The sequence below is a fragment of the Cognatilysobacter segetis genome (genome assembly GCF_004359965.1).
In the GTDB taxonomy this organism is placed as follows: Bacteria; Pseudomonadota; Gammaproteobacteria; order Xanthomonadales; family Xanthomonadaceae; genus Cognatilysobacter; species Cognatilysobacter segetis.
This window is the reverse complement of the sequence record NZ_SMRQ01000021.1, coordinates 1-49,510: the sequence shown is the minus strand read 5'-3', so window position 1 is coordinate 49,510 and position 49,510 is coordinate 1. Positions and strand designations below refer to the sequence as shown.

At 71.4% G+C, this 49,510-nt stretch carries 46 protein-coding genes, 1 other RNA gene, 2 pseudogenes and 1 riboswitch; of the genes and pseudogenes, 9 read left to right on the top strand and 40 right to left on the bottom strand.

Annotation, left to right across the window (positions count from 1 at the left end; genetic code table 11):
• Both secA and E4F61_RS06460 read right to left on the bottom strand, forming a co-directional pair.
• Positions 1 to 2,370: preprotein translocase subunit SecA (gene secA, locus E4F61_RS06465; RefSeq protein WP_133478852.1), on the bottom strand; the 2,370-nt coding region annotated here is incomplete at its 3' end.
• A 136-nt stretch (positions 2,371 to 2,506) separates the two neighbouring features.
• Complete coding sequence (locus E4F61_RS06460) at positions 2,507 to 3,304, bottom strand: M23 family metallopeptidase (RefSeq protein ID WP_238382827.1); 798 nt, start codon at positions 3,302 to 3,304, stop codon at positions 2,507 to 2,509.
• Positions 3,305 to 3,509: 205 nt separating this feature from the next.
• Between E4F61_RS06460 and E4F61_RS06455 the strand changes: the two genes are divergently transcribed.
• The gene (locus E4F61_RS06455) at positions 3,510 to 3,842 is read left to right on the top strand and encodes a DciA family protein (RefSeq protein WP_238382823.1); all 333 of its coding nucleotides are present in this window, start codon (positions 3,510 to 3,512) and stop codon (positions 3,840 to 3,842) included.
• A gap of 239 nt (positions 3,843 to 4,081) precedes the next feature.
• Here the strand turns inward: E4F61_RS06455 and lpxC are convergent, their stop codons facing one another.
• The 17 genes and pseudogenes from lpxC to rsmI form a co-directional block, all read right to left on the bottom strand.
• Entirely contained in the window at positions 4,082 to 5,005 is a 924-nt protein-coding gene (lpxC, locus tag E4F61_RS06450) for a UDP-3-O-acyl-N-acetylglucosamine deacetylase (protein ID WP_133478849.1), read from the bottom strand.
• A gap of 517 nt (positions 5,006 to 5,522) precedes the next feature.
• Positions 5,523 to 6,578 (bottom strand): annotated as a pseudogene (ftsZ, locus tag E4F61_RS06445) (cell division protein FtsZ); the annotation flags it as partial.
• A gap of 187 nt (positions 6,579 to 6,765) precedes the next feature.
• Positions 6,766 to 8,001, bottom strand: coding sequence for a cell division protein FtsA (gene ftsA / locus E4F61_RS06440; RefSeq protein ID WP_133478847.1), 1,236 nt, complete (start codon positions 7,999 to 8,001; stop codon positions 6,766 to 6,768).
• Positions 7,998 to 8,789 (bottom strand): cell division protein FtsQ/DivIB, encoded by a 792-nt coding sequence (locus E4F61_RS06435; RefSeq protein ID WP_238382826.1) that lies wholly within the window; start codon positions 8,787 to 8,789, stop codon positions 7,998 to 8,000. Before E4F61_RS06435 ends, ftsA begins: the two co-directional genes overlap by 4 nt.
• Positions 8,790 to 8,794: 5 nt before the next feature.
• On the bottom strand, positions 8,795 to 9,778 hold the full coding sequence (locus E4F61_RS06430) for a D-alanine--D-alanine ligase (protein WP_133478845.1): 984 nt from the start codon (positions 9,776 to 9,778) through the stop codon (positions 8,795 to 8,797).
• Positions 9,775 to 11,211 carry a UDP-N-acetylmuramate--L-alanine ligase gene (gene murC / locus E4F61_RS06425; protein WP_133478844.1) on the bottom strand — a complete coding sequence of 479 codons (1,437 nt, stop codon included), beginning with the start codon at positions 11,209 to 11,211 and terminating at the stop codon, positions 9,775 to 9,777. The genes E4F61_RS06430 and murC overlap by 4 nt, the downstream gene beginning before the upstream one ends.
• Positions 11,208 to 12,302, bottom strand: coding sequence for an undecaprenyldiphospho-muramoylpentapeptide beta-N-acetylglucosaminyltransferase (gene murG, locus E4F61_RS06420; protein WP_238382822.1), 1,095 nt, complete (start codon positions 12,300 to 12,302; stop codon positions 11,208 to 11,210). Before murG ends, murC begins: the two co-directional genes overlap by 4 nt.
• Positions 12,299 to 13,618, bottom strand: coding sequence for a putative lipid II flippase FtsW (gene ftsW, locus E4F61_RS06415; RefSeq protein ID WP_133478855.1), 1,320 nt, complete (start codon positions 13,616 to 13,618; stop codon positions 12,299 to 12,301). The genes murG and ftsW overlap by 4 nt, the downstream gene beginning before the upstream one ends.
• The gene (gene mraY, locus E4F61_RS06410) at positions 13,615 to 14,703 is read right to left on the bottom strand and encodes a phospho-N-acetylmuramoyl-pentapeptide-transferase (protein WP_133478843.1); all 1,089 of its coding nucleotides are present in this window, start codon (positions 14,701 to 14,703) and stop codon (positions 13,615 to 13,617) included. Before mraY ends, ftsW begins: the two co-directional genes overlap by 4 nt.
• Entirely contained in the window at positions 14,693 to 16,069 is a 1,377-nt protein-coding gene (locus E4F61_RS06405) for a UDP-N-acetylmuramoyl-tripeptide--D-alanyl-D-alanine ligase (RefSeq protein ID WP_133478842.1), read from the bottom strand. Before E4F61_RS06405 ends, mraY begins: the two co-directional genes overlap by 11 nt.
• Positions 16,066 to 17,535: a UDP-N-acetylmuramoyl-L-alanyl-D-glutamate--2,6-diaminopimelate ligase gene (locus tag E4F61_RS06400; RefSeq protein WP_133478841.1), complete on the bottom strand. Its 1,470-nt coding sequence runs from the start codon at positions 17,533 to 17,535 to the stop codon at positions 16,066 to 16,068. Before E4F61_RS06400 ends, E4F61_RS06405 begins: the two co-directional genes overlap by 4 nt.
• Positions 17,532 to 19,292, bottom strand: a complete 1,761-nt coding sequence (locus E4F61_RS06395) for a peptidoglycan D,D-transpeptidase FtsI family protein (protein WP_238382824.1) — start codon at positions 19,290 to 19,292, stop codon at positions 17,532 to 17,534. Before E4F61_RS06395 ends, E4F61_RS06400 begins: the two co-directional genes overlap by 4 nt.
• Before the next feature lie 125 nt (positions 19,293 to 19,417).
• Positions 19,418 to 19,681 (bottom strand): cell division protein FtsL, encoded by a 264-nt coding sequence (ftsL, locus tag E4F61_RS06390; protein ID WP_133478854.1) that lies wholly within the window; start codon positions 19,679 to 19,681, stop codon positions 19,418 to 19,420.
• Positions 19,681 to 20,619 (bottom strand): 16S rRNA (cytosine(1402)-N(4))-methyltransferase RsmH, encoded by a 939-nt coding sequence (gene rsmH, locus E4F61_RS06385; RefSeq protein ID WP_133478839.1) that lies wholly within the window; start codon positions 20,617 to 20,619, stop codon positions 19,681 to 19,683. Before rsmH ends, ftsL begins: the two co-directional genes overlap by 1 nt.
• An 11-nt stretch (positions 20,620 to 20,630) precedes the next feature.
• Positions 20,631 to 21,077: a division/cell wall cluster transcriptional repressor MraZ gene (gene mraZ / locus E4F61_RS06380; RefSeq protein WP_133478838.1), complete on the bottom strand. Its 447-nt coding sequence runs from the start codon at positions 21,075 to 21,077 to the stop codon at positions 20,631 to 20,633.
• A 351-nt stretch (positions 21,078 to 21,428) separates the two neighbouring features.
• Positions 21,429 to 21,779, bottom strand: an RNA gene (gene rnpB, locus E4F61_RS06375) — RNase P RNA component class A.
• Between the two features lie 77 nt (positions 21,780 to 21,856).
• Positions 21,857 to 22,684: a 16S rRNA (cytidine(1402)-2'-O)-methyltransferase gene (gene rsmI, locus E4F61_RS06370; RefSeq protein WP_133478837.1), complete on the bottom strand. Its 828-nt coding sequence runs from the start codon at positions 22,682 to 22,684 to the stop codon at positions 21,857 to 21,859.
• A gap of 117 nt (positions 22,685 to 22,801) precedes the next feature.
• On the opposite strand from rsmI, the gene E4F61_RS06365 reads away from it, so the two are divergent.
• From E4F61_RS06365 to E4F61_RS06345, 5 genes are read left to right on the top strand one after another with little or no spacing between them, the layout of a single operon-like run.
• The gene (locus tag E4F61_RS06365) at positions 22,802 to 24,139 is read left to right on the top strand and encodes a penicillin-binding protein activator (RefSeq protein WP_238382821.1); all 1,338 of its coding nucleotides are present in this window, start codon (positions 22,802 to 22,804) and stop codon (positions 24,137 to 24,139) included.
• The gene (locus E4F61_RS06360; protein WP_133478835.1) at positions 24,102 to 24,512 is read left to right on the top strand and encodes a YraN family protein; all 411 of its coding nucleotides are present in this window, start codon (positions 24,102 to 24,104) and stop codon (positions 24,510 to 24,512) included. Before E4F61_RS06365 ends, E4F61_RS06360 begins: the two co-directional genes overlap by 38 nt.
• 21 nt (positions 24,513 to 24,533) lie before the next feature.
• Entirely contained in the window at positions 24,534 to 25,913 is a 1,380-nt protein-coding gene (locus E4F61_RS06355) for an FAD-binding oxidoreductase (protein ID WP_133478834.1), read from the top strand.
• Positions 25,914 to 25,958: 45 nt separating this feature from the next.
• Positions 25,959 to 26,558, top strand: coding sequence for a uracil-DNA glycosylase family protein (locus E4F61_RS06350; RefSeq protein WP_133478833.1), 600 nt, complete (start codon positions 25,959 to 25,961; stop codon positions 26,556 to 26,558).
• Between the two features lie 9 nt (positions 26,559 to 26,567).
• A complete protein-coding gene (locus E4F61_RS06345) occupies positions 26,568 to 27,356 on the top strand; it encodes an SGNH/GDSL hydrolase family protein (RefSeq protein ID WP_133478832.1) in 789 nt (262 codons plus the stop codon).
• On the opposite strand, the gene thiL is transcribed toward E4F61_RS06345, so the two are convergent.
• The 10 genes from thiL to glyA all read right to left on the bottom strand — a co-directional run bounded on the left by thiL (position 27,347) and on the right by glyA (position 35,719).
• Positions 27,347 to 28,339 carry a thiamine-phosphate kinase gene (gene thiL, locus E4F61_RS06340; RefSeq protein ID WP_133478831.1) on the bottom strand — a complete coding sequence of 331 codons (993 nt, stop codon included), beginning with the start codon at positions 28,337 to 28,339 and terminating at the stop codon, positions 27,347 to 27,349. The genes E4F61_RS06345 and thiL overlap by 10 nt on opposite strands.
• Before the next feature lie 9 nt (positions 28,340 to 28,348).
• On the bottom strand, positions 28,349 to 28,816 hold the full coding sequence (nusB, locus tag E4F61_RS06335) for a transcription antitermination factor NusB (RefSeq protein ID WP_133478830.1): 468 nt from the start codon (positions 28,814 to 28,816) through the stop codon (positions 28,349 to 28,351).
• Positions 28,813 to 29,292 carry a 6,7-dimethyl-8-ribityllumazine synthase gene (gene ribH / locus E4F61_RS06330; protein ID WP_133478829.1) on the bottom strand — a complete coding sequence of 160 codons (480 nt, stop codon included), beginning with the start codon at positions 29,290 to 29,292 and terminating at the stop codon, positions 28,813 to 28,815. The genes nusB and ribH overlap by 4 nt, the downstream gene beginning before the upstream one ends.
• A gap of 66 nt (positions 29,293 to 29,358) precedes the next feature.
• Positions 29,359 to 30,465 carry a 3,4-dihydroxy-2-butanone-4-phosphate synthase gene (gene ribB / locus E4F61_RS06325; RefSeq protein WP_133478828.1) on the bottom strand — a complete coding sequence of 369 codons (1,107 nt, stop codon included), beginning with the start codon at positions 30,463 to 30,465 and terminating at the stop codon, positions 29,359 to 29,361.
• Positions 30,462 to 31,061 (bottom strand): riboflavin synthase, encoded by a 600-nt coding sequence (locus tag E4F61_RS06320; protein ID WP_133478827.1) that lies wholly within the window; start codon positions 31,059 to 31,061, stop codon positions 30,462 to 30,464. Before E4F61_RS06320 ends, ribB begins: the two co-directional genes overlap by 4 nt.
• A 132-nt stretch (positions 31,062 to 31,193) precedes the next feature.
• A riboswitch (FMN riboswitch) is annotated at positions 31,194 to 31,340 on the bottom strand.
• A gap of 130 nt (positions 31,341 to 31,470) precedes the next feature.
• A complete protein-coding gene (locus E4F61_RS06315) occupies positions 31,471 to 32,226 on the bottom strand; it encodes a class I SAM-dependent methyltransferase (RefSeq protein WP_133478826.1) in 756 nt (251 codons plus the stop codon).
• Positions 32,223 to 33,317 (bottom strand): bifunctional diaminohydroxyphosphoribosylaminopyrimidine deaminase/5-amino-6-(5-phosphoribosylamino)uracil reductase RibD, encoded by a 1,095-nt coding sequence (gene ribD / locus E4F61_RS06310; protein ID WP_133478825.1) that lies wholly within the window; start codon positions 33,315 to 33,317, stop codon positions 32,223 to 32,225. The genes E4F61_RS06315 and ribD overlap by 4 nt, the downstream gene beginning before the upstream one ends.
• Positions 33,318 to 33,408: 91 nt before the next feature.
• The gene (gene nrdR / locus E4F61_RS06305; RefSeq protein WP_133478824.1) at positions 33,409 to 33,933 is read right to left on the bottom strand and encodes a transcriptional regulator NrdR; all 525 of its coding nucleotides are present in this window, start codon (positions 33,931 to 33,933) and stop codon (positions 33,409 to 33,411) included.
• On the bottom strand, positions 33,933 to 34,460 hold the full coding sequence (locus tag E4F61_RS06300; RefSeq protein WP_133478823.1) for an energy transducer TonB: 528 nt from the start codon (positions 34,458 to 34,460) through the stop codon (positions 33,933 to 33,935). The genes nrdR and E4F61_RS06300 overlap by 1 nt, the downstream gene beginning before the upstream one ends.
• Entirely contained in the window at positions 34,457 to 35,719 is a 1,263-nt protein-coding gene (gene glyA / locus E4F61_RS06295) for a serine hydroxymethyltransferase (RefSeq protein WP_133478822.1), read from the bottom strand. Before glyA ends, E4F61_RS06300 begins: the two co-directional genes overlap by 4 nt.
• A 186-nt stretch (positions 35,720 to 35,905) precedes the next feature.
• On the opposite strand from glyA, the gene ettA reads away from it, so the two are divergent.
• The 3 genes from ettA (at position 35,906) to E4F61_RS06280 (ending at position 39,106) form a co-directional block, all read left to right on the top strand.
• Positions 35,906 to 37,567, top strand: a complete 1,662-nt coding sequence (ettA, locus tag E4F61_RS06290) for an energy-dependent translational throttle protein EttA (RefSeq protein WP_133478821.1) — start codon at positions 35,906 to 35,908, stop codon at positions 37,565 to 37,567.
• Between the two features lie 64 nt (positions 37,568 to 37,631).
• The gene (gene pyrF, locus E4F61_RS06285; protein WP_133478820.1) at positions 37,632 to 38,444 is read left to right on the top strand and encodes an orotidine-5'-phosphate decarboxylase; all 813 of its coding nucleotides are present in this window, start codon (positions 37,632 to 37,634) and stop codon (positions 38,442 to 38,444) included.
• 116 nt (positions 38,445 to 38,560) lie between these two features.
• On the top strand, positions 38,561 to 39,106 hold the full coding sequence (locus E4F61_RS06280) for a hypothetical protein (protein ID WP_133478819.1): 546 nt from the start codon (positions 38,561 to 38,563) through the stop codon (positions 39,104 to 39,106).
• Here E4F61_RS06280 and pncB read toward each other — a convergent pair.
• From pncB to gspG, 11 genes and pseudogenes are all read right to left on the bottom strand, one after another.
• Positions 39,103 to 40,275: a nicotinate phosphoribosyltransferase gene (pncB, locus tag E4F61_RS06275; RefSeq protein WP_133478818.1), complete on the bottom strand. Its 1,173-nt coding sequence runs from the start codon at positions 40,273 to 40,275 to the stop codon at positions 39,103 to 39,105. The genes E4F61_RS06280 and pncB overlap by 4 nt on opposite strands.
• A gap of 21 nt (positions 40,276 to 40,296) precedes the next feature.
• Positions 40,297 to 41,148, bottom strand: coding sequence for a glycosyltransferase family 2 protein (locus E4F61_RS06270; protein ID WP_133478817.1), 852 nt, complete (start codon positions 41,146 to 41,148; stop codon positions 40,297 to 40,299).
• Between the two features lie 55 nt (positions 41,149 to 41,203).
• Positions 41,204 to 43,483 (bottom strand): type II secretion system secretin GspD, encoded by a 2,280-nt coding sequence (gene gspD / locus E4F61_RS06265; RefSeq protein ID WP_133478816.1) that lies wholly within the window; start codon positions 43,481 to 43,483, stop codon positions 41,204 to 41,206.
• Between the two features lie 7 nt (positions 43,484 to 43,490).
• Entirely contained in the window at positions 43,491 to 44,261 is a 771-nt protein-coding gene (locus tag E4F61_RS06260) for a hypothetical protein (RefSeq protein ID WP_133478815.1), read from the bottom strand.
• A gap of 178 nt (positions 44,262 to 44,439) precedes the next feature.
• Positions 44,440 to 45,090, bottom strand: a pseudogene (gene gspM, locus E4F61_RS06255) (type II secretion system protein GspM); the annotation flags it as partial.
• On the bottom strand, positions 45,087 to 46,211 hold the full coding sequence (locus E4F61_RS06250; protein WP_133478853.1) for a PilN domain-containing protein: 1,125 nt from the start codon (positions 46,209 to 46,211) through the stop codon (positions 45,087 to 45,089). The pseudogene gspM and the gene E4F61_RS06250, both read right to left, overlap by 4 nt.
• A gap of 20 nt (positions 46,212 to 46,231) precedes the next feature.
• The gene (locus tag E4F61_RS06245) at positions 46,232 to 47,110 is read right to left on the bottom strand and encodes a type II secretion system minor pseudopilin (protein ID WP_133478813.1); all 879 of its coding nucleotides are present in this window, start codon (positions 47,108 to 47,110) and stop codon (positions 46,232 to 46,234) included.
• On the bottom strand, positions 47,107 to 47,745 hold the full coding sequence (locus E4F61_RS06240; protein WP_133478812.1) for a prepilin-type N-terminal cleavage/methylation domain-containing protein: 639 nt from the start codon (positions 47,743 to 47,745) through the stop codon (positions 47,107 to 47,109). The genes E4F61_RS06245 and E4F61_RS06240 overlap by 4 nt, the downstream gene beginning before the upstream one ends.
• Positions 47,742 to 48,152, bottom strand: coding sequence for a type II secretion system protein XpsI (gene xpsI, locus E4F61_RS06235; RefSeq protein ID WP_133478811.1), 411 nt, complete (start codon positions 48,150 to 48,152; stop codon positions 47,742 to 47,744). The genes E4F61_RS06240 and xpsI overlap by 4 nt, the downstream gene beginning before the upstream one ends.
• Positions 48,152 to 48,637, bottom strand: coding sequence for a type II secretion system protein XpsH (xpsH, locus tag E4F61_RS06230; protein WP_133478810.1), 486 nt, complete (start codon positions 48,635 to 48,637; stop codon positions 48,152 to 48,154). Before xpsH ends, xpsI begins: the two co-directional genes overlap by 1 nt.
• Entirely contained in the window at positions 48,634 to 49,071 is a 438-nt protein-coding gene (gene gspG / locus E4F61_RS06225; protein WP_133478809.1) for a type II secretion system major pseudopilin GspG, read from the bottom strand. The genes xpsH and gspG overlap by 4 nt, the downstream gene beginning before the upstream one ends.
• Between the last annotated feature and the right edge of the window lie 439 nt (positions 49,072 to 49,510).

The following is a 49,510-nucleotide window of genomic DNA, read 5'->3' as shown; positions in this document are numbered from 1 at the left end:
GATGCCCTGGCGCAGGTAATCCATGCGCGCCAGATGCTCCTTCCAGTTCTGGTCGAGCACGTTGAGCATGATGTGCTTCTCCAGCATGCGCATCGTCTCGGCGCCGAGCTGCTCCTCGCGGTCGGCGAAGTGCTTGGCCACCGTGGCGTCCACGTGCTTGAGGATGCCCTCGGCGTCGAGCTCCGGCTCGGACTTCACCAGCGCGTCGAGGTCGAGCTGCACGCCGAAGTCCTCGGCGATCGTCGCCTCCAGGCCGCGCAGGTCCCACTGCTCGTCGATCGAGTTGGGCGGCACGAACTTCTCGACGGTCTCGGCCACCACGTCGCCGCGGATCGCCGCGATGTTCTCGGCCACGTCCTCGGCCTCGAGCAGCTCGTCGCGCTGGCCGTAGATGACCTTGCGCTGGTCGTTGTTGACGTCGTCGAACTCGAGCAGGTTCTTGCGGATGTCGAAGTTGTGCGCCTCGACCTTCCGCTGCGCATTGGCGATCTGCTTGGTGACCAGTGGCGACTCGATGATGTCGTCTTCCTTGAGGCCCATGCGCGCCATCACCTTCTGCACCCAGTCGGCGGCGAAGATGCGCATCAGGTTGTCTTCGAGCGACAGGTAGAAGCGCGAGGAGCCCGGGTCGCCCTGGCGGCCCGAACGGCCACGCAGCTGGTTGTCGATGCGGCGCGACTCGTGGCGCTCGGTACCGACGATGTGCAGGCCGCCCGCGGCCTTGACCGCCTCATGCCGCGCCTGCCATTCGGCCTTCATGCGCTGCTGCGTCACCTCGTCGACCGGCTCGCCGGTCTGCGCCTCGAGCTGCTGCAGTTCGGTTTCCAGCGAGCCGCCGAGCACGATGTCGGTGCCGCGGCCGGCCATGTTCGTCGCGATGGTGATCGCGCCCGGACGACCGGCCTGCGCCACGATCTGCGCCTCGCGCTCGTGCTGCTTGGCATTGAGCACTTCGTGCGCGATGCCGGCCTCGCGCAGCTGCTCGCTGAGCATCTCCGACACTTCGATCGACGTGGTGCCGACCAGCACCGGCTGCTGCTTCGCGTGCGCTGCCTTGATCTCGTTGACCACGGCGCGGTACTTGCCGTTGCGGTTGAGGAAGACGGCATCCGGATGGTCCTTGCGGATCATCGCGCGGTTGGTCGGGATCACGACGACTTCCAGGCCGTAGATGCTCTGGAACTCGTAGGCCTCGGTATCGGCCGTGCCGGTCATGCCGGCGAGCTTGCCGTACATGCGGAACAGGTTCTGGAAGGTGATCGAGGCGAGCGTCTGGTTCTCGCGCTGCACCGGTACGCCTTCCTTCGCTTCCACCGCCTGGTGCAGGCCGTCGGACCAGCGACGGCCCGGCAGCGTGCGGCCGGTGAACTCGTCGACGATCACCACTTCGCCGTCGCGCACGATGTAGTCGACGTCGCGCTGGTAGATCGCATGCGCGCGCAGCGCGGCGTTGAGGTGATGCACGACGCTGAGGTTGTGCGGGTCGTAGAGGTCCTGGTTGTCCTCGCCGAGGATGCCGGCCTGGCGCAGCAGCTGCTCGGCGTGCTCCTGGCCGGACTCGGACAGGAACACCTGCTTGCCCTTCTCGTCGACCCAGTAGTCGCCCTCGCCTTCTTCGGTCGCCTGGCGGACCAGCTGCGGCACGAGGCGGTTGACCTTGATGTACAGCTCCGGCGATTCGTCGGCCGGGCCGGAGATGATCAGCGGCGTGCGCGCCTCGTCGATCAGGATCGAGTCGACCTCGTCGACGATCGCGAAGTTCAGGCCGCGCTGGACGCGATCGTCCTTCGACAGCGCCATGTTGTCGCGCAGGTAATCGAAGCCGATCTCGTTGTTGGTGGCGTAGGTGATGTCGGCGGCATAGGCGGCGTGCTTGTCGGCATGCGGCATGCCCGGGTACACCACGCTCGTGGTCAGGCCGAGCCAGCCGTAGAGCTTGCCCATCGTGGCGGCGTCGCGGCGCGCGAGGTAGTCGTTCACGGTGACGACGTGGACGCCCTTGCCTTCCAGCGCGTTGAGGTAGACCGGCAGCGTCGCGGTGAGCGTCTTGCCCTCGCCGGTGCGCATCTCGGCGATCTTGCCCAGGTGCAGCACCATGCCGCCGATCAGCTGGACGTCGAAGTGGCGCATGCCCATGACGCGGACCGAGGCCTCGCGGCAGACCGCGAAGGCCTCGGGAAGCAGCTTGTCCACCGACTCGCCGTTGCGGACGCGCTCCTGGAACTCCGGCGTCTTCGCCTTCAGCTCCTCGTCGCTGAGCTTCTGCATCTGCGGCTCGAGGGCGTTGATCTTGTCGACGGAGCGCTGCAACTGGCGCAGGAGGCGTTCGTTGCGGCTGCCGAAGACGCGGGTGAGCAGGCTGTTGAGCATGGCGGACCGGTTGGAAAAGGGGCTGCGGCGACGGTCGGGCGTCGCGGCAATAAAAAAGGGCGCTGGGCGCCCTTTACGGCATCGCGGATTGTAGCTGGTGGCACCCGCCGGCGTTTACAAGCCGGCGGGCGACCGGTCAGCCGCGCAGCGCGCCCTGCAGGAACGGGCGCGGATTCACCACGCGGCCGTCCTGCCAGACTTCCAGATGCACGTGCGCGCCCGTCGAACGGCCGGTCGAGCCGGCCTTGGCGATCTCCTCGCCGGCTCGGACGAGCTCGCCCTGGCGGCGCTCGAGGCGCGAGTTGTGCGCGTAGCGGGTCACGTAACCGTTGCCGTGGTCGATCTCGACCACGTTGCCGTAACCGGAGCGCACGCCGACGAAGCTGACCACGCCGTCGGCTACCGCGAGCACCGGGTCGCCGGTGTTGGCCGAGAAGTCGATGCCCTTGTGGAACTCGCCGCCGCCGACGATCGGGTCGGCGCGATTGCCGAAGCCCGAGGTCACGTAGCTGTTGAGCACGGGCACGCGCGAGGGGACGGCGTCCATCGACAGCTGGCGGTCGGTGAGCAGCGAGTCGAGCACGGTCAGCTGCTCGCCGGCCGTGCCGAGCGTGCGGGCCAGGCCGTCGAGGCTGGTGCCGAGCTCGGCCTTGCGCATGTCGCGCACCTCGCCGTCGCCACCGACGCCGACCGGGCGCTGGAAGTCGAACTCGCCGTCCTTCAGCCCGCCCATGCGGGTCAGGCGCTCGCCGAGCGCATTCAGGCGGTTGGCTTGGGCCTGCAGTTCGCCGACGCGGGCGGCGATCGCGTTGAGCTCGCGCTGCGCCTGGGCGCGGGTCGCCTCGGTGCGGGCCGCTTCCTGCGCCAGCCGCTGATGCGTGATCGCCGAGCCGGCGACGCCGCCGGCGCCCAGCAGTGCGAGTCCGCCCGCCATGAAGGCCGACAGGGCGATGGCGGGGCGGCGCGCGGCCTGCTGGCCGAGGACCGCGAGCGCGTCGCCGATGAGACCGCGGGGATTTAGGATGGCCGAAAGAGTCATAGGTCCGATGTCAGATTCCAGGCCCAGGTCGAGAAGGAAGGCCACCGGTCCCGCCCGTGCACCGCTCGAAGCGCTGCTGGACGGTCCGGGCGGCGACCCCGTGCGTCGAGCCCTGTGGCTCGATGACCTGGACGGTCGGTTGCGCCCATGCCTGCCGGCCGGATTGGCCGCGCATGCGCGGCTCGCGAATATCGATCGCGGCAGGCTCGTGTTTATCGTCGACGCGCCGGTCTGGCAGGCGAAGCTGCGCCTCGCCATCCCGGAACTGCTCGATGCCGCCCGTTCCATCGGGCTCGTGGCGGACGAGGTCGTGATCAGGACTTCGCCCGGGACACCCGCCGACCGCCGAACGGTCAAGGCGCCGCGCCCCATGTCGCCCGCCACGCAGCAGGCGCTGCAGGCGGCGTTGGCATCGCTGAGGGACGTCGACTAGTCCCGTACGCCAGATGCCTGCCCCGTACGGCGACGTACGCCTCGACGGGGTGGCGGCATCCTAACGACGCCCCTGACTGGGGGTGTTAACGGTTCGGTAAGCGAAGCGACGGAGACGTTAAGACCCGGTTATTCGTCACCGCGAGTTCACCGGTGTGACGACGAACGGTCGCCCAGACGCGACACGGGCGCCCCGAAGGCGCCCGTTGCTGCGTGCAAGTGTTTGAATCGAAAGCCCGTTCAGGCAAGCCCCAGGGCGGCGGTGCCGGGGCTGCCGAACAGCAGCGGCGTCGGCGCGTCGGCACGGAAGGTCACCTCCTCCCACGCGCCCTGCTCCGCCAGCAGCGCCCGGACCAGCTTGTTGTTGAGCGCATGGCCGGACTTGTAGCCCTCGTACGCGCCCACGATCGCGTGGCCCGCCAGGTACAGGTCGCCCACGGCGTCGAGGATCTTGTGGCGCACGAACTCGTCGGCGTAGCGCAGGCCGTCGTCGTTGAGGACGCGGAATTCGTCGAGCACGATCGCGTTGTCCATCGAGCCGCCGAGGCCCAGGTTGCGCTCGCGCATGTACTCGAGGTCGCGCATGAACCCGAACGTGCGGGCGCGGCTCACCTCGCGGATGTACGCGTCGGTCGAGAAATCCACGACGGCACGCGACTGCGAGGCCGGAATGGCCGGGTGGTCGAAGCGCACGGTGAAGCCGATGCGGAAGCCGTCGTGCGGGGAGAAGCGCGCGACCTTGTCGCCCTCGCGCACTTCGACCTCGCGCAGCACGCGGATGAAGCGCTTGGGCGCCTCCTGCTCGGCGATGCCGGCGGACTGCAGCAGGAACACGAACGGGCCGGCGGAACCGTCCATGATCGGCACTTCCGCCGCGGACAGCTCCACGTAGCAGTTGTCGATGCCCAGGCCCGCGAGCGCGGACAGCAGGTGTTCGACCGTCTGGATCTTGCCGGGGCCGTTGGACAGGCCCGTGCACAGCGTCGTCTCGGTGACGAGGTCGGCCTTGGCGGGACTGTCGACGACCGGCTGCAGATCGGTGCGGCGGAACACGATGCCGGTGTCGACGGGCGCGGGACGCAGCGCCATGAAGACCTTTTCGCCGCTGTGCAGGCCGACGCCGGTGGCCCGGATCACGTTCTTGAGGGTTCGCTGGCGGAGCATGGTCAGGGGTCGAACCTTCGCGGGCCGGTCGAAAAAGTTAGCACGCAGGTGGCTGAACCTGAACGGAAAAGCCGCCACGCGCCGTTGCGTCGACGGCGACATTGGCGCCAACGGCCGTGAATGGAAAGTCGTCAGCGGCCGTGGGCGACGGAGCGCCGACGGTCGGTGCTGCCCCGCGAACGGGAAAAAGCGGGAGGCACGCGCCTCCCGCAGGAAAATCACCGGCCGACGGACGGGCGGCCGATGGTGATGCAGCCGGCGACGGTGCGCCGGGACGCGACGCCTGGCGTCGCGTCATCGGGTCGGGCAGTGCCGCCGCGCGCGGCGGCGCGGCGTGTCAGTCGGCCTGGCGGCGCAGGAACGCCGGGATGTCCAGGTAGCTGTCGCCGCCGAAATCCGCGACGGCCGGCTGCGAGGCCGGGGCCGACGGCGCGGACGCCGCCGGTTCGGCGCGCGTGCGCAGGCCGCTGGTGAAGCTCGGCACGCTCGGCGAGTAGGCGGTCGCCACCTCGTCGATCGGCAGGCCGGTGGTGCCGTCGCGCTTGCTCGCGACCACCTGCATCTGCGGGCGGCGCTGGCTCTCGAAGCCGCGGTCGGTCGCGCGGACGGCGCCGCGGTTGAGGCCGGTGGCGACGACGGTGACGCGCACCTCGTCCTGCATGTCCGGATCGAGCACGGTGCCGATGACGACGGTCGCGTCTTCCGAGGCGAACTGCTCGACCGTTCGGCCGACCTCATCGAACTCGGCCATCGTGAAGTCCGGGCCGGCGGTGATGTTGACGAGGATGCCGTTCGCGCCCGACAGGTTGACGTCGTCGAGCAGCGGGTTCTGGATCGCGGCTTCCGCGGCGGCCTGCGCGCGGTCGTCGCCGCGGGCGGCGCCGGTGCCCATCATCGCGAGGCCCATCTCGGACATCACGGTGCGCACGTCGGCGAAGTCGACGTTGATCAGACCCGGGCGGACGATCAGGTCGGCGATGCCCTGCACGGCGCCGAGCAGCACGTCGTTGGCGGCGCGGAACGCCTGGATCATCGTGGCGTTGCGGCCGAGCACGGTGATCAGCTTCTCGTTGGGGATCGTGATCAGCGAGTCGCAGTGCTGGCTCAGCTCCTCGATGCCCTTGAGCGCCACCTGCATGCGGCGGCGGCCTTCGAACGGGAACGGCTTGGTCACGACGGCGACGGTCAGGATGCCCATCTCCTTCGCGAGCTGCGCCACGACGGGTGCCGCACCGGTGCCGGTGCCGCCGCCCATGCCGGCGGTGATGAACACCATGTCGGCACCCTGCAGCGCGTCCATGATGCGGTCGCGGTCCTCGAGCGCGGCCTGGCGACCCACTTCCGGGTTCGCGCCGGCGCCGAGGCCCTTGGTGACGTTGCCGCCGAGCTGCAGCTGCAGCTTCGCGCCGCAGTTCTTGATCGCCTGCGAGTCGGTGTTCGCCGTGATGAACTCCACGCCGTCCACGCTGCTGTTGACCATGTGGGCGACCGCGTTGCCGCCGCCGCCGCCGACACCCACCACCTTGATGACGGCGTTGGGAGCCATCTTCTCGACCAGTTCGAAATGCGCCATGTCCGTTGTCCTCGTTGGTGCCGTCATTCGAATTCGCGCTTCGATGCCGGCTTTATTTGATGTGTATTGTTGCTGATGTTTGAAACGCTGTGTGCTGTCGCTACGAATTTTTCTTCAAATTTTTTCGCTGTCGCCCCACCGCTTTCCGCTCTTGCGCACCACCCGCCACGCATCACCGCCGCGACGCTCAGAACTCGCCGCGGTACCAGTTCTTCAATCGATTGAGCAGCCCGCCCGCGCGCCCCGCCGGCAACATCGGCCGACGCGGGTTCTCGATCTGGCTGCCCATGAGCAGGAGGCCCACGCCGGTGGCGTGCACCGGGTTGCCGACCACTTCGCCCAGGCCCGTGACGTGCTGCGGAATGCCCACGCGCACCGGCATCTGCAGCATCTCTTCCGCGAGCTCGACGACGCCTTCCATCTTCGACGCGCCGCCCGTCAGCACCATGCCGGCGCGGACGTGCTGCTCGAAGCCCGAGCGGCGCAGTTCGGCCTGCACCATCTCGAAGATCTCCTCGTAGCGCGCCTGTACCGCCTGGGCGAGCGAGGCCCGCGGCATGCGGCGCGGCGGCCGGTCGCCGACGCTCGGCACCTGGATCGATTCCTCGGCCGTCGCCATCTGCGCCAGCGCACAGGCGTAGCGGACCTTGATCTGCTCGGCCTCGGGCGTCGGCGTGCGCAGCATGTGCGCGATGTCCTCGGTGACCTTGTCGCCGGCGATGGGCAGGCTCGCGCTGTGCGCGATCGCGCCCTGCACGAACACCGCGATGTCGGTGGTGCCCGCGCCGAGGTCGACCAGCACCACGCCCAGCTCGCGCTCGTCCGGCGTCAGCACCGCATTGGCCGAGGCCAGCACGCTCAGGATCAGGTCGTCGACCTGCAAGCCGCATTTCTGCACGCACTTGGAAATGTTCGCCGCCGCCGACTGCGCGCAGATCACGAGATGCGCGTGCACCTCCAGGCGCACGCCGGTCATGCCGACCGGGTTGCGGATGCCTTCCTGCGAGTCGTCGAGCACGTAGTCGCGCGGGATGGCGTGCAGGATCTTCTGGTCGGCCGGGATCGCGACGGCCTTGGCCGCGTCGAGCACGCGCTCGAGGTCCGCATGGGTCACCTCGCCATCGCGGATCGGCGCGATGCCCTGCGAATTGCGGCACTGCACGTGGCTGCCGGAGATCGACGCGTAGACCGAGCGGATCTCGCAGCCGGCCATCAGCTCGGCCTCCTCGATCGCGCGCTGGATGGACTGCACGGTCGAGTCGATGTCGACCACCACGCCGCGGCGCATGCCGCGCGATTCGTGCGAGCCCAGGCCGATCACCTCGATCGGCTGGCCGGGCAGGTACTCGCCCACCAGTGCCGTGACCTTCGAGGTGCCGATGTCGAGACCGACGATCAGCGATTTGTCGCCCTTGCGATTCATGTGAGGGAAGCAGCCGGAATGCGGGAAGGAAGGAAGGCGGCACGCGGGGGTGCCGGCTTGGGCGGCGACGCGGGCAGCGCGGCTTTCACGCCGGCCCAGACGAGCGCGAACCCGTTGGTGTAGCGGAGGTCGGCGCGCTCGATGCGGCGCTCGGGATTGGTCATGAGTTGCGGCAGCAGGCGGACGAAGCGGCCGATGCGGGCTCGCGCCTCGCTTCGACCGACCAGCACCTGCGTCGGGCTGCCGTGCGCGCGGTCCAGCAGCGTGAGCGACCAGCTGCCGCGCGGGTCGACCACCACCGCTTCGACGTTCATCCCGATCGGCGCGAACAGCGTGCGCGACTGCTGGTAGAGCTCGACCACGTCGGCGGCCTGCGCCTCGGGGCCGTCGAACATCGGCAGCCCCGCCGGCACCTTCGCGCCGCGGGCGTCGAACAGGCGGCCCTTGTCGGAGAGAAGGCGGCCCCGCCCCCAGCGCGCGAACGGGCGGTGCTCGGTGATCGACACTTCCAGCACGTCGGGCCAGCGCTTGCGCACCTGCGCGTGATCGACCCACGGCAGTTGCGCGACGGCGGCCTGCGCGGCACGCAGGTCCACGGCGAAGTAGCCGTGCTTCGCATAGGGCAGCAGCGCGCGCTGCACGAGCGCCGGGTCGACGCGCTCGAAGCGCCCCGTCGCGCGCAGGTGCGTCAGCGGCCAGCGATCCGCGCCGATCCAGCCGCGCAGCACGGCGACCACCGGCAGCGCCACGAGCGCGACGGCGATCAACCAGGCGGCGAGGCGGAGCATCGCGTTCACGCAGCGACGCCTCCATCACGATCGAAGGAGGACTCGAGCACGCGCCAGCACAGGTCGGCGAATTCGATACCGACCTGTCGCGCGGCCTTGGGCACCAGCGAGTGACTGGTCATGCCGGGCGCGGTGTTGACTTCGAGGAGGTAGAACCTGCCGCTGGTGCGGTCGCGCATCACGTCGACGCGGCCCCAGCCCTCGCAGCCGGCCGCCTTGAAGGCGTCGGCGGCGAGGCGGCGGATCTGCGCCTCGGCCTCGCCTTCCAGGCCCGGGCAGAGGTACTGCGTGTCCTCGGCGATGTACTTGGCGTTGTAGTCGTACCACTCGCCCTTGGGGACGATGCGGATCGACGGCAGCGCGACCACGTCGTCGCCGTTCGCGATCACCGCGACGGTGAGCTCGTCGCCGACGACGAGCTGCTCCATCAGCATCTCGCCGGGATAGCGCGCGGCCAGCGCGACGGCCTCGTCGAGGCCCGCGTCGTCGTGCACGCGCGAGACGCCGACGCTGGAACCTTCGCAGGAGGGCTTCACGATCACCGGCAGGCCGAGATCGCGCGCGGCGGCATGCACGTCGTCGCCCTTGGCCAGGCGCACGTAGCGCGGCGTCGGCAGGCCCAGGCTCAGCCAGACCTGCTTGGTGCGGATCTTGTCCATGCTCAGCGCCGAGCCCAGCACGCCCGAGCCCGTGTACGGCACGCGCAGCGCCTCGAGCAGCCCCTGCAGCACGCCGTCCTCGCCACCGCCCTTGTTGCCGTGGAGGATGTTGAAGACGCGATCGACGCGACCCTCCCGGATCGCCTCGACCAGCGCGGGAATGCCGTCGACCGCGAACGCCTCGACGCCCTTCGACCGCAGCGCCTCGAGCACGTTGCGGCCGGAGTCGAGCGAGACCTCGCGCTCGGAACTGGTGCCGCCCATCAGCACGGCGACGCGGCCGAACGCGGCCGGGTCGGTGATGCGCGGCGGAACGATCGTGATGCTCAAGAACCGGCTCCTTCGAATCCGTGCGCGGCGATCTGCTGCGCGGCATGGCCGATGTCGCCCGCGCCCATCATCAGCAGCAGGTCGTCGGCGTGGAGGACGTCGGGCAGCACGCGCGCGAGGTCCGCGGCGCGCGCGACGACGACGGGCTCGGTGCGGCCGCGCGCGCGGATGGCGCGCGCGAGCGACTTCGCGTCGGCGCCGGCGATCGGCGCCTCGCCCGCGGGATAGACCTCGGTCAGCACCAGCACGTCGACTTCGCTGAGTACCTGCGCGAAGTCGTCGAACAGGTCGCGCGTGCGGCTGTAGCGGTGCGGCTGGAACGCGACCACGAGGCGCTTGTCGCCCCAGCCGCCGCGCGCGGCCTTGAACACCGCGTCGAGCTCCTTCGGATGGTGGCCGTAGTCGTCGACCAGCGTCACCGTGCCGCCGCCCACCGGCACCTGCGCGAGCAGGTTGAAGCGCCGGCCGATGCCCGCGAAGTTCTCCAACGCGCGGCAGATCGCCGGCTGCTCGACACCGAGCTGCCAGCCCACCGCCGCCGCGGCCAGTGCGTTCTGCACGTTGTGGCGGCCGGGCATCGCGAGCGTCACGCCGCAGCGCTTGCCGTCGGGCAAGCACAGCGTGAACCGCATGCGGCCGCCGACCTGCTCGATGTCTTCGGCGCGCACGTCCGCCTCCGGCGCGAAGCCGTAGGTGAGCACGTGGCGCGTGGTCTTCGCCGCGAGCGCGGCGACTTCCAGATCGTCGATGCACAGCACCGCGAGGCCGTAGAACGGCAGGCGGTGCAGGAACTCGTCGAACGCCACCTGCACCTTGGCGAAGTCGCCGCCGTAGTTCTCGAGGTGGTCGGCGTCGATGTTGGTGACGACCGCGATCTGCGGGTTGAGGCGCAGGAAGCTGCCGTCGGACTCGTCGGCCTCCGCGACCAGCCAGTCGCCGCCGCCCAGCCTGGCGTTGGCACCGGCGGCGAGCAGCTGGCCGCCGATGACGAAGGTCGGGTCGATGCCGCCCTCGCCCAGCACGCTGGCGGTGAGCGAGGTGGTGGTGGTCTTGCCGTGCGTGCCGGCGATCGCGATGCCGCGCTTGAAGCGCATCAGCTCGGCGAGCATCTCGGCGCGCGGGACGATCGGGATGCGCTGCGCGCGCGCCGCCATCAGCTCCGGGTTGTCGGGCTTGATCGCGCTCGACACCACCAGGCATTCCACGCCGTCGACGTTCTTCGCATCGTGGCCCCGGTGCACGCTGATGCCGAGCTTGGCGAGGCGGCGCGTCACCGCGTTGTCGGCGTTGTCCGAGCCGGACACGTTGTAGCCGAGCGTGCACATGACCTCGGCGATGCCGCTCATGCCCACGCCGCCGATGCCGACGAAATGCACGCGGGCGCCGCCCTTCGCGGGATCCTCGAGCAGGCGGTGGCGATGCGTGGGGATCATGCGGCGCGTTCCATGTCGATCGTTTCCATCACGAAATCGGCGACGCGGACGGCCGCGTCGGGGCGCGCGAGCGCGCGGGCGGCATCGGCCATCGGGCGCAGCGCGTCCCGCGAGCCGAGCGAGTCGAGGGTGTCGGCAAGCTGCGCGGCGAGGTGGGCGCCCTGCGGCAGCAGGCGCGCGGCGCCGCGCTCGACGAGGAACTGCGCGTTCTTGGTCTGGTGATCGTCCACCGCCTGCGGAAACGGCACCAGCACGCTGGCCACGCCGACCGCGCAGAGTTCCGCGAGCGTGAGCGCACCCGCGCGGCAGACGACGAGGTCGGCTTCGGCATAGGCGGCGGCCATGTCGGCGATGAACGGCTCGACCGACGCGTCGACGCCGGCATCGCGGTAGGCGGCGGTCGCGGCGTCGACCATCGTTTCGCCGCACTGGTGGCGCACCTGCCACCGCGCGCGATCGCCCAGCGACGCGAGCGCCGCCGGCACGTCGCGGTTGAGCGCGGCCGCGCCCTGGCTGCCGCCGAGCACGAGCAGGCGCAGCGGGCCGCTGCGTCCATCGAAGCGTTGTGAGGGCGGCGCGACCTGCGCGATCGCCTCGCGCACGGGATTGCCGACCACCGCCTCGCTCGCGAACGTGCCGGGAAAGCCGGTGAGCACGCGGCGCGCCATCTTCGACAGCACGCGGTTGGTCATGCCGGGTGCGCGGTTCTGTTCGTGCACGTACAGCGGGATGCCGGCCAGCTTGGCGGCGAGGCCGCCGGGGCCCGCGGCGAAGCCGCCGAAGCTGATCACCGCCTGCGGCCCGCGACGCGACAGCACGGCGCGCGCGGCCGACACCGCCGACAGCAGCTTGAACGGCGCGCGGATAAGCGTCGCGATGCCTTTGCCGCGCACGCCGCGGATCGCGATCGTGTCCACGTCGATCCCGTGCTGCGGCACCAGCCGCGTCTCCATGCCGCCCTCGCTACCGAGCCAGCCGACGGCGATGCCGCGACGGCGAAGCTCGTGCGCGACGGCGAGGCCGGGAAAGATGTGCCCGCCGGTGCCGCCGGCCAGGATCATCACGTCCGCGTGGGCGCGCGCGCCGGTCATGCGCTGTGCCGTCCGAAGGTGGGCTCGACGCGCGGGCGCAGGCGATTGGTGCCGCGCGGCTCGTTGCGCGCGAGCGGGCTGACGCTCGCCGGCGCCGCGGCCGCCGTGCTCGCGCGCACCGGGGCGGGCGTCGACGGCGACGGCGTCGTGCCGACCGTGTCCCGGCGCAGCGCGACCTGGCGGCGTGCGCGTTCGAGTTCGTAGGAAATGCGCAGCAGCAGGCCCATCGCCGCGAGCGTCATCGCGAACGACGAGCCGCCGTAGGAGATCAGCGGCAGCGTCAGGCCCTTGGTCGGCAGCAGGCCGAGGTTGACGCCGATCGACACCGTGCTCTGGATGCCGATCCACAGCGCGATGCCGAAGGCGCAGTAGCCGGCGAAGTGGCGGCGCATCTCCATGCACTGCAGGCCGACCCACAGCGCGCGCGTGACCAGGCCCGCGTACAGGACGACCACCAGGCACACGCCGACGAAGCCGAGTTCTTCGGCGATCACCGCCATGATGAAGTCGGTATGCGCTTCGGGCAGGTACGACAGCTTGTGCACGGACGCACCGAGCCCGGCGCCGAACCATTCGCCGCGGCCGACGGCCATCAGCGCGTTGGCGAGCTGGTAGCCGTCACCGAACGGATCCTTGAAGGGATCGGTGAACGAGGTCAGGCGGCGCACGCGGTAGGGCTCGAGCAGGATCATCGCGCCGAGCGCCGGCAGCAGCGCGAACAGCGGGCCGACCAGCCGCGGCAGGTTCGCGCCGCCCAGCACCAGCATGCCCGCGGTCATGGCGAGAATCAGCGCGGACGAGCCGAAGTCCTTCTGCACTGCCAGCAGCACGCCGGCGAAGGCGCATGCCACGCCCACCACCTTGAGGATGGCTTTCCAGCTCGCGCTCACTTCCTCGCTGAAGCGCTTGAGGTAGGCCGCGAGCCACACGACCATCATCAGCTTCACGGCCTCGACGGGCTGGAAGTTGGTGAAGCCGAGGTTGATCCAGCGACGCGCGCCCTTCACGGTCACGCCCAGACCCGGCACCGCGACCACCAGCAGCAGCACCAGCCCGACGATCGGCATCCACTGCGCGTAGCGCTCGATCGTCTTCAGTTCCATGCGCATGACCACCGCGGCCGCGATCGAACCGGCGGCGAGGAACACCAGGTGGCGCGTCAGGTAGTACGTCGGCGTGGTCGCCTGCGCGACCGAGGCCGAGCCGACCATCACCACGCCCAGGCACAGCAGCGCGCCGATCAGGCCGAGCAGCCACGGATCGAAGCGACCGGTGATGGCGTCGAAGCGGGTGGCCTGGCGGGAAGCGTCCATCAGCGCACCTTCAACGTGGCCAGGCCGATGAGCACGAGCACCACCGAGATGATCCAGAAGCGCACGATCACGCGCGGCTCGGGCCAGCCCTTGAGCTCGAAGTGGTGGTGGATCGGCGCCATCTTGAAGACGCGCTTGCCGGTGAGCTTGAAGCTGGCCACCTGGATCATCACCGAGAGCGTCTCGATGACGAAGATGCCGCCCATCACCACCAGCACGAGTTCCTGGCGCACGATCACCGCGATGGTGCCGAGCACGGCGCCCAGCGCGAGCGCGCCGATGTCGCCCATGAACACCATGGCCGGATAGGTGTTGAACCACAGGAAGCCGAGGCCCGCGCCGGCGATCGCCGCGCAGATCACGATCAGCTCGCCCGCGCCCGGCACCTGCGGGATCTGAAGGTAGTTGGAGAACACGGCGTTGCCCGATGCGTACGCGAACACGCCGAGCGCGCAGGCGACCAGCACGGTCGGCATGATCGCCAGGCCGTCGAGGCCGTCGGTGAGGTTCACCGCATTGGAGAACCCGACGATCCACAGGTAGGCGATCAGCACGAACGACACGCTCACCAGCGGCAGCGCGATCTGCTTGAACAGCGGGATGTAGAACGTGGTCGCCGCCGGGGCGTCGGCGGTGTAGTACAGGAACAGGCCGGCGGCCAGGCCGAAGATCGACTGCAGCAGGTACTTGGTGCGCGAGCGCATGCCGTTCGGGTCGCGGCGCACGATCTTGATCCAGTCGTCCCACCAGCCGATCGCGCCGAACGCCACCATCACCGCCAGCACCAGCCAGATGTAGCGGTTGCGCAGGTCGGCCCAGAGCAGCACCGAGGCCAGCACCGTCAGCAGGATCAGCGCGCCGCCCATCGTGGGCGTGCCCGCCTTGGAGAAGTGCGACTGCGGGCCGTCCTTGCGGATCGGCTGGCCGCCCGCCTTGAGCTGGCCCAGCCGGCGGATCACGGCCGGCCCGATCCAGAGCGACAGGAACAGCGAGGTCAGCGCGGACAGGATGCCGCGGAACGTGAGGTAGCCGAACAGGCCGAAGTGGCTCTGCAGCTGTTCCAGCCAGCGGGTGAGTTCAAGCAGCATGCGGGGTTCCGGACAGGAGGGCGGCGACGATGCGGTCCATCGCGCTGCCACGCGATCCCTTCACCAGCACGCGCGCATCGGACGGCAGGTCCGCGCGCAGCGCATCGGCAAGGGCATCGTGGGTTTCGAAATGACGGGCGTCGGCGCCGAACGCGCGCGCCGCGGCGGCGCTCAGCGGGCCCAGCGTGTAGAGGCGCGCCAGCCCGGCCTCGCGTGCGCGGGTGCCGACCTGCGCGTGCAGCGCCTCCGCATCGTCGCCGAGCTCGCGCATGTCGCCGAGCACGAGCCAGGACGCGCCCGGCATCGCGGCCAGCGCGTCGATGGCGGCGCCGACCGAACCGGGATTAGCGTTGTAACTGTCGTCGATCAGCGTCGCGCCGTTGGGCAGGCGATGCGTGACCAGGCGGCCGGCGACCGGACGCGCCGCGGCGAGTCCGCGCACGATCGTCGCCAGCGGCACGCCCGCGCCGAGCGCGAGCGATGCCGCGGCCAGCGCGTTGCGCACGTTGTGGCGGCCGGGCATCGCGATTTCGACGGCGGCCTCGCCCTGCGGCGTGACCATCGTGAAGGTCGAGCCGTCCTCGCTGAGCGCGATGTCGCGCGCGGTGACGTCGGCGCTGGCCTCCAGCCCGAAGCGGATGTGCCGGCGACCCTTCGCGCGCTCGGCGAAATACGGTGCGAACGCGTCGTCGGCATTGATCACCGCGACGCCGTGCTCCGGCAGCGCGTCGTAGATCGCCGCCTTGGTGTCGGCCACGCCGAGCAGCGAGCCCATGCGCTCCAGGTGCGCCGGCGCGATGTTGTTGACGATCGACACGTCCGGCCGCGCGATCGCCGTGAGGTAGGCGATGTCGCCCGGCTGGCCCGCGCCCATCTCGTAGACGGCGAACTCGGCGTCCTCGGGGGCGTCGATCACCGCCAGCGGCAGGCCGATCTCGTTATTGCGGTTGCCCGGGTTGCCGTAGGTACGGCCAGCGAGCTCGAGGATCGCGAGCGTAAGCGTCTTGACGCTCGTCTTGCCGTTGCTGCCGGTGATCGCGACGACCTTCGCAGCGCGCGAGGCCTGCAGCCCGCGCGCAAGGTCGGCGAGCGCGAGCTGCGTGTCGCCGACCAGCACCTGCGGCAGTTCGCCCTCGACGCGCGATACCAGTGCGGCACCGATTCCCGCGTCGGCGGCCGCGCCCAGATGGTCGTGGCCGTCGAAGCGCTCGCCCTTCAGCGCGACGAACAGGCTCGATGCGCGGACGGCGGGCTCGACGCTCGCCAGGCCGCGCGTATCGGTGAGCAGGCGCTCGACCGTGATGTCCTCGCCGACCACGCGGCCGGCCGTCATCGCGGCGATCTGCGAAAGCGTCAGCGGCCTCATGCACGGACTCCCAGCGCGGCCTGCGCGATGACGGTGTCGTCGAACGGATGCTTCACGCCGGCGATCTCCTGGTACGGCTCGTGGCCCTTGCCGGCGATCAGCACGACGTCGGCCTCGCCCGCCTCCGAAATCGCCTGCCGGATCGCGGCGGCGCGGTCGCGCATCACGTGCGCGGCCTCGCGGCGGCCGAAGCCCTCGAGGATGCCGCCCACGATGGCGTCGCCGTCCTCGCCCCGCGGGTTGTCGTCGGTGACGATCGCGACGTCGGCAAGGCGCTCGGCGATCGCGCCCATCTGCGGGCGCTTGCCGGTATCGCGCTCGCCGCCGCAGCCGAACACGCAGACCAGGCGTCCGGCGGTATGCGCACGCAGCGTGGTCAGTGCCTGCTCGAGCGCGTCGGGCGTGTGCGCGTAGTCGACCACCACGAGCGGCTGGCCGTCGCCGCCGAGGCGGTTCATGCGGCCGTGGATGGGCTGCAGGCGCGAGAGCGTGTCGGCGATGTCGGCGACACCGGCGCCGAGCGCCTGCAGCACGCCCGCGACCGCGAGCAGGTTGTCGACGTTGAAGCGGCCCAGGAGCGGCGAACGCACGCTCGCCTGCGCGTCCGCACCGACCAGCTCGAATGCGATGCCGCGCGCATCGAGGTGCAGGTCGCGCGCACGCAGCGTGGCGCCGTCGGCGTCGCGCGAGCTCAGGCCCACCGGCCGCACGGCCGCCGGCAACGCGGCGAACAGCTGGCGGCCGTATTCGTCGTCGAGGTTGACGACCGCCGCCTTCAGGCCCGGCCAGCCGAACAGACGCGCCTTCGCGGCGCCGTACGCGGCCATGGTGCCGTGGTAGTCGAGATGGTCGCGCGTGAGGTTGGTGAACACGGCGACGTCGAAGCGCACGCCGTCGACGCGGCCCTGGTCGAGCGCATGCGAGCTCACTTCCATCGCGAGCGCATCGACGCCGTCGTCGCGCATCGCGCCGATCAGCGCATGCAGCTTCAGCACCAGCGGCGTCGTGAAACCGGTCGGCTCGACCCGGCCGTAACGGCCGACGCCGAGGGTGCCGATGGTGCCCGCATCGACGCCGCGCAGCGTCCACGCCTGCGCGATGAGCTGCACCGTCGAGGTCTTGCCGTTGGTGCCGGTCACGCCCACCGTCGTCATCGACTCGGTGGCGCGGCCGTGGAAGCGGTGCGCCATCTCGCCGAGGCGCGCACGCAGGCCGGGCACGCCGATCGCATCGGCGGGCGCCGGGTATTCGGCCGGCGCCGGCGGCTCGAACAGCACGACGCGCGCGCCTCGCGCCCTGGCGGCATCGGTGAAGGCGAGGCCGTGCGTGCCGAAGCCGCCGATCGCGACGAAGGCATCGCCGGGCTGCACGTCGCGGCTGTCCTGCACGAGGCCCGACACGACGAGGTCGACGGGGATGCCGTCGACGTCGGGAAGCAGCTCGGCGAGTGGCAGGGTGCGCGTCATGGCGTCACCGGCGTCGCTTCGAGCGGCACGTCGATGTCCTCCTCGACGGGCGCCGGCGGCGCCGCGACGGAGGCGATCGGCTTGCCCATCGCCTTGTCCTGCGCGGCCAGCCACGTTTCGATGTCGTCCGGCGGCACGTCCATGAGGCGCAGCGAGCCTTCCATCACCGACTTGAACACGGGCGCCGAGACGAGGCCGCCGAAGTAGCCGCCCTTCGCCGGATCGGGGTCGTTGACGACGACGACGGTGGCGAAGCGCGGGTTGTCGACCGGCACCACGCCCGCGAAGTACGCGATGTAGCGCTGCAGGTAGCCGCCGCGGCCGTTGAACATGCGCGCGGTGCCCGTCTTGCCGGCGACGTGGTAGCCGAGGATCGCGCCCTGCGTCGCGGTGCCGCCCTTCTCGGTCACCGTCTGCATCATCTTCATGACTTCGTGCGCGACGACCGGATCCACCACCTGCTTGCGCGGCCCGTGCTCGCCCTTGACGAACGTCGGCGTGTTCATGACGCCACCGTTCGCGAGCGCCGCGTACGCCATCGCGATCTGCAGCGGCGTGGCCGACAGGCCGTAGCCGTACGAGATCGTCGCCTTCGACGAGCCGCTCCAGCGCGCCGGCGACGGCAGCACGCCCGACGACTCGCCGGGAAAGCCGCTGCCGGGCTTGCTGCCGTAGCCGAACTTGCGGATGAAGTCGTAGAAGTACTGGTCGTCCAACCGGGCCGAGATCTTGGTCGCGCCGACGTTCGAGCTCTTGGTGATGACGCCCGTGACCGTCTGCATCCCGTAGTTCTGGTGGTCGCGGATCGTGTAGCGGCCCAGCTTGATCCAGCCCGGCGACAGGTCGATCGGCGAGTTAGGCGTCACGATGCCCTTGGTCAGTGCCGCGGCGATGGTGATCGGCTTCATCGTCGAGCCGGGCTCGAGCACGTCGGTCACCGCGCGGTTGCGGTGCGCGTCGCGGTCGGTGGTGCCGACGGCGTTGGGATTGAACGCGGGCAGGTTGGCCATCGCGAGCACTTCGCCGGTCGCGACGTCGACGACGACGATCGAGCCGCTGGCGGCGCCGTGAGACAGCATCGCGTTGCGCAGCTCGCGGTACGCCAGGAACTGGATGCGGCGGTCGATGGTCAGCGTGAGGTCGCGGCCGGGCTCGGCCGGACGCACGAGGTCGACGTTCTCGATGATGTGGCCGCGGCCGTCGCGCAGCACGCGCTTGGCGCCGGGCTTGCCGCGCAGCCATTCGTCGAACGCGAGCTCCAGGCCTTCCTGGCCCTCGTCATCGACGTTGGTGAAGCCCAGCACGTGCGCCATCGCTTCGCCCTGCGGGTAGAAGCGGCGGTACTCGCGCTGGCTGGACACGCCGGGGATGCCGAGCGCGAGGATCCGCTTCGCCTCGTCCGGATTGATGCGGCGCTTGAGGTAGACGAATTCCTTGGTCGACTTCTGCGCGAGCTTGCGCGTCAGCACGTCGAGCGGTACGTCGATCGCGGCGGCGAGCTGCGGCAGGCGGTCGGGGACCTTCAGCAGTTCCTGCGGATTGCCCCACACCGACTCGACCGGCGTGGACACCGCGAGCGGTTCGCCGTTGCGGTCGGTGACCATGCCGCGCGAGGTCGGGATCGGCAGCTCGCGCAGGCTGCGCGCCTGGCCCTGCGCGACGTAGAAGTCGCGGTCGAGCACCTGGATGTAGAACGCGCGGGCGACCAGCGCGAACGAGCACAGGCCCATGACCGCCGCGAGGCCGAGCAGGCGCATGCGCAGGTCGACGCGGGCGCGGCCGCGCGAGCCGCCGCCACCGCCGAGCAGCGCGCGCAGCCGGCGCAGCGGGTCGCCTTCGCGGCGACGCTCGTTGCGCACGCGGCGGACGTCGCCCTGCGTCCTCATGGGCGGATCACCACGATGTCGTCGCCTTCGGGAAACTTCATGCCCAGGCGGTCGCGCGCGACCTGGTCGATGCGGTTGGACTCGGCCCACGTCGCCTGTTCGAGCTGCAGCCGGCCGAATTCGATGTTGAGCTCGTCGCGCGCCTTCTGCAGCCGCGTGGACTGCATGAACAGCTGGCGATGCCGCTGGCGGGTCTCGACGATCGCGAGCGCGGTGACCACGTTGGCCACCACCAGCACCATGAGCAGCACGCGCAGGATCATGCGGCGGCTCCGAGCTTTTCCGCCACGCGAAGCACCGCGCTGCGCGCGCGCGGATTGGCCGCGATCTCGGCGTCGGTCGCCTTGAGCGCGCCGCTGACGTCACGCAGCGTCGGCGTGAACTCGGCTTCCACCGGCATGCGGCGATTGCCCGCCGGTGCCTTCGCGTGGCGCGCGATGAACTGCTTGACGATACGGTCTTCCAGCGACTGGAAGCTGATCACCGCGAGGCGCCCACCCGGCTTCAGGCGCGCCATCGCGGCGTCGAGGCCGTCCTCGAGGTCGCCGAGCTCGCGGTTGATGAAGATGCGGATGGCCTGGAACGAGCGCGTGGCCGGATGGATCTTCGAATCGCCGCGCGGCATCACCGACGCGATGAGGTCGGCGAGCTGCGCCGTGCGCTCGATGCGTGCGTCGCCGCGGCGCGCCACGATGGCCCGCGCGATGCGCCGGCTCTGGCGCTCCTCGCCGAACGTCCACAGCACGTCGGCGATCTCCTTCTCCGAAGCGGTGTTGATCCACTCCGCCGCGCTGACGCCGGACTCGGGGTCCATGCGCATGTCGAGCGGGCCGTCCTTGCCGAACGAGAAGCCGCGCTCGGCGACGTCGAGTTGCGGCGAGGACACGCCGAGGTCGAACAGCACGCCGTCGAGGCCGGCCGCGGTCGCGTCCCAGCCGGCGAGCTGCGCGAAGCTGCCGCGGAAGATGGACACGCGCGGATCGGCGCCGAACTCGCGCTCGGCGACGGCGATCGCCTCGGGATCCTTGTCCATCACCAGCAGTCGCCCATCGGGCCCCAGTTGATCGAGTACGCCGCGGGCATGCCCGCCGCGACCGAACGTGCCGTCCAGATACGTTCCATCCCCCACCACCCGCAGGCCGTCCAGGACCTGCGCGTACATCACCGGGAGGTGGCCTGCGGACGCCGTGCGTCCCATGCCACCGGCCGTCACAGCTGAAGATCCAGCAGGCCGTCGCTCAGATCCTCGTCGGTGATCACCTGACGGATCTGAGCGTGATGCGCCTGCTCGCTCCACAGTTCGAACTTGTCGCCCATGCCGAGCAGCACGGCGCGCTTCTCGATGCCCACCGCCGCGCGATGCGTGGCCGGCACGCCGATGCGGCCGTTGGCATCGGGCTCGACGAAGGTGGCGGCGCCGACCAGCTTCAGCTGGAAGGTGCGGCTGGTGCGCTTGGTCCGCGGCAGCGCGTTGACCTGGTCGCGCACGCGCTCCCAGACGGTCACCGGATAGAGGTAGAGCGAGCCCGACTCGAAAGGGTTGTAGGTGATGACCAGGCGCCCGCCGCATTCGCGCGCGATGACGTCGCGGTAGGCGGTGGGAACCGCCAGCCGGCCTTTGTCATCGATGGTGATGGCGGTTTCGCCCTGAAACACGGACCTGTCCCCTTCGGTCACCCGTCTTCACGCGGGCTTGATCGGAGAAAGAAAACCACGAAAGACCCGGTTTTCCCACGTGGACCCACCTTATGCCCCACCCGAGGGGTTGTCAACAATCCCAAGCGGTCATTTTTGTAAGTGAAGTCAACGACTTGCGGCACACTTGAGAGACTTGTTCAAACTTTATCCACAAGCTGCTGTTTTGTCTCAGGAGTTGAGACAACAGGAACTTAGGACGGAATCTTCACTGGATACCCACAGGCGCTACGGCCGCCTTCACGGCGGTCGCCGCCGGTCGGCGGGCGTCGCTACGGCCGCTCGGGCCAAGTGGTTGATCGGAAAGGAAAGCGGCGGAGCCGGCCGATAAGCCGGGTTCTGTCGTGGACAGTCATTCCTCTAGGCGAGGCGTCACCGCCTGCGCTCAAGCAACCTACCCGGAGGCACCGCGGGCCGCGGCATCGCCTCCCTATTTGGTCTTGCTCCCGGTGGGGTTTGCCGTGCCGGTCCGTTGCCGGACTCGCGGTGCGCTCTTACCGCACCGTTTCACCCTTGCCTGATCCCGTGAGGGCCATCGGCGGTCTGCTCTCTGTTGCACTTTCCGTCGGGTCGCCCCGCCCAGGCGTTACCTGGCACCGTGCCCTGTGGAGCCCGGACTTTCCTCGGCATCCTTATGGATGACGCGACTGCCTGGCCGACTCCGCCGCCGCGGATTCTACGGGAGCGGGCGCGGCAGCGGTCGGCGCGGCGCGGCGGCGTTCATCCGCGTCGCGCCTCGGCTAGCCGGCGTCCCCGCCGTAGAGGGCCTTGCGGGGGGCGCCGGTGATCTCCGCGGCGACCTTCGCCGCCTGCGACGGCTTCATGTGGGCGCACAGCACGGCGTAGACGCGCCGGCCTTCGGCGAGCGACGCGTCCGCATCCTCGCCCGCGCCCTCCACGATCACCACGAACTCGCCCTTGCGCTGGTTCGCATCGGCGGCGACCCGCGCATGCAGCGACGGCAGGTCGCCGTCGAGCACCGTCTCGAACAGCTTGGTCAGTTCGCGCGCGACCACGGCGTGCCGGGGCCCGAACCGGTCGGCGAGGTCGGCCAGCATCTCCTCGATGCGATGCGAGGCCTCGTAGAAGATCAGCGTGCGCGGCTCGCCGGCCAACGCAGCGAGCCGTTCCCGCCGTGCGCCGGTCTTGGCCGGCAGGAAGCCCTCGAACGCGAACCGGTCCGACGCGATGCCCGCGACGCTCAGGGCCGCGACGGCCGCGCAGGCGCCGGGCACGGGCGACACCCGGATTCCCGCCTCGCGTGCGGCGCGCACCAGCCGGAAGCCCGGGTCGCTGACCAGCGGCGTGCCCGCATCGCTGACCAGCGCGAGCGCCTGCCCGCCCTGCAACCGCGCGACGAGCTGGGCGACCTGCGCCTCCTCGTTGTGCTGGTGCAGCGCCACGAGCGGTTTCTCCACGCCGAAGTGCGCGAGCAGCTGCCGCGTATGGCGCGTGTCCTCGGCGCAGATCGCATCGACGGTCCGGAGGGTGTCCAGCGCGCGGGCGCCGAGGTCGCCGAGGTTGCCGATCGGGGTGGCGACGACGTGGAGCGTGCCGGGAGTCTGCATCGTGGTCCTACACGGGGCGCGGGTAGAATCGTAACCCGGTCCCCGCCGTCCCCCGTGCGCATGCCCTCCCTTCCGTTCCGTCCCGTCTTCCGCCCCGTCGCCCGGTTCGCCGTCGCGATGCTCGCCGCCGCCCTCGTCTTCGGTTGCGCGCAGTCGCCCACGCGCCCGACCGGTCCGTCGACGCCGGCCACCAGCGCCGAACGCGAGGCGGTGCGCGAAGCGCAGCGGCTCGCGCAGGTCCTCGCCGGGCAGAACCCGTCGGAACGCCGCGAGAGCGAATCGCGCATCGAGCGCCTGATCGCGCAGCTCGACGACGCCACCCTGCAGCGCGAAGCCGCCCGGCTCGCGGCCGAGGACCCGCTCTACGTCTACATGGGCCGTGCGCTCATGCGCCGCAACCTGCCGTTGCCGCATGCGTTCGCCCGCGCAGGCTGGAATTTCGACGACCGCCCGCCCGCCGATCGCGACGGCTACCGCCCGCCGCTGCGGCTCGCGGTGCTGCTGCCGATGTCGGGCAGCCTGTCCGGCGCCGCACGCCCGGTGCGCGACGGCTTCCTCGCCGGTTATTACGGGGAATCCCGGCGCCGTCCGGAGGTGAAGTTCTACGACACCGCCGGCAGCACGACGGGCGCGCTCGCCGCCTACGACCGCGCCGTCGGCGACGGCAACGACTTCGTCGTCGGTCCGCTCGGTCGCGACGAGGTCAACGCGCTGTTCGCGCGCGGCGACCTCAAGGTGCCGACGCTCGCCCTCAACCGCGGCACGCAGGCGCCGCCGCCGGGCCAGGCCAGCTTCTCGCTGTCGCCGGAGGACGAGGGCCTCGCCGCCGCCGATTACCTGCTGCACAAGGGCGCGCGCAACGTGCTGGTGATCGCCGGCGACGACGACACGCAACGCCGCGCGGTGGGCTCGCTGCGCGAGCGCCTCGCCGCGCGCGGCGGCAACGTGGTCGCCACCGTCGACGACGGCACCGCCGACCTCGCGGCCGCGCTCGCCGGCAAGTCGGCCGATGCGGTCTTCCTCGCCACCAAGGGCAACGTCGCGCGCGCGGTCGTACCGCGGCTGGCCGCCGTTGGCCTAGCGGGCCGGCCCGTGGTCGCCACCTCGCAGATCCTCACCGGCACGGGCAAGGCGGCGGACGATCGCGTGCTCGACGGCGTCGCCTTTCCCAGCGAATCCTGGCTGACCCGCGGCGTGCGCGGCCTCGCGACCGCGGAGGCCACCGGCGCGCGCCTGCCGAGCGCGCGCGGCCCGGGCGGCCGCCTGTTCGCGTTCGGCTTCGACGCATGGCTGTTGACCGCGTATCTCGACTCGCTCGGCCGCAACGCCGACGGCGCGGTCGAGGGCGCGACCGGCGTGCTGCGACTCGACGGCTTCGGCAACGTGCAGCGCACGCCCGCGTGGTCGACCTTCGTCAATGGCGATCCGGCGCCCCTCGCCGACGCCGCGCGCTGAGTCGGACGCTTCGACGCGCTCGCGCGGTGCGCGCGTCGAAGCCGCGGCGCGCGCGCACCTCGTGCGCGCCGGCCTCGCGCCCGTCGCCGCGAACGCCGGTTATCGCGTCGGCGAACTCGACCTGGTGATGCGCGACGGTGCGACGCTGGTTTTCGTCGAAGTGCGCTACCGCGCCGACGACCGCTTCGGCGGCGGCGCCGCGTCGATCACGCCCGCCAAGCGGCGCAGGCTGGTACAGGCCGCGGGGCTGTTCCTCGCATCGCATCCCCGCTGGGCCGACGCCGCGTGCCGCTTCGACGTGGTCGACGCGAGCGGCGACGTCGATGCGCCCGCGCTCAGCTGGATCCGCGATGCGTTCCGTGCGGACGACTGACGCGTGCCGCGCGGGATCGCGATGAGCCGCATCGATCCCGCGCTCGACGCACGGCTCGCCGCGCTGCTCGGCGACGGCTGGCGCACCGATCCGGCCGAGCGCCACGGCTACGGCTACGACAACTCGCGGCGCGAGGCGCTGCCCGATGCGGTCGCGCTGCCGCGCGATCGCCTGCAGGTGCTCGAACTCGTGCGCGCCTGCCGTGCGCATCGCGTGCCGGTGGTCGCGCGCGGTCGCGGCACCAACACGACGGGCGCCGCGGTGCCGGTCGCGGGCGGCGTCGTGGTGTCGTTCGAACGCATGGACCGCATCGTCGACATCCGCCCCGGCGACCGCTGCGCGATCGTCGAACCGGGCGTGCTCAACGGCGACCTGCAGGCGGCGCTGGCGCCGCACGGCCTGTTCTGGCCGCCCGATCCCACCAGCGCCGCGTTCAGCACGATCGGCGGCAACCTCGCCTGCAACGCGGGCGGCCCGCGCGCGGTGAAGTACGGTGCGAGCCGCGACAACGTGCTCGCGCTCACCGCCGTCAGCGGCGCGGGCGAACTCGTCACCTGCGGCAGCGCGACCACCAAGGGCGCGACGGGCTATGACCTGCAGCGCCTGCTGGTCGGCAGCGAAGGCACGCTCGCGCTGATCGTCGAGGCGACGCTGCGGCTCGCGCCGGTGCCGCCCGAGCGTCGCGCGCTGCGCGCGGTCTATCGCGACGTGGCGAGCGCGGCCGCGGCGGTGGCGCGCCTGATGGCGCAGCCGGTCACGCCGTCGATGCTGGAATTCATGGACCACCACGCGGTGCGGCTCGCGCGCGACGTCGGCGGCGCCGACCTGCCCACGGACGCGGGTGCGCTGCTGATGATCGAAGCGGACGGCGACGCGGCATCGCTCGATGCGGCGATCGCGGCCCTGTCGCGCGCGGCACGCGTCGACGGGCTGCTCGCGCTGGACGCGGCGCCCGACGCCGCCTCGCGCGAGCGGCTGTGGTCGGCGCGCAAGGCGCTCTCGCCGTCGCTGCGCACGCTGGCGGCCGGCAAGATCAACGAGGACGTCGTCGTACCGGTCTCGCGCATTCCCGCGCTGGTCGATGGCGTGCAGACGATCGCGAACGGGGCCTCGCTGCCGATCGTCTGCTTCGGCCACGCCGGCAACGGCAACCTGCACGTCAACATCCTCTACGAGCCGTCCGACGCGTCGCAGTGCGCGCGCGCCGATGCCGCGCTGGCGAGGGTGTTCGCGCTCACGGTGTCGCTGGGTGGCACGCTGTCGGGCGAGCACGGGATCGGCTTGGCCAAGCGCGATTTCATGCCGCAGGCGGTGACGCCCGCCACGCTCGCGCTGATGCGCGCGGTCAAGGCCGCGTTCGATCCGGACGGCATCCTCAACCCGGGCAAGCTGCTGCCCTGAGCGCCGTACGGCGTGCATTACGCCGGCTGCCGCGAAACTGCATGCATGACCGCCGACTCGCGCCCGCTCGACAACCTGCTCGGCGCGATCCGCGCCTGCCGCCTCTGCGAAGCGCACCTGCCGCTGGGACCGCGTCCCGTGCTGCGCGCGTCGCCGACCGCGCGGCTGCTGATCGTCGGCCAGGCGCCGGGCACCCGCGTGCATGCCAGCGGCGTGCCGTGGGACGACGCCAGCGGGCGTCGCCTTCGCGAATGGCTGCAGGTCGATGCGCCGACGTTCTACGACGAATCACGCGTCGCGATCGTGCCGATGGGCTTCTGCTATCCGGGGCGCGCCGGCGGTGGCGACGCGCCGCCGCGCCCCGAATGCCGCGCCACCTGGCACGGCACGCTGTTGCCGATGCTGCCCGCCGTCGGCCTGACGTTGCTGATCGGCCAGTACGCGCAGGCCTATTTCCTCGGCTCGCACCGCGGGGCGACGCTCACCGACACGGTGCGCGCATGGCGCGAGTACGCACCCGACGTCGTGCCGCTGCCGCATCCGAGCCCGCGCAACGTGGCGTGGTTCAAGGCGAATCCGTGGTTCGACGATGAGGTCCTGCCGGCGCTGCGCGCGTCGGTCGCGCGCGTGCTGGGGCCGACGTAAGCTCGCCCGATGCGCCTGCGCCCCGCCCCGCTCCTGGTCCTGCTGCTGGCGGCGCTCACGGCGCGCGCCGGCGAGCCCACGCCGCTGCGCGTGCTGTTCGTCGGCAACAGCCTGACCTACGTCAACGACCTCCCCGCGGTGCTCGCACGCATCGGCGAGGCGCAGCCGGTGCCCATGCGCATCGAGACGCGGACCTTCGTCGCGCCCGGCGGCACGCTCGCGCAACACTGGGCCGACGGCCTCGCGCGCGCCGCGCTGGAGGGCGGCCACTGGGACGCGCTTGTGCTGCAGGAACGAGGTGCCGTACCGGCGTGCGTGGCCGACATAGCGACGCGCAACGGCCGCGAATGCCGCGACCTGATCGCCGCCCACCGCGAGTTCGCCCGGGCGGCCTCTGGCCATGCGGACCGCGTACTGCTGCTGGAGACCTGGCATCCCAACGAAGCCGCGCAGCCGCACGTCGACGCCGGCACGCGCGAGCTCGCGCGTCGCACCGGCGCACGCGTCGTGCATTGCGGCGACGCGCTGGTCGACCTCGCCGGGCATGGTCGACGCGCGGTCTTCCCGGACGGCCTGCATCCCTCGCCCGCGGCCACCGTCGTCATGGCCGCACAGCTGGTCCGCGCCCTCACCGACGCGCCGCCTGTCCGCTTGCCCGCCTCGTTGCCCGGACGCACGTTCGACCGACCGAGCCCGGCGCTGCCGCTCGAGGACCAGCGCGCGCTCGAGGGGCCGGCGATCGCGCTGGAACCGCGCGAGGCGGCCGCGCTGCTCGCCCTCGCGCGCCGCTATCGCTGAGGCGCGGCGCCGGCGAAGTGCTGGTAGCCGAGGCGGTCGAACTCGATCCGTTCGCCATCGCACCGCGCCACGACGCCCGCGCCCGCCGCCACGCGGCCGATGCGCGTGAACCGCGTGCCGTCGTCGTCGGTCAGCGCGCCGATCGCCGCGCGCGCCGCGGCGGGCGCGGTGATCGCGAGTTCATAGTCGTCACCGCCGGTGGCCTGCCAGCGCAGACGCCAGTCGCGCGCGACATTGGCCAAGTGCGGCGACGCGGGCAGCGCATCGAGGTCGACGTCGATGTGCACGCCGCTCGCGCGCGCGACGTGGCCGAGGTCGGCCAGCAGGCCGTCGGAGATATCGATCGCCGCGTGCGCGATCCCGCCCAGCGCACGACCCAGGCCGACGCGCGGCTGCGGGCGGTCGAGCCGCGCGCGCAGGGCTTCGCGCGCCGCGGCGTCGGCGGCGAACGCGGGCGGCGCCGGCGCGTGGCGCAGCAGCGCCAGCGCGGCCGCCGCGTCGCCGGGCGTGCCGGATATCCAGACGTCGTGGCCGATGCGCGCGCCATCGCGGCGGAGCGCGGCGCCCGTCGCCACGAAACCATGGGCGGTCACGCTGATCGACAGCGGGCCGCGCGTGGTGTCGCCACCGACCAGCGCGACGCCGTGCAATGACGCGAGCGCGCCGAAGCCGTCCAGGAATGCATCGAGCCAGTCCGCGTCGGCCGCGGGCAGGGACAGCGAGAGCGTGCACCAGGCCGGCGTCGCGCCCATCGCGGCGAGGTCGGAGAGATTGACCGCGAGCGCCTTCCAGCCGATGTCGGCCGGCCGGGTGTCGAGCGGGAAATGCACGCCCGCGTTGAGCGTGTCCATCGCGACGACCAGCTGCATTCCCGGCGGCACCGCGAGCAGCGCGGCATCGTCGCCGATGCCGAGCACGACGTCATCGCGCGCGATGATGCGCCGCCGGATACGCTCGATCAGGTCGAACTCGCCGGCGCCCATCGTGTCGCGTCAGCGCGGGCGCTTGGACGCCTGCACTTCCGGCGCGCGCCATTCCGCGGCGGCGTGGTCGAGCACGCCGTTGATGTACGTATGGCCGTGCTCGGCGCCGAAGCGCTTGGCGGTCTCGATCGCCTCGTTGATGACGACGCGGTACGGCACGTCAGGCCGCAGGCGCAGCTCGTACGCGGCCAGGCGCAGTACCGCGCGCTCGACCGGATCGACCTGGTCGATGTCGCGGTCGAGGAACGGCGCGAGCGCCTCGTCGAGCGCTTCCTGGTTCGCGTCCACGCCGCGCACGAGGTCCTCGAAATACTCGAGGTCGGCGATCTCGCGCGCCTGCTCGTGCGCGAACTGCGCGATCACCTCGCGCACGGGCGCGCCCGAGAGCTGCCACGCGTAGACGGCCTGCAGGGCGCGGCGGCGCGCGCGGGAACGCAGGACCGGGTCGACGCCGTCCTTCCGGGGGTGCTTGTTCATTCGTTCGCTCCGGGCAGCTGCGCGAGCAGGTGCGCCATTTCGATGGCGACCAGCGCCGCTTCCTCGCCCGTGTTGCCGTGGCTGCCGCCGGCGCGCGCCTGCGCGTCCTCGAAGCGGTCCACCGCCAGCACGCCGTTGGCGACCGGCAGGCCGTGGTCCAGCGACACGCGCATCAGGCCGTCGGAGCAGCCGTCGGCCACCTGTTCGTAATGCCGCGTGTCGCCGCGTACCACGCAGCCCAGCGCGACGATCGCCGCATGGCCGCGCGTGCGCGCCAGGCGGGCCGCCACCTGCGGGATCTCCCACGCGCCCGGCACGCGGATCACGTCGACCGCCGCCTCGTCCACGCCGTGGTCGGCGAAGGTCTTGCGCGCGCCGGCGACCAGCGTGTCGGTGATCCGCGGGTTCCAGCGGCTGGCGATGATGGCGTAGCGCGCGCCGGGCGGGCTGCGCAGGTCGCCTTCGAGATGGGGCATCGGATCGGGGTTCCGCGAAGGGTTGCGAAGTTTACCGGCTCGGCGCCGGGCCGGCGGTGAGACGGTTCAGCGCGCCGGGTCGACGTACTCGACGACGTCCAGCCCGAAGCCCGCCAGGCCGACCTGCTTGCGCGGCGTGCCGATGATCCGCAGTCGGCCCAGGCCGAGGTCGGCGAGGATCTGCGCGCCCGCGCCATTGCGGCGCCATTCGGCGAGGCCCGCGCCGCGGCCGTCCGGGTCCGGGGCCGGCTGCTCGCGGATGCGCGCGAGCAGCGAGGCGGCGTCGGTCGGCTCGGACAGCAGTACCAGCGCGCCGCGGTCCTCGGCAGCGATCCGGGCCAGCACGTCCCCCACCGCCGGACCGAAATCGGCGCGACGCCAGTGCACGGCATCGGCCAGCGGATTGAGCATGTGCACGCGCACCAGCGTCGGCACGGACGGATCGGGCTCGCCGCGCAGCAGGGCGAAGTGGAGCGCATGGCTGACGCGGTCGCGATAGACCACCAGCGTGAACGGGCCGTGCTCGGTGTCGATCGCGCGCGTCTCCACTCGCTCGACCGTGTGCTCGGTCTCCAGGCGATGGCGGATCAGCATCTCGATCGAGCCCATCTTCAGGCCGTGCTCGCGCGCGAAGACCTCGAGTTCCGGGCGCCGCGCCATCGAGCCGTCGGGGTTGAGGATCTCGACCAGCACGCCGGCCGGCTCCATGCCGGCGAGCAGTGCGAGGTCGCTCGCCGCCTCGGTATGCCCCGCGCGGCTCAGCACGCCGCCGGGCTGCGCCATCAGCGGGAAGATGTGGCCGGGCTGGCTGAGGTCGGCGACGCTGGCGTCCGGCCGCACCGCGGTGCGCACGGTATGCGCGCGGTCGTAGGCCGAAATGCCCGTGGTGACGCCTTCGGCCGCCTCGATGGAGACAGTGAAGTTGGTGTGGTGCGGCGACGTGTTGTCGCGCACCATCGGCGGCAGGCCGAGCTGGCGGCAGCGTTCGCGCGTGAGTGACAGGCAGACCAGCCCGCGCGCATGCGTGACCATGAAGTTGATGTCCTGCGGCCGCACCAGTTCGGCGGCCATGATCAGGTCGCCCTCGTTCTCGCGGTCCTCGTCGTCGACGATCACGACCATGCGGCCGGCGCGGATCTCCTCGAGCAGCTCGGGGATGGTGGCGAAGCTCATGCGCGTTCTCCGGTGAGCAGCCGCTCGACGTAGCGTGCGACCAGGTCGATCTCGAGGTTCACGGCGTCGCCGACCTGCGTCGACGCGAACGCCGTGTGCGCGACGGTATGCGGCACCAGTGCGACCTCGAAGCCGTCGGCGTCGACTTCGTTGACGGTGAGGCTGACGCCGTCCACGCAGATCGAGCCCTTCTTCGCGATGTAGCGCAGCAAGGCGGCCGGCGCCGAGAAGCGCCAGCGCTGCGCGCGCGCATCGTCGTGCACCGACACCACCGCGCCGACGCCGTCGACGTGGCCGCTGACCAGATGCCCGCCGAGACGGTCGTTCGGGCGCATCGCGCGCTCGAGGTTCACCGCCGCGCCGACTGCGAGCCGGCCGAGCGTGGTGAGCGCCAGCGTTTCGGTGGACGCGTCGGCCTCGAACGAGGCGGCGTCGAACGCGACCACCGTCAGGCAGACGCCGTTGACCGCGATGCTCTCGCCGAGGCGCACGTCGTCGAACGCGAGCGTCCCGGCGGCGATGCGCAGGCGGACATCGCCGCCGCGCGGCTCGATGGACGCGATCGCGCCGACGCCTTCGATGATGCCGGTGAACATCAGCGCGCCTCCGGTGCGAAGGCGGGCATGCGGGAAGTGTCGCTGGACATGAAACGTTTCTCGCGCGGATCGATGAGCGAAAAACGCCCCAAGGCACGAGGCGATGCACGCACGGCCGCGGCCGCGCGAGGACACCGTCTTCTTTCATCCGGACTGTGACCGTCGGCTCCGGCCTCGCACCGGATCTGCTGACCTTCCGCATCGCGGAAGCGCTCGCGGGCTCGCACGGGGACCGCGCTTACCGCCGGTGGGGAATCGCACCCCGCCCTGAAGACGTCGTGGAATGCCGGCGAACCGGCGCAGCGATTCTACCGCGCCCTGCCCGTGCCCGGCCGGCGACGGGCCGGCGCAGGCCGATGCCGGCGGGGAACACTGTGTCCGGTCCTCGCGTCCGGACGCGCCGCCGCGCCTAGGCCTTGCGCCGCAGGTGCAGGAACAGCGGCCACGTCACGGTACGCACCGCCTGCGGATCGCCCCAGGCCTCGCGCAGGGCGTCGGCGTGCAGCGCCACCGCGTCCTCGCCGGTGCGCGCGCGATGCTGGACCACCGCCGAGAAGCTCGAGAGGTAACCGACGAAGCGGTCGAAGGGCCAGTCGACCGACAGCGTCAGCGCCGGCGCCTCGAGCCGGTCGAACGGCCAGTCGAAGTCCGCGTAATGCCGCTTGATGAAGCGCCGCTCGGGCGGCCAGTCGGCCTCGATGCGGGCGCGGAATGGCTCGATCGCCGCCGCCATGCCGTCCGGCATGTCGAAGTCGTCGTAGCCCCACGCCGCGAGCACGCCGCCCGGGCGCAGCACGCGATCGCATTCGGCGAAGAACGCCGGCACGTCGAACCAGTGCATCGCCTGCGCGACTGCGACGAGGTCGACGGAGGCATCGAACAGCCATGTGTGCTCGGCGGGCTCGACGGCGAGCGTCACGTTCGCCGTGCGTTCGCGGTGCGCCCAGTGCTGGGCGACCTGCATCGCGCTGGGATCGGTCGCGTGCACGTGCGCGAAGCGCGCGGCGAGGTCGCGCGTGGCCTGGCCGCTGCCGCAGCCCGGCTCCCACACGTGCGCGGTGGCCGGCACGTGCTCGGCGATCGCGTCGTACAGGGCCGCGGGATAGCCTGGCCGCGCCACGGCATAGGCCTGCGCGACACCGGAAAAGTGGTCCTGCACGCTCATGCCGCGGGCCGCAGCAGCAGGCGCAGGTCGTCGCCGGTCTGGCGCGAGTCGATCGTGCGCATCTGCTGGCGCTCGGCCATCTGGTGCACGTCGAAGCCGTCGAACAGCGGGCGCGCCGTCGCACCCAGCAGCACCGGCGCGACGTACAGCAGCAGCTCGTCGACCAGCCCCGCGGCCAGGAAGGCACCGGCGAGCGTCGCGCCCGCCTCGAGCTGGACCTCGTTGATTTTGCGGTCGCCCAGCAGCCGCAGTACGGCCGCCAGGTCGAAGCGGCCGCCGTGGACCGGCGCGGCGGCCATCTGCGCATCGCATTCGCGCGGGATCCGCGTGTCGGGCGCGTGCACGTAGAGCGTCGGTGCGTCGCCCTCGCGCACGCGGCCGCGGTGGATGGTGGCGAGGCCGGGGTCCAGCACCACGCGCAGCGGCGGGACGAAGTCGGCACCGTCGTCGAGCCGCACCGTGAGCTGCGGATCGTCGGCGAGGATCGTGCCGGCACCCGTCATCAGGGCGGACGACCGCGCGCGCCAGCGCTGCACGTCCTGCCGCGAGGCGGCGCCGCTGATCCATTTCGATTCGCCACTGGCGAGCGCGGTGCGGCCGTCGAGGCTCATCGCGAGCTTCACGCGCAGCCACGGCCGGCCGCGCTCGACACGCGACAGGAAGCCGCGATTGAGCTCGCGCGCCTGCGCCTCCATCAGGCCGACCTGCACCTCGATGCCGGCCGCGCGCAGGCGATCGAACCCCGCACCGTCGACCTGCGGGAACGGATCGCGCATCGCGCCGACCACGCGCGCGACGCCCGCCTCGATCAGCGAATCGGCGCAGGGCGCGGTGCGGCCGGTGTGCGCGCAGGGCTCGAGCGTCACGTAGGCGGTGGCGCCGCGCGCACGATCGCCGGCCGCGCGCAGCGCGAAGATCTCGGCATGCGGCCCGCCCGCGCGTTGGTGGAAACCTTCGCCGACGATCTCGCCGTCACGGACCAGCACGCTGCCGACCATCGGATTGGGACGCGTGGTGTACGCGCCGCGCGCGGCGAGCCGCAGCGCGCGGGCCATCATCGCGTGGTCGAGGGCGGTGAAGACTTCGGACATGCGGTTCCCCGGCTGGCTGTCGAATACATCGGATCCGTCGAGCGGCGACTCGGGCTTGCGCACGCCGGCGGCGTCGACCCGCGCGGCGCGATCAGCGACGGCGTCCCTTCTCCGGCTTCGGCTCGTCCTCGCCGAGCAGCGGCAACTGGCCTTCTACCGGCGCGACGTCGCGTTCGAGGCGGTCGAGCTCCTCGCGGAAATCCGCCACGTCCTCGAAGGCGCGATACACCGAGGCGAACCGCACGTAGGCGACATGGTCGAGCTTGCGCAGCTCGCCCATCACGAATTCGCCGATGCGGCGCGACGGCACCTCGCGTTCGGTGGTCATGCGCAGCTGGTGCACGACCGACCGCACGGCGGCCTCGATCTGCTCCTCGGCCACCTGGCGCTTCTGCAGCGCGCGGTCGAAGCCGGTGCGCAGTTTGCGCGCATCGAAGGCCTCGCGGCGGCCGTCGCTCTTGACGATCGCCGGCAGCTTGAGCTCGATCGTCTCGAGCGTGGAAAACCGTTCGCCGCAGGCCTCGCAGACGCGGCGGCGACGGATCGTCGCCCCGTCCTCGGACACGCGGGAATCGATCACGCGCGTGTCCTGGTGCTGGCAGAACGGGCAATGCATCAGGGACGACGACCGGTGCGCATGCCGCCCGCGTTGCGCGCGTACTGCACGACCACGACCGTCGCGCCGACCGCGGGCACGCCGTCGTACCGCGTCGGCGCGAAGCGGCTGCGCATCACGGTGCGCGCCGCCGAGGTGTCGAAACCGGTCTCGGTCGCGCAAAGCGGCTCGGCACGCAGCGGCTCGCCGTCGGCGCCGACGAGGGCGGCCACCACGACCGTCACGTCCTTGGGCGCGAGCCCGGCGGGCATCACGAGCTTGCCCCAGTGCTCGACCGTCGCGCGCTCGCGCTTGGCGGCGTCCGCGGGCGGCGCGGGCCACGCATCGCCGAACACCTGGCCCAGGCTCTGGCCCGGCCGACGCTCGAGGTCACCTGGGGCGCAGGCGATGGGGCGCTCGCGCTGCGCAGGGTCGGTGTAGTCGCGATGCGAGGACACATCGGCCATCGCGGCGTCGGTATCCGGCGCGACGTCCTGCGCGAGCGCGCAGGCGGGCAGCAGCGCCGCGAGCACGGCGGCGCGGTTCATGCGTTCGCCCCGTACACCGGGAAGTTCGCGCACTGCGACTGCACGGCGTCCGCGACGCGCGCGATCACCGCTTCGTCCTTCGGGTTGTCGAGCACGTCGGCGATCCAGTTGGCGAGCGCGATGCACTCGGCCTCGCGATAGCCGCGCGTGGTGACCGCCGGCGTGCCCAGGCGCAGGCCCGACGTGATGAACGGCGAGCGCGGATCGTTCGGCACCGAGTTCTTGTTCACCGTGATGTGTGCGCGGCCGAGCGCGGCTTCCGCGTCCTTGCCGCTGGCGTCGCGGCCGATCATGTCGACCAGCATCAGGTGGTTCTGCGTGCCGCCCGAGACGATCTTGTAGCCGCGCTTGATGAGCGTTTCCGCCATCGCCTGCGCGTTCTTCACGACCTGCTGCTGGTAGGCCTTGAAGTCGTCGTCGAGCGCTTCCTTGAAGGCGACCGCCTTTGCGGCGATCACGTGCATCAGCGGGCCGCCCTGGATGCCGGGGAACACAATGCTCTGCAGCTTCTTGGTCAGCTCTTCGGACGGATTCTTCGCGACGATGATGCCGCCGCGCGGGCCGCGCAGCGTCTTGTGCGTGGTCGACGTGACCACGTGCGCATGCGGCAGCGGCGACGGGTACACGCCCGCGGCGACGAGGCCGGCGATGTGCGCCATGTCGACGAAGAACAGCGCGCCGACCGAATCCGCGATCTGGCGCATGCGCGCCCAGTCGACGATCTGCGAGTACGCGGAGAAGCCCGCGACGAGCATCTTCGGCTTGTGCTCCTGCGCGAGGCGCTCGACCTCGGCGTAGTCGATCAGGCCGTTCTCGTCGACGCCGTACTGCACCGCGTTGTAGATCTTGCCCGACAGGTTCACCTTCGCGCCGTGCGTGAGGTGGCCGCCGTGGGCGAGGCTCATGCCCAGGATCGTGTCGCCCGGATTGAGCAGCGCGAAATAGACGGCCTGATTGGCCTGCGAGCCCGAGTGCGGCTGCACGTTGGCGTAGTCGGCATCGAAGAGCTGCTTGCAGCGGTCGATGGCAAGGCGCTCGGCGACGTCGACGTACTCGCAACCGCCGTAGTAGCGCTTGCCCGGATAGCCTTCGGCGTACTTGTTGGTCAGCACCGACCCCTGCGCTTCGAGCACGCGCGGCGAGGCGTAGTTCTCGGAGGCGATCAGCTCGACGTGGTCCTCCTGGCGACGGCGCTCGTCCGCGATCGCCTGGGCCAGTTCGGGGTCGAATCCTTCGATACGGGCGTCGCGAGCGAACATCGGGGGCTCCGGAGGGGTCGGGACGACGTGAATTCTAGCCCGCCGCCGACCCCGGCCGGGCCCGCCGCGGCCGTGCCCGGCCTTATAATTCGGGGCTATCCCGAATTCCCCCGTGGCCCCTGCCCCGCGCAGGCGGCCGCTGCTGCCCCACGCGGCGCCCCGCGCCCGTGCACGACCGGAGCCTCCATGCAGTACATCTACACGATGAACGGCGTCAGCAAGACCGTTCCTCCGAAGCGCCAGATCATCAAGGACATCTCGCTGTCGTTCTTCCCGGGCGCCAAGATCGGCCTGCTCGGCCTGAACGGCGCCGGCAAGTCGACCGTGCTCAAGATCATGGCCGGCGTGGACACCGATTTCTCGGGCGAGGCGCGCCCGCAGCCTGGCATCAAGGTCGGCTACCTCGCGCAGGAGCCCGAGCTGAATCCGGAGCACACCGTGCGCCAGGCGGTGGAGGAAGGCCTCGGCGACATCATCAACGCGCAGGCCGCGCTCGAAGCGGTCTACGCGGCCTACGCCGAGGACGGCGCGGATTTCGACGCGCTGGCCAAGGAGCAGGAGCGCCTCGAAGCGATCCTCGCCGCCGGCGACGCGCACACGCTCGAGAACCAGCTCGAAGTCGCGGCCGACGCGCTGCGCCTGCCGCCGTGGGACGCGATCGTCGGCAAGCTGTCCGGCGGTGAGAAGCGCCGCGTCGCGCTGTGCCGCCTGCTGCTGCAGAAGCCCGACATGCTGCTGCTCGACGAACCGACCAACCACCTCGACGCGGAATCGGTGGAGTGGCTGGAGCAGTTCCTCGCGCGCTACACCGGCACCGTGGTCGCCGTGACGCACGATCGCTACTTCCTCGACAACGCGGCCGAATGGATCCTCGAACTCGACCGCGGCCGCGGCATTCCGTGGAAGGGCAACTACACCGAGTGGCTCGTGCAGAAGGACGAGCGCCTCAAGCAGGAAGAGAACCAGGAGAAGTCGCGCCAGAAGGCCATCCAGAAGGAGCTGGAATGGGCGCGGCAGAACGCCAAGGGCGGTCGCTCCAAGGGCAAGGCGCGCCTGGCGCGCATCGAGGAGCTGCAGTCGGTCGACTACCAGCGCCGCCAGGAGACCAACGAGATCTTCATTCCGCCGGGCGAGCGCCTGGGCAACAAGGTCATCGAGTTCAAGAACGTCTCGAAGAAGTTCGGCGACCGCCTGCTGATCGACGACCTCTCGTTCTCGGTGCCGCCGGGCGCGATCGTCGGCATCATCGGCCCGAACGGCGCCGGCAAGTCGACGCTGTTCAAGATGATCATCGGCAAGGAGAAGCCGGATTCGGGCGAGATCGACATCGGCCAGACGGTCAAGCTCGCCTACGTCGACCAGAGCCGCGACGCGCTGGAAGGCAACCACAACGTCTTCCAGGAAGTGTCGGGCGGCCTCGACATCCTCAACATCAACGGCATCGAGATCCAGTCGCGCGCCTACATCGGCCGCTTCAACTTCAAGGGCCAGGACCAGCAGAAGATCGTCAGCCAGCTCTCGGGCGGCGAGCGCGGCCGCCTGCACATGGCCAAGACGCTGCTGCAGGGCGGCAACGTGCTGCTGCTCGACGAACCGTCGAACGACCTCGACATCGAGACGCTGCGCGCGCTGGAAGACGCGCTGCTCGAGTTCCCGGGCAACACGTTCGTGATCTCGCACGATCGCTGGTTCCTCGACCGCATCGCGACGCACATCCTCGCGTTCGAGGGCAACTCGCACGTCGAGTTCTTCCAGGGCAACTACCGCGAGTACGAGGAAGACAAGAAGCGTCGCCTCGGTGCCGACGGCGCGCAGCCGCACCGCCTGCGCTTCAAGGCGCTCAAGTAACCCGATCCACCGCGACGCCCGCCCTCACCGGCGGGCGTCGTCGCATCCGACGCGAGGAACTCCGATGGGCTTCATGCAGGCATTGCGCGACCGCTGGCAGCAGGCGAACACGCTGGTATGCGTCGGGCTCGACCCCGAGCCGGCGAAGTTCCCGCCGCGCTTCGCCGGCGACGCGGACGCCGTGTTCGCGTTCTGCCGCGACATCGCGGACGCCACCGCCGATTCCGCCTGCGCATTCAAGCCGCAGATCGCGCACTTCGCCGCGCTGCGGGCGGAGGGCGCGCTGGAGCGCCTGATCGCGCACATCAAGTCCGCGCATCCGCGGGTGCCGGTGATCCTCGACAGCAAGCGCGGCGACATCGGCAGCACGGCGCAGCACTACGCGACCGAAGCCTTCGACCGCTACGGCGCCGATGCGGTCACGGTGAACCCGTACCTCGGCCGCGACGCGCTGCAGCCGTTCCTCGACCGCGCCGACAAGGGCGTGATCATCCTGTGCCGCACGTCGAACCCGGGCGCCGGCGAGCTGCAGGACCTGCTCGTCGCGGGGCGACCGCTGTACCAGCACGTCGCGGAGAAGGCGGCGATCGAATGGAACGCGCACGGCAACATCGCGCTGGTGGTCGGCGCGACGTGGCCCGAGCAGCTCGCGGAGGTGCGCGCGCTGGTCAAGGACATGCCGTTGCTGGTGCCGGGCGTCGGCGCGCAGGGCGGCGACGCGGGCGACGTCGTGTCCAACGCGAAGGCGGCGGACGGCACGGGCCTGATGATCAGCTCGTCGCGCGCGGTGCTCTACGCGTCGAACGGCGCCGACTATGCCGAGGCCGCGGCGCGTGCCGCGCGCGATCTGCGCGACGCGATCAACCGCCATCGCTGACGGCCGGACGCGTCGGGCACGCAGGGCAGTCTTCGGACGCGCCGCACGCCGGCTCGTTCAGCTTCGACGCCCCGGCGTGAGGACGGGACGCGCCACGCGTTGCTAGCGTCGACGGCATGTCGACCTCGCGCACGAAGATGATCCGCACCGTCCTCGCATTCGGCCTTCTCGCGGCGGGCGCCACCCCTGCGCTCGCACAGCAGGTGCCGGACGCCGCGACCGCTACCGAAACCGCGTGGACCTCGCCCGAATGGTGGGCCGACGTGAACGTCGCCTCGCATCATTTCGGCAGCGCCGACGAGTTCCTCGGCCCCGGCGAGCACTTCAACCAGTCGAACTACGGCGCGGGGCTGGAGTGGGAGTGGCGACCGCGTCATGGCGCGTCGATCGGCTATTACCGCAACTCGGTCTACGAGGACTCCTGGTACGCGCTGTACCACTACACGCCGCTGGCCCTCGGCCGCCACGTGCGCGTAGGCGCGATGGTCGGTCTGGTCAACGGCTATCCGGGCTACAACGGCGGCGACGCGGCGCCGGCGGGCGCGCTGGTCGCGAAGATCGAGTACCGCCGCATCGGCGCCAACCTGATCTACCTGCCGCACGTGCCCGGCTCGACGCCGAACACGCTCGGCCTGCAGCTCAAGTTCCGCCTCGACCGCTAGGGCGCCTGCGCCGGCAGGCCGAACACCTGCCGCAGGTAGGCGAGGTAGCCCGGATCGTCGCCCATGCCCTTGCCCGGCGAATCGCTGATCTTGGCGACCGGCTGGCCGTTGCAGCGGACCATCTTGATCACGATGCTGATCGGCGTCGGGCCGAGGTCGTTGGTGAGGTTGGTGCCGATGCCGAACGCCAGCCTCGCGCGGGTGCCGAAGCGGTCGGCCAGTGCGAGCACGCGATCGGCATCGAGGCTGTCGCTGAACACGAGCGTGCGCGTGCGCGGATCGATGCGATGGCGCTCGAAGTGTGCCATCACCCGCTCGCCCCAGTCGAACGGATCGCCCGAGTCGTGGCGCACGCCGTCGAAGAGCTTGCAGAAATAGAGGTCGAAGTCGCGCAGGAACGCGTCGAGCCCGACCACGTCCGACAGCGCGACGCCGAGGTCGCCGCGGTATTCGTGCACCCACGCTTCCAGCGCCGCCTTCTGCGAGTCGACGAGGCGCGGGCCGAGGGCCTGGAACGCCTGCAGGAACTCGTGGGCCATCGTGCCGTGCGCCACCATGTCGTACTCGCGCGCGAAGCCGACGTTGCTGGTGCCCGCGAAGCGGTCGCCGAGGCCGTCGCGCAGGATCGGCAGCACGCGCGCCTGCCAATCGCGCGAATAGCGCCGCCGCGTGCCGAAGTCCGACACCGTGCACGCCGGCAGCGCGCGCAGCCGCGCGATCTTAGCGTCGAGCCGGCGCAGGCCTTCGGCCTGGTGCGCGGGCGGCTGGTGGCGGAACCAGACTTCGTTGACGATCGCCAGCAGCGGCACCTCGAACAGGATCGTGTGCAGCCACGGGCCTTCAAGCTCGAGTTCGATGCCGCCCGATGCGCCCGGCACCGCCGCGAGCCGCACGTACTTCGCATCGAGGTGGAACAGGCCGAGGAAATCGACGAAGTCGGGCTTGATGAAACGCAGGCCGCGCAGGTAATCGAGCTCGTCATCGGTGAAGCACAGGCTGCAGAGCGCGTCTATCTCGGCGCGTATCTCCTCGACGAACGGCGACAGGTCGATGCCCGGCGTGCGGCAGCGGAAGCGATACGTCACCTGCGCGGCCGGATGCTGGTGCAGCACCGCCTGCATCATGGTGAGCTTGTAGAGGTCGGTATCCAGCAGCGACCGGATGATCATGGGCGCGATGCCCCGTCGGCGTCAGCGGCCTGCGATTGTCGACAACACGATCGACAGTGCGCGTGAAGCGAACCGCGCGGCGATGGCGAGCGCGACGGCCGCGCGCATCGGCGTACTGCGGCGGTCGGCCTCGAACTTCCGGAAGTAGCGCCAGAGCCCGAGGTGCTTGTGCCATTCGACGAAGAACGGCCGCGACCGGCTCGATACACCGCGCACGTGCACCACGCGCACGGCATTGGCGATCGCGACGGTGCCGCCGGCCTCGCGCACGCGACGGCACAGGTCGAGGTCCTCCGCATGCAGCCGATAGGCTTCGTCGAAGCCGCCGACCGCGTCGAACAGCGTACGCGGCAGCAGCATCAGCGCGCCCGACACGGCGTCGACGCGCTGCAGCGGCGTGCCGTCCGTCGTCAGCGAGAGGTCCGTGCCGCCGCCCAGCGCGTTCGCCAGCATCGCGGCGAAGTCCGGATCGCGCCGCCGCGCCGCCACATCGGCCGCGCCGTTCTCGTCGACCAGCTCGCAGCCCAGCAGCGCCGGCGCGATGCCGGCCGCGAGCGCGCGCATGCGCGCCAGCGTGTCGCGCTCGACCAGGCAGTCGGGGTTGACGAAGGCGATCCACGGTTCGTCCGCGGCGCGCGCACCCTGGTTGCAGGCCACCGCGAAGCCGGGATTGTCGGGATTGGCGATGAACTTCAGTCGCGGCTCGCTCGCGGCCACGCGCTGCACGATGCCGAGCGTGCCGTCGTCCGAGCCGTTGTCGACGACGCGGATGGCCGTCACGCCGTCGGCCGCGCGCAGGCGCTGCAGGCAGAGCTCGATCGTTTCCGCGCTGCGGTAGCTGACGACCACCGCGACGATGCCGTCGGCGGTCATGTCGATGCTCCGCGGCCGTCGCCGCGCCGGGCGCCGGCGGCCGTGTGCATGCGGCTCAGCGCACCTCGACGCCGGTCTTGCGCTTGTCGGCGCGGTGCAGCGGTTCCATCGCGCGGAAGCGCTGCGTGTACTCGTCGGTCAGGTTGCGCACTTCCTGCGGGTTGCGCACCACCGTCGGCGTGAGCAGCACGATGACCTCGTTGCGGTCGGTCTTCGACGTCTGCCGGCCGAACAGGCCGCCCACGACGGGAATCCGGCTCAGGCCCGGAATACCCGACGAGCCCTTGGTCACGCCGTCGCTGATCAGGCCGGCGAGCATCACGGTGTCGCCGCTCTGCACGGCGGTCTCCGTCTTCACCTTGCGAGTGTCGATGCGCACGTTGCCGTTGCGGTCGGCCACCGTGCCGGGCGAGCTCACTTCCTGCACGATGTCGAGGAACACCATGCCGTCGCGGGTGATGCGCGGCCGCACCTTGAGGATGATGCCGGTGTCGAGGTACTGCACCTGGCTGTAGGTCACGCCGCCCGTGCCGGTGCCGGGGTCGACGGTGACCGACGAGATCGGGATGCGGCTGCCGACGTTGAGCGTGGCCTCGGCGTTGTTGCGCACGAAGACCGACGGCGTCTGCAGCAGCTGCAGGTCGGTGACCTGGTCCAGCGCGTTGATCACCGCCGCGGCGTTGCGGCCGAGGAACGTCCAGGCGAGGCCCGGGTTCGTGACGTCGGCCGGGCGGATGCTGCCGCGCAGGTCGCCCCAGATGTTGCGGCCCGCGGCGTTGGGCAGGCCCGCGCCGCCGACGCTGGTCGGGTCGCTGACGGCCTGCTCGAAGAACCAGTTGACGCCGTACTGCAACGCACCGCTCAGCTGCACCTCGACCACCTGCGCCTCGATCTGCACCTGCATCGGCATCACGTCGAGCCGCTCGATCACGTCGCGGATCGAGCGCCAGGCCTGCGGCGTGGAACGCACCAGCAGCGAGTTGGTTTCGTCCACCGCCGATACGCCCACGCGCTGGCCGTCCACGTCGAGGCTGACGCTGCCGTTGCCGCCGGTGCGTGGATTGAGCGAGAGCGAGGAGGTCATGCCGGTCGAGTTGCCGCTGCCCTCGCCGGGTGGCGTGGGCGCGCCGCCGATCGACGCGGTGGCGCCGCTGTCGGTATCGCGCAGTTCCGCCGAGTTCAGCCCGGGCATCAGCGATGGCGCCGCGACGCTGTCGCCGCCACCGCCACGGCTGCTGCCGAACACTTCGGCGAGGCGGTCGGCGAGGTCCTTCGCCTTGATGTACTTGAGCTCGTACGAGTACAGCCGCGCATCGCCGCCCGCGCCGTCGATGCGCTCGAGCCACTGCTGGATGTCGTCGAGGTACGCGGCCTGCGGCGTGATCACCAGCACCGCGTTCGCGCCTTCGAGCGGAAGGAAGCGGAACATGCCGGCGACCGGCGACTTGCTGGTCTCGCCGAACACCTTCTCGAGGTCCGACACCACCGACGTCGCGCGCCCGGACTGCAGCGGGAACACGCCGACCGACATGCCGGCCAGCCAGTCGACGTCGAAGGTCTCGATGGTGCGCAGGTAGTTCTCGAGCTCGGCGCGCGTGCCCGCCACGGTGATGACGTTGCGGCCGTTGTCGACGTTGACGATCGCGTTCGGGCGCGCGTACGGCTTGAGGATCTTCTCCATCTCCGTCGCCGACACGAACTTCAGCGGCACGGTGCGGGCCTCGAAGCCGCGCGCGCTGGACGCCGACCCGGTGCGCGGCGCGACGGTGCCCGCGAGTGCCTGGTCGGCCGGCACGATGTTGTAGCGCCCACCGGTGTAGACCATGCGCGCGTTGTTCCAGCCGAGCACCATCTCGAGCAGGTTGAGTGCCTCGGCGGGACTCACGGGCTTGGGCGTGGCGAGCGTCACGGTGCCCTGCACGCCCGGCGCGATCACGTAGTTCTGCCCGAGCATGTCGCCGAGGATCGCCTTGACGACCGCCGGCAGCGACTCGCCCTCGAAGTTGAACGTCGCCGCGCCCGTACTGCCACCGAGCCGCGACGGCGGCGCGCTGGCCACGCGGCGGTTAATGACCTCGCCTGTGCCGCGGCGGATCTGCGCGCGCGGGCCTTCGGGCTGCGCGGCGAGCGGCGTCGTCACCACGTCGCCGGTCGCGGTGGTGGTCGTCGCGGTGGCGGAGGACGTGCCCGCCGTCGGGCCGTCCAACCGCCCTTCGCGCTTGACGCGCGGAACCGCGGGCGTAGCGCAGCCGGCCAGTAGCGAGGCGATCGTCAGCGCGACGGTGCCGTGGCGCAGGACGGGGCGAACGAGGGCGGAGCGGGACTGGATGCGCATGGGGGACTCAGCGGTTCGCGGGCGGGGTCGGCGACGCGACCGTGGCGGGCGGATTGGCGTTCGAGGCGCGCCGACGCATTTCCTCGCGGCGGGCTTCGATGCGTTGGCGGATCTGTTCGATCTGCGCGGGGTCGGGCGCGGCCGAGGCGTCGGTGGCGGGCGGCGCGGGGGTCGGCGCGGACTTGGGCACCGGCATCGGGCTGCCGGTCATCGGCGCCGGCATCGGAGGGGCGGGCGGGATCGAGCCCGGCGGCGCGGGCGCGGGCGCGGCGCCGCCGTCGTACACGCGCAGCGCGAGCTCCTTGCGACCGCCGGGGCCCTCGAACACCGCGCTGCGCGGCTGCAGCTCGACGAGGTGCCAGTTCGGCTGCGAATCCGGCGCCTCGCCCACTCGCACGCGCCAGGCCTCGCTGCCGTCGGGCTTCTGCACGATCGCCAGCCGCGCCTGCGGCGTGATGAGCACGCTGGTCAGCACGAGGTCGAAATCCGGCGGCGTGTCGGCCGCGGCGGTGCCGGTGACCAGCGAGAACGCATGCGGGCGGCGATCCGTGGCGAGCAGCGGACGCGCGCTGATTTCGCCGTACTGCGCCAACGGCCCGAGCGACCGCCCGGCCGTCGCCTTCGGCAGCGTCGGCAGCGGACTGCCCGCGATGGCGCCGCCGCGGCCTTCCGGCAACCGTCCGCCCATCCCGGCCAGCGCCAGGATCCAGGCGGCGACCGCCCAGGCGGCAAACGCGCCGGTGAGCAATGTGCGCGGCGCGATGTCGTCAAGGCGCATCGGGACCTCCGGACGGCGGTGCTGCCGGCGTCCCTGGATCCGGCGCGGGTGCGCGCGTGGGCGGCGGCATGCGCACCTCGGGCGCCGGCGCGCCCGGCGTGCCGGTAGCGGTCGGCGCCGGGCCGGGCATGCCGGCGGGCGTCGTGGCGGTGGGCATGGCGCCCTGCGGCAGCGCCGTCGGGGCGGGCATCGGTGCGGCGACCGGCGCGACCGCCATCGGCGCGCCCTCGACCGCCGTGCCGGCCGGGCGCAGGTAGCCGACCAGATCGAAACTGACGTCGAGCCCGCCGTCGGCGCCGCCGGCCTGCGCGTCGCCGAAGAAGCGTTGCGCCAGCAGATTGAGGTTCTCCACGAACAGACGCGGCGTACCGGTCTCGATCGAATGCAGGACGGCCGCGAGCTCGGGCGTGCCGCAGCGCAGGCGCACCTGCACCGCGACGCGCGTGTAGGGCTCCTTGCCTTCGATCTGCAGCGGCGAACGGTTGCTGATCTGGCAGCTGCGGTTGCCCGGGCTGGCCTGCCCCACCACCGCCTCCAGGCGTTGCACGAGCCCCGCGACGGCGAGTTCGGAGGTCGCTTCGGGCAGGAAGCCCGGCTGCGTGGCGAGGCGCTGCTGCGCGTCGCGCAGGCGAACCTGCACGGCGGTGGCCTGGTCGAGTTCGGCGCGAAGCCGTGCGTCGCGCTCCTGCAGTTGTTCGATGCGCGCGCCGACCTCGCGCATCGGCACGGTCCACCACGGGTGCACCAGCACCGCGTAGGCCAGCGCCAGCACGACGAGCAGCACGCCCAGCGCGATGAGTCGCTCGCGTGGCGTCACGGCTGGGTTCATCGCGCGGCTCCCGCGGCGGCGGCCGGTGCGTGACCGAGCTCGGCGGTGAGGGTGAAGCGATCGCGGCCCGTGGCCGGATCGGGCTGCACCGCGCCGGACAGCGCCGGCGAGCGCCACAGCGGCGAGCCCTCCATGCGCCCCACCAGCGCGGATGCCTGGTTGCTGAAGCCCACCAGCGTCAGCTGGTCGTCTTCCATCGCGAATTTCTCGAGGTACGTGCCGTCGGGCAGGCGGCGGGTGACCTCGTCCATCACTTCGATCGTGGTCGGCGACTCGGCGCGGCGTCGATCGAGGAAGGCCTGCCCGGCGACGAGGTCGAGCAATGCCTGACGCTGCTGCGCGGCCGCACGCGCCGGCCGCGCACGTGCCTCCACCGCGGCCTCGAGCGCGTCGGCGGCTTGGCGGCGGTTGTCGAGCACCGACACCAGCGTCGCCGCCAACGCCACCACGCCCACGGCGGCGAGCACGCGGTTCCAGGTGCGCCACGGATCGCGCTGGTGGCGACGCGCGGCGGGGTCGAGCAGGTTCGCGCCGCGCGGCAGGCCATCGGCGTCGAGCACGTCGATGCCGGCGAGCCGGCCGGCGAGCGGCCCGAGCGCGGCCAGCACCGGTTCGGCGCGGACGCGCGGCGTGGCGACCAGTTCCACGTCGAGCTGGCCGTCGGCGCGCCGGCCGAGCAGACGCGCGTCGTACATCACGTCGTCGGCGGCGAACGGCGTCTGCCGGTCGATCTCGAAACGCACGACGTCGCGCAGGCGATCGGCGGCGGCGGCGGGCAGCGCGAGCCGTCGCACCAGCACGCTCGTCGCGGGCAGCACCAGCCAGCGCGGCAGGTCGACCGCGGCCGGGCTCAGCACGGCGGCCAGCGGATCGTCGCCCGGCATGTCGTCCAGCGCGGGCAACGCCCCGAGCTCGTGCAGCACGCCGTCGCGCTGCAGGCGCAGTTGCACGTCGCCTTCCTCGCGCGGGGTGAGCAGCAGGCGACCGCGGTCGACGCCGAGCGCGCGGCGCATTCGCAGCGGCAGCCAGGCGGCGAGCGCATGGCCCCACCAGGCGAGCAATCCACGCAGGCTCGTGGCCTGCGGTCCGAGCCGCGCGGCCAGACGGCCGAGGCCGCGCATGCGGCCCTCGAGAACCGAGGTCATGGTGACGGCATCCCCTCCTCCCAACGCAGCGGCGTATAGGCCATGCCCGGGATGGCGCTGCCCCCGGTTCGTACCACCGCGCCCAGCGTGGCGACTCGTCCGCCGCGGAGCCGGGCCCGGCTCTCGATACTATACGTTCCGCTTCCGAACGCCTGCAGGCTTTCCCCGCCCGGAACGCCCGGCAACGGCTGCCCACGCGTCGGGTCCCAGGCCTCGCGCCGCGCCACCAGCGCCGCGCCGTCCATGCCCATCGCGGTGAGCACCGGCGCACCGGCGTACGCGGCCTCGGGACGGACACGCCCACTGAACACCGTGAGGTACGGCGCCAGGCGCGCGTAGTCGTCGCCGGTGAAGCCCAGCACCTGCAGCAGCTCGGCCGGGCTTTCGAAGTCGGCGTCCTTGGCACCGTACGAACGGCCCGCGCCGCTGTAGTCGCCGTCCTCGGCGCCGCCGGACGGCTGCGTCATCGGGTCCGGATCGCGCCAGTCGATGATCGCGCCGGCGAGCTTCTCGGCGCGCGGACGCTCGATCCCGACCGCGACCATCAGGCCCGTCAGCAGCGTCGCATCGGCGTGGTTGAGATCGACCTTGCCGTCCTCGTCGACGATGCGCACCTCGATGTCCGCATCCGCGAAGCTCCAGCGGTACGGACGACCGTCGGGTCGCCACTGCCGCCGCGGATCGGGCGCGGCCACGCGCGTCATCGCGTACTCCAGGCCGGCGCGCGCCGCCTGGTCGGCCTGCACGCCGTCCACGAGGGCGTGGCCCTGCAGACCCTCGGTGCGCGCGGCGAGCGAGAACGCGCCGACCAGTGCGATCAGCAGCACCATCAGCCACAGCACGAGCAACAACGCGGCGCCACGTGATCGCTTCATCGCGCGGCTCCGGTGGCGTAGGCCGCGGCCAGCCGCGGCGCGACGGTGAGCAGCGGCCACGGCCGGCCGTCCGCGCCAGTGATCTGGATCTCGACCAGCAACGGCAACTGCTCGACCGCGGTCCACGTGTCCTTCCACTCGCCCGGCGCGCCGTTCTCGCCCAGGCCGCGATAGCGGAAGCGCACCGCGCGAACGCCGTCGGCCAGCACTTCGGGCGCGCGATCGGCGACGGGCGGTTCGCCCGCGGGCTCGACGACGGTGAGGCCCAGCGTCAGCCGCACGCCCTCGCCCGACGGCATGCGCTCGACGCGCAGATCGTGCAGGCTGGGACCGCCGCGGCCGATGTAGCCCGGCAGGTCCGAGACGAATCGCATGTGCGCGCCGTCGCCGGTGAAGCGCGTGGGCAGCCCGCTGGCGCGATCGACCTCGAACGACACCGCGCGCGCGCCCGCGATGCGGCGACGCAGGAACCCTTCGACGGCGCGGATGTGCTCGCTGGACGCCGCGAGTTCCTCGCCGCGCCGCGCGGCCTGGGTCGCGCCGGTGATCGTCGCGAAGGCGAGCGTCAGGCCCATCGCGAGCAGTACCGTCGCGATCAGCACTTCGACCAGCGTGAAGCCGCGCGCGTGCTTCACGGCCGCGCACTCCCGGCGTTGGGCGGCACGAGCCGCAGCGAATGCAGCGAATAGGTCTCCGCGGCGCCGCCGTCGCCCCAGCGCATCGTGAGGTCGAGCGCGAGCAGCACCGGCGCGTTCGGATCGACCGGCCGGCCGGCCGCCGCCTCGAAGCGACGCACCTGCAGCTGCCAGTGGTAGCGCCCGTCCTCGAGCTGGCCGTCGCGATCGCCTTCGCGCAGCGGGCCTTCGTTCTCGACGCGATCGAGCACCGACTGCGAGAGCAGCGCCGCGCGTCCCGCGTCGGCGGACCAGCGCACCTGCCGCGTCGAGTTGGTGAGCGTGCCGAGCAGCAGCGTGAGCGCGAGCGCGAGCAGGCCGAACGCGACCACCACTTCGATCAGCGTGTAGCCGCGCTGGCCTCGCATCAGCGCGACGCCTCGCCGCGCGCGAGTTTCACTTCGCCGGTAAGCCAGGCGACCTCCACGTTCCAGGCCGCGCGCTCGCGCGACAGCTGCACGCGGCCGCCGGTGGAGGCACCGTCGGCGAAGAACAGGATCGCGCCCTGTCCGGGCGAGGGCTGCAGCTCGCGCGCGCCGGTGAAACTCACGCGCAGCGTGTCGGGAATGTCGCCGTTGCGGTCGGCCGCATGCCAGGCATGCGCGGCCGGGTCGATCACGAATCGCTGCGTCTGCCCGGTCGTGATCGCGCGCGTGCGCGCGTAGCGGAGCTGCGACGCGACCTCCTTCGCCGCCGAGCGCAGCTGCATGCCCTTGAAGCCGCCACTCATCGCGGCCGCGGCCAGCAGGCTCATCACCGCGATCAGCACGATCACGATGATGATCTCGATGAGCGAAACGCCGCGCGCGCGGCCGGCGGCGGGCGATGCCGTCGGTCGCGCGCGCCGGTTCATTCGTTGCGGAGGTCGGCGTCGTAGCTCGTGCCGCCGGGCTTGCCGTCCTTGCCGAGGATGATCACGTCGAAGGCGCGGCCTTCGTCGCCCGGCGCCTTGTAGGCGATCGGATTGCCCCACGGATCCTTGAGCTCGGCTTCCTTCGCGTACGGCCCGAGCCAGCCGGTGCTGCCCTGCGGCTGCGCGGCGAGGTCGCCGAGCGCGGTCGGGTAGCTGCCGACGTCGGATTTGTACTGGTCGATCTTCTGCGCGAGCGTCATTACCTGCGACTTGGCGAGGTTGGCCTTCGCGCGGTCGGCGCCACCGAGGATGCGGCTGCCGACGAAGGTCAGCACGATGCCGATCAGCACGATGACGATGATGATCTCGATCAGGCTCATGCCGCGCTGCAGGGCGCGGCCGGCGGGCGAGCGGGTCAGGGAACGATTGCGCATGGCGGCTCGACTCGAGGGAGAGCCCGCATGTTTACCAAAATCGTGACGTGAAGCGGCGATTCCGGCCGGATTGTTCAGCTTTTTCCGTGGCGGGCATGGGGATCGACCGCAGCGGGCGGGTGCGGTTCCCGTCGGCATCACGGATCGCCGATGAGCTCGTGGGGGAAGCGCCGAGGGTGCGGACGGTTCGATGCGGGAGGCTCGGCCGTTCCGGAGCCGGCGCCGTGGGCGTCCGGCGATGCCGCGTGTTTCCAGGTCGCGCGGGAGCCCGTGGCGACCTCGCGCCTGCCGCGCTTCGAGTTCCGGCCGGCCGCAGCGCGGCGGGCGTTCGGTCACGCCACGCGGCAGTGCCGCGTCACGCGATCCGGGTTGACCTTGCGCCTGCGTTTCTTCGAACTCCGGCCCGGCGCAGCGCGGCGGGCGTTCGGTCACGCCACGC

Bases quoted from the DNA above. Each gene is read 5' to 3' on its own strand.
- E4F61_RS06460 (WP_238382827.1), bottom strand. From the start codon at position 3,304: ATGGCGGGCGGACTCGCACTGCTGGGCGCCGGCGGCGTCGCCGGCTCG.
- lpxC (WP_133478849.1), bottom strand. From the start codon at position 5,005: ATGCTCCGCCAGCGAACCCTCAAGAACGTGATCCGGGCCACCGGCGTC.
- ftsA (WP_133478847.1), bottom strand. From the start codon at position 8,001: ATGAATCGCAAGGGCGACAAATCGCTGATCGTCGGTCTCGACATCGGC.
- E4F61_RS06435 (WP_238382826.1), bottom strand. From the start codon at position 8,789: ATGCTCCGCCTCGCCGCCTGGTTGATCGCCGTCGCGCTCGTGGCGCTG.
- murC (WP_133478844.1), bottom strand. From the start codon at position 11,211: ATGATCCCCACGCATCGCCACCGCCTGCTCGAGGATCCCGCGAAGGGC.
- murG (WP_238382822.1), bottom strand. From the start codon at position 12,302: ATGACCGGCGCGCGCGCCCACGCGGACGTGATGATCCTGGCCGGCGGC.
- mraY (WP_133478843.1), bottom strand. From the start codon at position 14,703: ATGCTGCTTGAACTCACCCGCTGGCTGGAACAGCTGCAGAGCCACTTC.
- E4F61_RS06405 (WP_133478842.1), bottom strand. From the start codon at position 16,069: ATGAGGCCGCTGACGCTTTCGCAGATCGCCGCGATGACGGCCGGCCGC.
- E4F61_RS06400 (WP_133478841.1), bottom strand. From the start codon at position 17,535: ATGACGCGCACCCTGCCACTCGCCGAGCTGCTTCCCGACGTCGACGGC.
- E4F61_RS06395 (WP_238382824.1), bottom strand. From the start codon at position 19,292: ATGCGCCTGCTCGGCCTCGCGGCGGTCATGGGCCTGTGCTCGTTCGCG.
- rsmH (WP_133478839.1), bottom strand. From the start codon at position 20,619: ATGGGACGCACGGCGTCCGCAGGCCACCTCCCGGTGATGTACGCGCAG.
- rsmI (WP_133478837.1), bottom strand. From the start codon at position 22,684: ATGCAGACTCCCGGCACGCTCCACGTCGTCGCCACCCCGATCGGCAAC.
- E4F61_RS06365 (WP_238382821.1), top strand. From the start codon at position 22,802: ATGCTCGCCGCCGCCCTCGTCTTCGGTTGCGCGCAGTCGCCCACGCGC.
- E4F61_RS06360 (WP_133478835.1), top strand. From the start codon at position 24,102: ATGGCGATCCGGCGCCCCTCGCCGACGCCGCGCGCTGAGTCGGACGCT.
- E4F61_RS06355 (WP_133478834.1), top strand. From the start codon at position 24,534: ATGAGCCGCATCGATCCCGCGCTCGACGCACGGCTCGCCGCGCTGCTC.
- E4F61_RS06350 (WP_133478833.1), top strand. From the start codon at position 25,959: ATGACCGCCGACTCGCGCCCGCTCGACAACCTGCTCGGCGCGATCCGC.
- E4F61_RS06345 (WP_133478832.1), top strand. From the start codon at position 26,568: ATGCGCCTGCGCCCCGCCCCGCTCCTGGTCCTGCTGCTGGCGGCGCTC.
- thiL (WP_133478831.1), bottom strand. From the start codon at position 28,339: ATGGGCGCCGGCGAGTTCGACCTGATCGAGCGTATCCGGCGGCGCATC.
- nusB (WP_133478830.1), bottom strand. From the start codon at position 28,816: ATGAACAAGCACCCCCGGAAGGACGGCGTCGACCCGGTCCTGCGTTCC.
- ribH (WP_133478829.1), bottom strand. From the start codon at position 29,292: ATGCCCCATCTCGAAGGCGACCTGCGCAGCCCGCCCGGCGCGCGCTAC.
- ribB (WP_133478828.1), bottom strand. From the start codon at position 30,465: ATGAGCTTCGCCACCATCCCCGAGCTGCTCGAGGAGATCCGCGCCGGC.
- E4F61_RS06320 (WP_133478827.1), bottom strand. From the start codon at position 31,061: ATGTTCACCGGCATCATCGAAGGCGTCGGCGCGATCGCGTCCATCGAG.
- E4F61_RS06315 (WP_133478826.1), bottom strand. From the start codon at position 32,226: ATGAGCGTGCAGGACCACTTTTCCGGTGTCGCGCAGGCCTATGCCGTG.
- ribD (WP_133478825.1), bottom strand. From the start codon at position 33,317: ATGTCCGAAGTCTTCACCGCCCTCGACCACGCGATGATGGCCCGCGCG.
- nrdR (WP_133478824.1), bottom strand. From the start codon at position 33,933: ATGCATTGCCCGTTCTGCCAGCACCAGGACACGCGCGTGATCGATTCC.
- E4F61_RS06300 (WP_133478823.1), bottom strand. From the start codon at position 34,460: ATGAACCGCGCCGCCGTGCTCGCGGCGCTGCTGCCCGCCTGCGCGCTC.
- glyA (WP_133478822.1), bottom strand. From the start codon at position 35,719: ATGTTCGCTCGCGACGCCCGTATCGAAGGATTCGACCCCGAACTGGCC.
- ettA (WP_133478821.1), top strand. From the start codon at position 35,906: ATGCAGTACATCTACACGATGAACGGCGTCAGCAAGACCGTTCCTCCG.
- pyrF (WP_133478820.1), top strand. From the start codon at position 37,632: ATGGGCTTCATGCAGGCATTGCGCGACCGCTGGCAGCAGGCGAACACG.
- E4F61_RS06280 (WP_133478819.1), top strand. From the start codon at position 38,561: ATGTCGACCTCGCGCACGAAGATGATCCGCACCGTCCTCGCATTCGGC.
- pncB (WP_133478818.1), bottom strand. From the start codon at position 40,275: ATGATCATCCGGTCGCTGCTGGATACCGACCTCTACAAGCTCACCATG.
- E4F61_RS06270 (WP_133478817.1), bottom strand. From the start codon at position 41,148: ATGACCGCCGACGGCATCGTCGCGGTGGTCGTCAGCTACCGCAGCGCG.
- gspD (WP_133478816.1), bottom strand. From the start codon at position 43,483: ATGCGCATCCAGTCCCGCTCCGCCCTCGTTCGCCCCGTCCTGCGCCAC.
- E4F61_RS06260 (WP_133478815.1), bottom strand. From the start codon at position 44,261: ATGCGCCTTGACGACATCGCGCCGCGCACATTGCTCACCGGCGCGTTT.
- E4F61_RS06250 (WP_133478853.1), bottom strand. From the start codon at position 46,211: ATGCGCGGCCTCGGCCGTCTGGCCGCGCGGCTCGGACCGCAGGCCACG.
- E4F61_RS06245 (WP_133478813.1), bottom strand. From the start codon at position 47,110: ATGAAGCGATCACGTGGCGCCGCGTTGTTGCTCGTGCTGTGGCTGATG.
- xpsI (WP_133478811.1), bottom strand. From the start codon at position 48,152: ATGCGAGGCCAGCGCGGCTACACGCTGATCGAAGTGGTGGTCGCGTTC.
- xpsH (WP_133478810.1), bottom strand. From the start codon at position 48,637: ATGAACCGGCGCGCGCGACCGACGGCATCGCCCGCCGCCGGCCGCGCG.
- gspG (WP_133478809.1), bottom strand. From the start codon at position 49,071: ATGCGCAATCGTTCCCTGACCCGCTCGCCCGCCGGCCGCGCCCTGCAG.